General features: G+C 46.3%; 53 protein-coding genes, 6 tRNA genes, 3 rRNA genes and 1 riboswitch (2 of these 63 running past the window's edge). Of the genes, 21 read left to right on the top strand and 41 right to left on the bottom strand.

The features are described from left to right. The 16 genes from OCV52_RS15460 to OCV52_RS15535 form a co-directional block, all read right to left on the bottom strand. Positions 1-114, bottom strand: the beginning of a protein-coding gene (locus OCV52_RS15460) for a thiazole synthase (protein ID WP_061034301.1). 651 nt of this gene lie to the left of the window's left edge; only the first 114 of its 765 coding nucleotides appear in the window; its start codon is at positions 112-114; the stop codon falls past the left edge of the window. A 2-nt stretch (positions 115-116) separates the two neighbouring features. After that, positions 117-326 carry a sulfur carrier protein ThiS gene (gene thiS / locus OCV52_RS15465; protein ID WP_137408773.1) on the bottom strand — a complete coding sequence of 70 codons (210 nt, stop codon included), beginning with the start codon at positions 324-326 and terminating at the stop codon, positions 117-119. After that, entirely contained in the window at positions 323-1105 is a 783-nt protein-coding gene (locus OCV52_RS15470; RefSeq protein WP_137408774.1) for a HesA/MoeB/ThiF family protein, read from the bottom strand. The genes thiS and OCV52_RS15470 overlap by 4 nt, the downstream gene beginning before the upstream one ends. Continuing rightward, positions 1095-2387: a thiamine phosphate synthase gene (locus OCV52_RS15475; RefSeq protein WP_137408775.1), complete on the bottom strand. Its 1293-nt coding sequence runs from the start codon at positions 2385-2387 to the stop codon at positions 1095-1097. The genes OCV52_RS15470 and OCV52_RS15475 overlap by 11 nt, the downstream gene beginning before the upstream one ends. Beyond that, entirely contained in the window at positions 2387-4336 is a 1950-nt protein-coding gene (gene thiC, locus OCV52_RS15480; protein WP_137408776.1) for a phosphomethylpyrimidine synthase ThiC, read from the bottom strand. The genes OCV52_RS15475 and thiC overlap by 1 nt, the downstream gene beginning before the upstream one ends. Positions 4337-4464: 128 nt before the next feature. Further along, a riboswitch (TPP riboswitch) is annotated at positions 4465-4563 on the bottom strand. 62 nt (positions 4564-4625) lie between these two features. Further along, entirely contained in the window at positions 4626-5009 is a 384-nt protein-coding gene (gene crcB / locus OCV52_RS15485; protein ID WP_137408777.1) for a fluoride efflux transporter CrcB, read from the bottom strand. 100 nt (positions 5010-5109) lie between these two features. Then, entirely contained in the window at positions 5110-6492 is a 1383-nt protein-coding gene (locus tag OCV52_RS15490) for a multicopper oxidase family protein (protein WP_137408778.1), read from the bottom strand. A gap of 221 nt (positions 6493-6713) precedes the next feature. Next, positions 6714-6790, bottom strand: a tRNA-Trp gene (locus tag OCV52_RS15495). Positions 6791-6849: 59 nt separating this feature from the next. Next, a tRNA-Asp gene (locus OCV52_RS15500) sits at positions 6850-6926 on the bottom strand. 45 nt (positions 6927-6971) lie between these two features. Beyond that, positions 6972-7087 (bottom strand): 5S ribosomal RNA (rrf, locus tag OCV52_RS15505). Between the two features lie 98 nt (positions 7088-7185). After that, positions 7186-10076 (bottom strand): 23S ribosomal RNA (locus OCV52_RS15510). 307 nt (positions 10077-10383) lie between these two features. Next, positions 10384-10459, bottom strand: a tRNA-Val gene (locus tag OCV52_RS15515). Positions 10460-10488: 29 nt separating this feature from the next. After that, positions 10489-10564 (bottom strand) — tRNA-Ala (locus tag OCV52_RS15520). Between the two features lie 25 nt (positions 10565-10589). Further along, positions 10590-10665 (bottom strand) — tRNA-Lys (locus OCV52_RS15525). Between the two features lie 2 nt (positions 10666-10667). Continuing rightward, positions 10668-10743 (bottom strand) — tRNA-Glu (locus tag OCV52_RS15530). Between the two features lie 89 nt (positions 10744-10832). Further along, a 16S ribosomal RNA gene (locus tag OCV52_RS15535) occupies positions 10833-12387 on the bottom strand. The 16S, 23S and 5S rRNA genes sit together here with 6 tRNA genes alongside, the layout of an rRNA operon. Before the next feature lie 548 nt (positions 12388-12935). Between OCV52_RS15535 and OCV52_RS15540 the strand changes: the two genes are divergently transcribed. Next, positions 12936-13481: a gamma carbonic anhydrase family protein gene (locus OCV52_RS15540; RefSeq protein WP_137407545.1), complete on the top strand. Its 546-nt coding sequence runs from the start codon at positions 12936-12938 to the stop codon at positions 13479-13481. Here the strand turns inward: OCV52_RS15540 and OCV52_RS15545 are convergent. The 4 genes from OCV52_RS15545 to OCV52_RS15560 form a co-directional block, all read right to left on the bottom strand. Then, positions 13478-13747, bottom strand: a complete 270-nt coding sequence (locus OCV52_RS15545; RefSeq protein ID WP_102425854.1) for a DUF1488 family protein — start codon at positions 13745-13747, stop codon at positions 13478-13480. The genes OCV52_RS15540 and OCV52_RS15545 overlap by 4 nt on opposite strands. 17 nt (positions 13748-13764) lie before the next feature. Beyond that, positions 13765-14595, bottom strand: coding sequence for a shikimate dehydrogenase (gene aroE / locus OCV52_RS15550; RefSeq protein ID WP_137407546.1), 831 nt, complete (start codon positions 14593-14595; stop codon positions 13765-13767). A gap of 77 nt (positions 14596-14672) precedes the next feature. Beyond that, positions 14673-15590: an oxygen-dependent coproporphyrinogen oxidase gene (gene hemF / locus OCV52_RS15555; protein WP_137407547.1), complete on the bottom strand. Its 918-nt coding sequence runs from the start codon at positions 15588-15590 to the stop codon at positions 14673-14675. A gap of 20 nt (positions 15591-15610) precedes the next feature. Then, a complete protein-coding gene (locus tag OCV52_RS15560) occupies positions 15611-16168 on the bottom strand; it encodes an L-threonylcarbamoyladenylate synthase (protein ID WP_102425851.1) in 558 nt (185 codons plus the stop codon). Positions 16169-16363: 195 nt separating this feature from the next. On the opposite strand from OCV52_RS15560, the gene purE reads away from it, so the two are divergent. Both purE and OCV52_RS15570 read left to right on the top strand, forming a co-directional pair. Next, positions 16364-16849 carry a 5-(carboxyamino)imidazole ribonucleotide mutase gene (gene purE / locus OCV52_RS15565; protein ID WP_137407548.1) on the top strand — a complete coding sequence of 162 codons (486 nt, stop codon included), beginning with the start codon at positions 16364-16366 and terminating at the stop codon, positions 16847-16849. 5 nt (positions 16850-16854) lie between these two features. Continuing rightward, on the top strand, positions 16855-17985 hold the full coding sequence (locus tag OCV52_RS15570; RefSeq protein ID WP_102425850.1) for a 5-(carboxyamino)imidazole ribonucleotide synthase: 1131 nt from the start codon (positions 16855-16857) through the stop codon (positions 17983-17985). A gap of 76 nt (positions 17986-18061) precedes the next feature. Here the strand turns inward: OCV52_RS15570 and OCV52_RS15575 are convergent, their stop codons facing one another. Genes OCV52_RS15575 through OCV52_RS15590 form a run of 4 tightly spaced genes read right to left on the bottom strand, consistent with a single transcriptional unit; the run spans position 18062 to position 21317 of the window. Further along, positions 18062-18631, bottom strand: a complete 570-nt coding sequence (locus OCV52_RS15575; RefSeq protein WP_137407549.1) for a DNA topoisomerase family protein — start codon at positions 18629-18631, stop codon at positions 18062-18064. Positions 18632-18643: 12 nt separating this feature from the next. Beyond that, a complete protein-coding gene (locus tag OCV52_RS15580) occupies positions 18644-19120 on the bottom strand; it encodes a DUF494 family protein (RefSeq protein ID WP_029235095.1) in 477 nt (158 codons plus the stop codon). Between the two features lie 2 nt (positions 19121-19122). Continuing rightward, positions 19123-20235, bottom strand: a complete 1113-nt coding sequence (dprA, locus tag OCV52_RS15585; RefSeq protein ID WP_137407550.1) for a DNA-processing protein DprA — start codon at positions 20233-20235, stop codon at positions 19123-19125. Further along, complete coding sequence (locus tag OCV52_RS15590; RefSeq protein WP_137407551.1) at positions 20232-21317, bottom strand: LysM peptidoglycan-binding domain-containing protein; 1086 nt, start codon at positions 21315-21317, stop codon at positions 20232-20234. The genes dprA and OCV52_RS15590 overlap by 4 nt, the downstream gene beginning before the upstream one ends. A 129-nt stretch (positions 21318-21446) precedes the next feature. Between OCV52_RS15590 and def the strand changes: the two genes are divergently transcribed. The 6 genes from def to OCV52_RS15620 all read left to right on the top strand — a co-directional run bounded on the left by def (position 21447) and on the right by OCV52_RS15620 (position 27897). After that, complete coding sequence (gene def, locus OCV52_RS15595) at positions 21447-21962, top strand: peptide deformylase (RefSeq protein ID WP_004739338.1); 516 nt, start codon at positions 21447-21449, stop codon at positions 21960-21962. A gap of 35 nt (positions 21963-21997) precedes the next feature. Beyond that, positions 21998-22945, top strand: a complete 948-nt coding sequence (fmt, locus tag OCV52_RS15600) for a methionyl-tRNA formyltransferase (protein WP_137407552.1) — start codon at positions 21998-22000, stop codon at positions 22943-22945. Between the two features lie 89 nt (positions 22946-23034). Further along, complete coding sequence (gene rsmB / locus OCV52_RS15605; protein WP_060983483.1) at positions 23035-24315, top strand: 16S rRNA (cytosine(967)-C(5))-methyltransferase RsmB; 1281 nt, start codon at positions 23035-23037, stop codon at positions 24313-24315. Positions 24316-24425: 110 nt separating this feature from the next. Then, a complete protein-coding gene (gene trkA / locus OCV52_RS15610; RefSeq protein WP_004739332.1) occupies positions 24426-25802 on the top strand; it encodes a Trk system potassium transporter TrkA in 1377 nt (458 codons plus the stop codon). Between the two features lie 47 nt (positions 25803-25849). Beyond that, entirely contained in the window at positions 25850-27295 is a 1446-nt protein-coding gene (locus tag OCV52_RS15615) for a TrkH family potassium uptake protein (RefSeq protein ID WP_137407553.1), read from the top strand. 26 nt (positions 27296-27321) lie between these two features. Continuing rightward, positions 27322-27897 (top strand): DUF3157 family protein, encoded by a 576-nt coding sequence (locus OCV52_RS15620; protein ID WP_137407554.1) that lies wholly within the window; start codon positions 27322-27324, stop codon positions 27895-27897. Here the strand turns inward: OCV52_RS15620 and trhA are convergent. Both trhA and OCV52_RS15630 read right to left on the bottom strand, forming a co-directional pair. Then, positions 27894-28547, bottom strand: coding sequence for a PAQR family membrane homeostasis protein TrhA (trhA, locus tag OCV52_RS15625; protein ID WP_137407555.1), 654 nt, complete (start codon positions 28545-28547; stop codon positions 27894-27896). The two genes, OCV52_RS15620 and trhA, sit on opposite strands and share 4 nt — an antisense overlap. Positions 28548-28688: 141 nt before the next feature. Continuing rightward, positions 28689-29480, bottom strand: a complete 792-nt coding sequence (locus tag OCV52_RS15630) for a sporulation protein (RefSeq protein ID WP_137407556.1) — start codon at positions 29478-29480, stop codon at positions 28689-28691. A 283-nt stretch (positions 29481-29763) separates the two neighbouring features. On the opposite strand from OCV52_RS15630, the gene OCV52_RS15635 reads away from it, so the two are divergent. The 6 genes from OCV52_RS15635 to OCV52_RS15660 all read left to right on the top strand — a co-directional run bounded on the left by OCV52_RS15635 (position 29764) and on the right by OCV52_RS15660 (position 34942). Continuing rightward, on the top strand, positions 29764-29931 hold the full coding sequence (locus OCV52_RS15635; RefSeq protein WP_170222445.1) for a hypothetical protein: 168 nt from the start codon (positions 29764-29766) through the stop codon (positions 29929-29931). 130 nt (positions 29932-30061) lie between these two features. Continuing rightward, positions 30062-30325 carry a YihD family protein gene (locus OCV52_RS15640; RefSeq protein ID WP_137407557.1) on the top strand — a complete coding sequence of 88 codons (264 nt, stop codon included), beginning with the start codon at positions 30062-30064 and terminating at the stop codon, positions 30323-30325. Positions 30326-30646: 321 nt separating this feature from the next. After that, positions 30647-32065, top strand: coding sequence for a cytochrome c oxidase accessory protein CcoG (ccoG, locus tag OCV52_RS15645; RefSeq protein WP_137407558.1), 1419 nt, complete (start codon positions 30647-30649; stop codon positions 32063-32065). Positions 32066-32136: 71 nt separating this feature from the next. Beyond that, entirely contained in the window at positions 32137-33123 is a 987-nt protein-coding gene (locus tag OCV52_RS15650) for a serine/threonine protein kinase (RefSeq protein WP_137407583.1), read from the top strand. A gap of 55 nt (positions 33124-33178) precedes the next feature. Beyond that, the gene (locus OCV52_RS15655; RefSeq protein ID WP_004739316.1) at positions 33179-33778 is read left to right on the top strand and encodes a thiol:disulfide interchange protein DsbA/DsbL; all 600 of its coding nucleotides are present in this window, start codon (positions 33179-33181) and stop codon (positions 33776-33778) included. Between the two features lie 210 nt (positions 33779-33988). Beyond that, positions 33989-34942, top strand: coding sequence for a DUF2860 domain-containing protein (locus tag OCV52_RS15660; protein ID WP_137407559.1), 954 nt, complete (start codon positions 33989-33991; stop codon positions 34940-34942). Between the two features lie 66 nt (positions 34943-35008). Here the strand turns inward: OCV52_RS15660 and OCV52_RS15665 are convergent, their stop codons facing one another. Then, positions 35009-36532 (bottom strand): YifB family Mg chelatase-like AAA ATPase, encoded by a 1524-nt coding sequence (locus OCV52_RS15665; protein WP_137407560.1) that lies wholly within the window; start codon positions 36530-36532, stop codon positions 35009-35011. A 472-nt stretch (positions 36533-37004) separates the two neighbouring features. On the opposite strand from OCV52_RS15665, the gene ilvG reads away from it, so the two are divergent. Genes ilvG through ilvA form a run of 5 tightly spaced genes read left to right on the top strand, consistent with a single transcriptional unit; the run spans position 37005 to position 43326 of the window. Then, on the top strand, positions 37005-38651 hold the full coding sequence (gene ilvG / locus OCV52_RS15670; RefSeq protein WP_137407561.1) for an acetolactate synthase 2 catalytic subunit: 1647 nt from the start codon (positions 37005-37007) through the stop codon (positions 38649-38651). A gap of 1 nt (position 38652) precedes the next feature. Next, positions 38653-38937 (top strand): acetolactate synthase 2 small subunit, encoded by a 285-nt coding sequence (gene ilvM / locus OCV52_RS15675; protein WP_004739310.1) that lies wholly within the window; start codon positions 38653-38655, stop codon positions 38935-38937. Between the two features lie 12 nt (positions 38938-38949). Further along, positions 38950-39903, top strand: a complete 954-nt coding sequence (locus tag OCV52_RS15680) for a branched-chain amino acid transaminase (RefSeq protein ID WP_137407562.1) — start codon at positions 38950-38952, stop codon at positions 39901-39903. A 33-nt stretch (positions 39904-39936) separates the two neighbouring features. Further along, the gene (ilvD, locus tag OCV52_RS15685; RefSeq protein ID WP_137407563.1) at positions 39937-41778 is read left to right on the top strand and encodes a dihydroxy-acid dehydratase; all 1842 of its coding nucleotides are present in this window, start codon (positions 39937-39939) and stop codon (positions 41776-41778) included. Between the two features lie 3 nt (positions 41779-41781). Then, positions 41782-43326, top strand: a complete 1545-nt coding sequence (ilvA, locus tag OCV52_RS15690) for a threonine ammonia-lyase, biosynthetic (protein WP_102426595.1) — start codon at positions 41782-41784, stop codon at positions 43324-43326. A 71-nt stretch (positions 43327-43397) separates the two neighbouring features. On the opposite strand, the gene punR is transcribed toward ilvA, so the two are convergent. Then, entirely contained in the window at positions 43398-44312 is a 915-nt protein-coding gene (gene punR / locus OCV52_RS15695) for a DNA-binding transcriptional activator PunR (protein ID WP_061033956.1), read from the bottom strand. A gap of 163 nt (positions 44313-44475) precedes the next feature. Here punR and punC point away from each other — a divergent pair, with 163 nt between their 5' ends. Further along, positions 44476-45687, top strand: a complete 1212-nt coding sequence (gene punC / locus OCV52_RS15700; RefSeq protein ID WP_137407564.1) for a purine nucleoside transporter PunC — start codon at positions 44476-44478, stop codon at positions 45685-45687. A gap of 74 nt (positions 45688-45761) precedes the next feature. Here punC and OCV52_RS15705 read toward each other — a convergent pair whose 3' ends face one another. The 13 genes from OCV52_RS15705 to OCV52_RS15765 all read right to left on the bottom strand — a co-directional run. Continuing rightward, positions 45762-47381, bottom strand: coding sequence for a sensor domain-containing diguanylate cyclase (locus OCV52_RS15705; protein WP_137407584.1), 1620 nt, complete (start codon positions 47379-47381; stop codon positions 45762-45764). 221 nt (positions 47382-47602) lie between these two features. Beyond that, a complete protein-coding gene (glmU, locus tag OCV52_RS15710; RefSeq protein WP_008221377.1) occupies positions 47603-48961 on the bottom strand; it encodes a bifunctional UDP-N-acetylglucosamine diphosphorylase/glucosamine-1-phosphate N-acetyltransferase GlmU in 1359 nt (452 codons plus the stop codon). 183 nt (positions 48962-49144) lie between these two features. Continuing rightward, positions 49145-49567, bottom strand: coding sequence for a F0F1 ATP synthase subunit epsilon (locus OCV52_RS15715; RefSeq protein WP_004739296.1), 423 nt, complete (start codon positions 49565-49567; stop codon positions 49145-49147). Positions 49568-49585: 18 nt separating this feature from the next. Then, positions 49586-50989, bottom strand: a complete 1404-nt coding sequence (gene atpD / locus OCV52_RS15720; RefSeq protein ID WP_008221380.1) for a F0F1 ATP synthase subunit beta — start codon at positions 50987-50989, stop codon at positions 49586-49588. A gap of 51 nt (positions 50990-51040) precedes the next feature. Further along, positions 51041-51907 carry a F0F1 ATP synthase subunit gamma gene (gene atpG, locus OCV52_RS15725; protein WP_008221382.1) on the bottom strand — a complete coding sequence of 289 codons (867 nt, stop codon included), beginning with the start codon at positions 51905-51907 and terminating at the stop codon, positions 51041-51043. Between the two features lie 48 nt (positions 51908-51955). Next, positions 51956-53497: a F0F1 ATP synthase subunit alpha gene (gene atpA / locus OCV52_RS15730; protein ID WP_008221384.1), complete on the bottom strand. Its 1542-nt coding sequence runs from the start codon at positions 53495-53497 to the stop codon at positions 51956-51958. Positions 53498-53510: 13 nt separating this feature from the next. Continuing rightward, positions 53511-54044, bottom strand: a complete 534-nt coding sequence (atpH, locus tag OCV52_RS15735) for a F0F1 ATP synthase subunit delta (protein ID WP_004739291.1) — start codon at positions 54042-54044, stop codon at positions 53511-53513. A gap of 15 nt (positions 54045-54059) precedes the next feature. Next, positions 54060-54530 carry a F0F1 ATP synthase subunit B gene (gene atpF, locus OCV52_RS15740; protein ID WP_032498590.1) on the bottom strand — a complete coding sequence of 157 codons (471 nt, stop codon included), beginning with the start codon at positions 54528-54530 and terminating at the stop codon, positions 54060-54062. Positions 54531-54589: 59 nt separating this feature from the next. After that, on the bottom strand, positions 54590-54847 hold the full coding sequence (gene atpE / locus OCV52_RS15745) for a F0F1 ATP synthase subunit C (RefSeq protein ID WP_004411110.1): 258 nt from the start codon (positions 54845-54847) through the stop codon (positions 54590-54592). A 52-nt stretch (positions 54848-54899) separates the two neighbouring features. After that, positions 54900-55697 carry a F0F1 ATP synthase subunit A gene (gene atpB / locus OCV52_RS15750; RefSeq protein ID WP_004739289.1) on the bottom strand — a complete coding sequence of 266 codons (798 nt, stop codon included), beginning with the start codon at positions 55695-55697 and terminating at the stop codon, positions 54900-54902. Between the two features lie 8 nt (positions 55698-55705). Next, the gene (locus tag OCV52_RS15755) at positions 55706-56095 is read right to left on the bottom strand and encodes a F0F1 ATP synthase subunit I (protein ID WP_004739288.1); all 390 of its coding nucleotides are present in this window, start codon (positions 56093-56095) and stop codon (positions 55706-55708) included. A 191-nt stretch (positions 56096-56286) separates the two neighbouring features. Next, positions 56287-57168, bottom strand: coding sequence for a ParB/RepB/Spo0J family partition protein (locus tag OCV52_RS15760; protein WP_137407565.1), 882 nt, complete (start codon positions 57166-57168; stop codon positions 56287-56289). 23 nt (positions 57169-57191) lie between these two features. Beyond that, a protein-coding gene (locus OCV52_RS15765; RefSeq protein ID WP_026084427.1) for a ParA family protein crosses the window boundary here: on the bottom strand, positions 57192-57671 show its 3' portion. It continues 294 nt past the right edge of the window; 480 of the gene's 774 nt are visible here — the last part of the coding sequence; the start codon falls outside the window, past its right edge; it ends in the stop codon at positions 57192-57194.

Raw genomic sequence — 57671 nt, forward strand, 5'->3', positions numbered from 1 at the left:
TGCCAGTTGAGAACCTGAAGCTTCGATAGCACTCGCCATCAAATGCTTGTTGGCGAACTTACCTGTGCCAGTGAACAGACGTGATTGGAATGTTTTATCTGCGATGGTTAACATGGTTAGCCCCCTGCAATAGCTTGAAAAAGAGAGATAGAATCGCCTTCATTGACGATGGTTTGTTGCCACTGGCTACGCGGGACAACCGTGTTATTGATAGCGAATACACACCCTAAGTCAGGTAGCGAAAGCGAATGAATAATATCTGCAAGAGAAGATGATTGCGCGACCTGCTCTGGTTGCTCGTTTATTGAAATAGTGATGTTGCTCATAGTGCTTCTTCTTCTAAATTATTGGTCACTGACGAATTGCACACCGGACATTCGATATCTTGCGTGACCATTAGGTTTTGCCAGTTCATAGTCTTACCGTCGAACAGCTTGAGCTGATGTGTCGCCACTTGAAACTCGCCACTGCTAATGTGCTGAATAGCAGCAAGAGCTTGGAGGTTTCCTATAGTCCCGACGACAGGCCCAATGATGCCACTATCACTACAACGCATTGTTTGTGGATGGTGGTCAAACGGGAAAAGACAGTGGTAACAGCCCTGCTGGTTTTGATAATCGAAGACAATAAATTGACCTTTCCAACCAATTGCGGAGCCTGATATCAATGGTGTGTTAGCCTCAAAACACGCTTGGTTAACTTGCTGGCGTGTGGCGAAGTTGTCGGTACAGTCCAACACAACATCAGCTAGCATCACTTCAAGCTTTAACTGGCTTTCGGCCATTCGCTTGTTGATGGTCCTAACTTGGCTTCTACCATTTAACTCACTCAGTTGCAGTTTCAATGCATCGACTTTAGCTGTACCAAGATCGCTTTCTTTGAACGCGACCTGTCGTTGTAGATTGGATGAGCCGACACAATCATCATCAACCAACACGATTTTTCCGATGCCAGACGCTGCTAGATAAAGAGTCGCAGCATTCCCCAAACCACCACAACCAATAACTAACACATGACCGTTTAGTAGATTTCGTTGTCCTTGTTCACCAATTTCAGGCAGTGCGATTTGGCGCTGATAGCGTACAAATTCAAAGTCACTCAGCATGGCTTAACTCCTGACGAACCTCTTCAGTAAAGGTTGAAGAGTTGCCATTCATAAGAGCTTCGAAAAACTCAATAACCGCTTTGGGATCTTCCGCCAACGTAATTGCACGCACTACCGCGAGGCTCGAGACACCACAATCCCATACCTGCTCTGCCGTCGATTGGTCAATCCCACCAATAGCCACGGTCGGATAACCGACAAGCACTTCACTGTATGGAATGGTATCGATAAGCTGCTGGTAAAGAGCTAAACGCACTAGACCTTGCGGCTTTGATGGCATCTGTTTTGTGGTTGTTGGGAAGATATGTCCTAACGCGATGTAACTTGGGTTGATTTGAACGATGCGTAACAACTCATAGTATCCATGTGTCGATAGGCCGATCTTAATACCCGCTTGGCTCAGTTGGGAAAGGTTCGATTCTTCAATATCCTCTTGTCCCAAGTGAACACCAAAAGCGCCATGTTTGAGTGCAAGTTGCCAATAGTCATTGATAAAAACCTGAGCGTTATGTTCTCGACCAAGTTCGATCGATCGTGCGACTTGTTGCTCTAAGTCAGCTTGCTGAGGGTTCTTGATTCGCAGTTGTACCGTATTGATTCCAAGCTTAAGGAGCCTTTCAATCCAATCAACATCATCGACAACTGGGTAAAGCCCGAGGCTTTTCTTAGTCAAATCAGGGAATGAAAGTGACGTTCCTTGATGGGCCCAGCCAACACTAATGCCTAAACTCTTGTCTTCTAAAACCGGAGTTGGAAACCCTTGGTAGTGGCTTGGCCATGTTCCACGTGAAACATTAGACGCAGCGCGTGCGAGAACCAGTGCGTCTTCTAATGGAAAATCTAGAGCCAATAACATTAGTAACCACGCAAAGTGATGGCGGCTATCTATGGCTTGATGATCGGGGTTAATACTTTTAATAGCTCGATTAGCGTTTAAGTGTGACCAAATATCTAACACGGCAGCGTCATTGGTTACACCAACGTATATCGTATTAGGGTATTGCGCTAAAGCATCGCGAACATCTGCCAGCGATAACGGCTCGTCATAAATCACAATATGGTCAAGTGAGCCTAGCTGCTCCGCTTCAACTGATGCGACATCAGAAGCAAAGCCAATAGTAAGTGAGTGTTGAGAATCAACGATAGAGAAGTATTGAGTTGGGCTGACACCCAACTCAACTGCATCAGTTGCTAAGCCTTGTCGCTTAGCAACCAATAGACAGTGTTGAACCTCTCCCGTTAACTCAATATATTGAGATGGGATCAGAATTTTCACTGTCATTATTCCTCTAGTTGAGCTTCTTTCGCACCAACGGCTGGGTGGTAAAGCTCTGAGCCAGTATCACGGAACTCTTGTGATTTTTGACGCATCCCTTCCAGCGGATTGTCTAGCATCTTGATCTCGATAGCCTGATCAGAGGCTACTTGTTCTGTGTCTTTAGCATACTCTCTCACTTCCTGAGAAATCTTCATCGAACAGAATTTAGGTCCACACATAGAACAGAAATGTGCGACCTTACCTGATTCTTGTGGCAAGGTTTCATCATGGAAAGAACGGGCTGTATCAGGGTCTAGTGCTAAGTTAAATTGGTCTTCCCAACGGAATTCAAAGCGCGCTTTTGAAAGCGCATTATCACGGATTTGTGCTCCTGGATGCCCTTTTGCCAAGTCAGCAGCGTGCGCCGCTAGCTTGTAAGTAATCAAGCCAGTCTTAACATCCTCTTTATTTGGCAAGCCTAAGTGCTCTTTTGGGGTCACGTAACAAAGCATCGCACAGCCATACCAACCGATCATCGCGGCACCAATACCAGAGGTGATATGGTCGAAACCAGGGGCAATGTCTGTAGTAAGCGGGCCTAATGTATAGAAAGGCGCTTCATGGCAGTGCTCTAACTGCTCGTCCATGTTCTCTTTAATAAGGTGCATTGGTACATGTCCAGGGCCTTCAATTATCACCTGTACGTCATATTCCCACGCCACTTTCGTCAGTTCACCTAAGGTGCGAAGTTCAGCAAATTGAGCCTCGTCATTGGCATCAGCAATAGAGCCCGGACGCAGGCCATCACCTAATGAAAGTGCTACATCGTACTTCGCACAGATCTCACAAATCTCGCGGAAGTGGGTGTATAGAAAGCTTTCTTGGTGATGAGCAAGACACCATTTAGCAATGATAGAACCGCCACGAGAGACAATTCCGGTAACACGCTTAGCCGTCATAGGGACATAGCGAAGAAGCAAGCCAGCATGAATCGTAAAGTAGTCGACGCCCTGCTCTGCTTGCTCAATTAAGGTGTCACGCATCACTTCCCAGTTAAGGTCTTCAGCAACACCGTTCACTTTCTCAAGTGCTTGGTACATAGGAACAGTACCAATTGGCACTGGGCTATTACGTAGAATCCACTCTCGTGTTTCGTGAATATTTCGACCAGTCGACAAATCCATCACTGTATCGCCGCCCCAGCGGGTTGACCAAACTAACTTCTCAACTTCTTCTTCAATCGAAGAGCTTACAGAAGAGTTACCGATATTGGCGTTCACCTTAACTAAGAAATTTCGGCCAATAATCATAGGTTCTGATTCTGGGTGGTTGATGTTTGAAGGGATAATTGCTCGACCTTCAGCAACCTCTTTACGCACGAACTCAGGGGTAATTTCTTTCGGTAGGTTTGCGCCAAAGTTATGACCAGGGTGTTGGTGGTTCAGTTGCTCATCTGCGAACTTCTGACGCCCCATATTCTCGCGAATCGCAATGTATTCCATCTCAGGGGTAATAATCCCCTTACGAGCATAGTACAACTGAGTCACACATTGATCGCCAGTCGCACGACGAATTCTAGGCAGGTTTCCGTAACGAAGCTCGTCTAAGGTTTCGTCCTCTAGGCGCTCTTTGGTATAAACAGAGCTAACATCATCTAATAGCTCGGTATCACCACGCTCTTCGATCCACTGCTCTCTTAGCTTTGGAAGGCCGTTATAAAGGTCTATCTCGTGCGTTGGGTCGGTATAAACACCAGAGGTGTCATAGATGTGAATAGGTGCATTAGGTTCAAATACAGGCTCTTTTTTGGTACCACCAACAAGGCTATCAGCAAGTGATATCTCTCGAACTGGGACTTGAATGTCCTCTCGAGAACCTTGGATGTAAGCTTTCTTTGAATTTGGATAAGGTTGTACTGATAAAGAATCGATGAAATTCTTCGCTTCCAGTCTTGCTTGTTTACGACTCGACATAGCATTTTTCCTTGGCTTTTAGCCATTATTTATTGGGATAAAAATGCTTGACGGATTGATGCTACAAGAGGGATCACGGTAAGAAATACAGTTGTGATCTGGTGATAGATCTCTAGAGGGATTCTAGTTAGATATCTACTCTTGTTCCCTTCGCAGGTATTAGCCTGATCAGGTTCAACGGATCCCGAGTTAACGGTCTCAGCCATATGGCACTCCGACAAGTACGATCGAGTATATAAAAACGGCTTGGAGAAACCAAGCCGAGTTGTTAACAAATCGTAAGAAAGTTTTAAGACTTTATCAAAAGTTGGAAGCCGATCCATGCGGCTGAAATACTGAGTACTACATTAAGCAGAACATTAAGCCCCATCTTGAAAAATGCGCCTTGCTGCATAAGAAGCACGTTATCCATCGAAAAAGTGGAGAATGTAGTCAAGGCACCAAGGAAGCCCAAGCCAATAATCTGTCTCCAGGGTTCAGTTGCAACCATCTCATTTTCGAACGCGGCGATCAGTAATCCCATAATCAAAGAGCCAATCACGTTAACAGTTAGCGTACCATAAGGAAAACCTCGTCCAAACATCACTACGCATAACTCGGAAATCAGATAACGTGAACAAGCACCAAAAGCGCCACCAATAGCGATAAAACCAAGAATAGATAACTGACCCATGAATCCTCCCTAACAATAATCCCTATATTCTAGCTTTAACGCCGATAAAAGCGAGGGTGGAAACTAAGAATGTATGCGCAAATATTAAACGTTACAGGTGTCACTTAACTTCGATATAACCCATCAGTCCTGTTTTCATATGTTCAATCACATGACAGTGATACATCCAACGTCCGGGGTTATCTGCCACAAATGCTGCTTTAGCTCGACCGTTCTTTCCAAGTAACACAGTATCTGTGTGAAAAGGTTCTTCAATTTTTTTGCCATCTAACTCAAGTACCGTAAACGTATGACCATGAATATGGATTGGATGATGGTATTGAGTAACATTCTTAAGATCGAATATATAGGTTTTGCCTAACTCTAATGTAGCGAGTGGGTCCGGAATATTGTCTTTACTCATTCCTTCCCAGGCTCTTTTATTTGTCAGCCAAAACTTAGGCATGGATTTCCCATCTTTAGAAACCGGCGACACCGCCCCTTCCCACTCAAACACAAAATCGATCTCTTCTGCATTCGCGAGATCTAACTTAGGTACTGGATTCAGAGGCAACAAAGGAAGTGCTTTGCCTTCTATGAGCGTGGAATCTACGACTTCAAATTCACACAAGGAAAAAGGAAAACGTCCCTTCATTTGCAGAACATTCACTCGCTTGCCAGCCTTTGGAGCAATCAGTCCTATGTCAACTCGCATACCTGGACCGATTTTATGTTCAGTCAACCTATAAGGTGTTTTTATCGGGTTACCATCTATGGCAATAACCCATGCTTCTACACCTTCAACAGCGATAGGATAAGTGATTGTGTTATCGACATTAGCTATACGAAGCCTAGTCGTTGCATGTTGCTTTAGTTGATAAGTAGGCTCATGTACTCCATTAACACTGCTCCACTCCCCAGGAGTCCCCATACGAGCGCTAAGACGTGGGATCATTAAGTCCTTCCACTGTCCTTGTTTATCAAGGTGCCAGTGTTTAAGCATCAAAGCATGCTCTTCATCGAACTGAACTGGTGTGCTCTCTTCAACAACAATTAGACCGACTAAGCCCATACCAAGTTGTTTAACACTGTTCATGTGTGGGTGATACCAGAACGTGCCTGCATCTGGTGGCGTAAATTCATAGACGAACGTTTCACCGGGCATAATTGGTGGCTGACTCAAGAAAGGCACTCCGTCCATTTCTATAGGGATTCTTAAACCATGCCAGTGAATTGTGGTTGGTTCTGATAATTTATTAGTGAAATGAATCGTAACTTTGTCGCCCTGTCGACAACGAATTGTTGGCGCAGGGATCTGACCATTGAACCCCAAAACGTTAGTAGTAAATCCAGGTACAATTTCAGCAGTAGAAGGCTCAGCAGTTAAGTCGTAAACATACCCTCCCTTCTCATCAACCGACCTCTTCATAGAACAAGCAGGAAGGACTGTAAGTGCAGATATAGCGAGAGATGATTGAATAAATTTACGACGAGAGATGTCCATATTTGTAGCCTTTTAGTAATAACGACCAAAATGTAACAAAATATTGAGAATAATTCTCATAAAGAAATGAAGTTTGTGGCTTGGATATTAATAAACGAGGCTGAGATAAGTAAGCACTTACACTGTTTCATCAGAACTAGCGAAACGAGGGAATTGTTGACTGGAATTTGGAGCGGTGAAAAGCAAAAAGGCTCTAGCATTTCTGCTAGAGCCTATTAATGTGGCAGGGGTGGAGAGATTCGAACTCCCAACACGCGGATTTGGAATCCGCTGCTCTGCCAATTGGAGCTACACCCCTAAAGCTTTTTGTACTTTAGATTCGAAAAAACCTCGCATTAAGCGAGGTCATCGAATAAGTGGCGGAGTGGACGGGACTCGAACCCGCGACCCCCGGCGTGACAGGCCGGTATTCTAACCAACTGAACTACCACTCCGCAGTGGACTACTTGTCGTCGCTGACAAGTCGTTCATAATTTAAAGCCTGGCGATGTCCTACTCTCACATGGGGAAGCCCCACACTACCATCGGCGCTATTGTGTTTCACTTCTGAGTTCGGCATGGAATCAGGTGGGTCCACAATGCTATGGTCGCCAAGCAAATTTTAAAATTCGGAAAGCTTATTAAAAGTGTTGTCTCATCAAACTCATTCAAGCGTTTGTATCTTTGAGTCCATCAAAACCCCTTGGGTGTTGTATGGTTAAGCCTCACGGGCAATTAGTACAGGTTAGCTCAATGCCTCGCAGCACTTACACACCCTGCCTATCAACGTTCTAGTCTTGAACAACCCTTTAGGACACTTAAAGTGTCAGGGAAAACTCATCTCAGGGCTCGCTTCCCGCTTAGATGCTTTCAGCGGTTATCGATTCCGAACTTAGCTACCGGGCAATGCCATTGGCATGACAACCCGAACACCAGAGGTTCGTCCACTCCGGTCCTCTCGTACTAGGAGCAGCCCCCTTCAATTTTCCAACGCCCACGGCAGATAGGGACCGAACTGTCTCACGACGTTCTAAACCCAGCTCGCGTACCACTTTAAATGGCGAACAGCCATACCCTTGGGACCGACTTCAGCCCCAGGATGTGATGAGCCGACATCGAGGTGCCAAACACCGCCGTCGATATGAACTCTTGGGCGGTATCAGCCTGTTATCCCCGGAGTACCTTTTATCCGTTGAGCGATGGCCCTTCCATTCAGAACCACCGGATCACTATGACCTGCTTTCGCACCTGCTCGAATTGTCATTCTCGCAGTCAAGCGGGCTTATGCCATTGCACTAACCACACGATGTCCAACCGTGTTTAGCCCACCTTCGTGCTCCTCCGTTACTCTTTGGGAGGAGACCGCCCCAGTCAAACTACCCACCAGGCACTGTCCGTAATCCCGATTCAGGGACCAACGTTAGAACATCAAAACTACAAGGGTGGTATTTCAAGGACGACTCCACCACATCTAGCGACGCGGTTTCAAAGTCTCCCACCTATCCTACACATGTAGGTTCAATGTTCAGTGCCAAGCTGTAGTAAAGGTTCACGGGGTCTTTCCGTCTAGCCGCGGGTACACTGCATCTTCACAGCGATTTCAATTTCACTGAGTCTCGGGTGGAGACAGCGTGGCCATCATTACGCCATTCGTGCAGGTCGGAACTTACCCGACAAGGAATTTCGCTACCTTAGGACCGTTATAGTTACGGCCGCCGTTTACCGGGGCTTCGATCAAGAGCTTCGACCGAAGTCTAACCCCATCAATTAACCTTCCGGCACCGGGCAGGCGTCACACCGTATACGTCATCTTACGATTTTGCACAGTGCTGTGTTTTTAATAAACAGTTGCAGCCACCTGGTATCTGCGACTCTCGTCTGCTCCATCCGCAAGGGACTTCACTGATAAGAGCGTACCTTCTCCCGAAGTTACGGTACCATTTTGCCTAGTTCCTTCACCCGAGTTCTCTCAAGCGCCTTGGTATTCTCTACCCGACCACCTGTGTCGGTTTGGGGTACGATTCCTTACAATCTGAAGCTTAGAGGCTTTTCCTGGAAGCATGGCATCAATGACTTCACTACCGTAGTAGCTCGACATCGTATCTCAGCGTTAAGAAGAACCGGATTTACCTAATTCTTCCGCCTACGTACTTGAACCTGGACAACCGTCGCCAGGCCCACCTAGCCTTCTCCGTCCCCCCATCGCAATTGTAAGAAGTACGGGAATATTAACCCGTTTCCCATCGACTACGCCTTTCGGCCTCGCCTTAGGGGTCGACTTACCCTGCCCCGATTAACGTTGGACAGGAACCCTTGGTCTTCCGGCGAGGGAGTTTTTCACTCCCTTTATCGTTACTCATGTCAGCATTCGCACTTCTGATACCTCCAGCAGCCCTTACAGACCACCTTCAACGGCTTACAGAACGCTCCCCTACCCCACGCACATAAGTGCGTAGCCGCAGCTTCGGTGTATAGCTTAGCCCCGTTACATCTTCCGCGCAGGCCGACTCGACCAGTGAGCTATTACGCTTTCTTTAAATGATGGCTGCTTCTAAGCCAACATCCTGGCTGTCTGAGCCTTCCCACATCGTTTCCCACTTAGCTATACTTTGGGACCTTAGCTGGCGGTCTGGGTTGTTTCCCTCTCCACGACGGACGTTAGCACCCGCCGTGTGTCTCCCGGATAGTACTTACTGGTATTCGGAGTTTGCAAAGGGTTGGTAAGTCGGGATGACCCCCTAGCCTTAACAGTGCTCTACCCCCAGTAGTATTCGTCCGAGGCGCTACCTAAATAGCTTTCGGGGAGAACCAGCTATCTCCAGGTTTGATTGGCCTTTCACCCCTAGCCACAAGTCATCCGCTAATTTTTCAACATTAGTCGGTTCGGTCCTCCAGTTGATGTTACTCAACCTTCAACCTGCCCATGGCTAGATCACCTGGTTTCGGGTCTAATCCTAGCAACTGTACGCCCAGTTAAGACTCGGTTTCCCTACGGCTCCCCTAAACGGTTAACCTTGCTACTAAAATTAAGTCGCTGACCCATTATACAAAAGGTACGCAGTCACACCACGAAGGTGCTCCTACTGCTTGTACGTACACGGTTTCAGGTTCTATTTCACTCCCCTCACAGGGGTTCTTTTCGCCTTTCCCTCACGGTACTGGTTCACTATCGGTCAGTCAGTAGTATTTAGCCTTGGAGGATGGTCCCCCCATATTCAGACAGGATATCACGTGTCCCGCCCTACTCGTTTTCACTGATGATGAGATGTCGACTACGGGGCTATCACCCTTTATTGCGGCACTTTCCAGAGCCTTCGTCTGTCTCATTAAAAGCTTAAGGGCTAATCCAATTTCGCTCGCCGCTACTTTCGGAATCTCGGTTGATTTCTCTTCCTCGGGGTACTTAGATGTTTCAGTTCCCCCGGTTTGCCTCTTGCTGCTATGTATTCACAACAAGATACTTACTTATGTAAGTGGGTTTCCCCATTCGGAAATCCCAGACTCAAATGACTTTTACTGTCTAATCTGGGCTTATCGCAAGTTAATACGTCCTTCATCGCCTCTGACTGCCAAGGCATCCACCGTGTACGCTTAGTCACTTAACCATACAACCCGAAAGGGTCTTTATGTATGGTAAACAACCAAGGTTTTTGGTTGTAATAAGAAGGGTTAGTTCTTATTACGTGTTTGCCGGACTCAATTGTGATTCAAACAAGTTTGAATCGAATACAAGACACTTGAATGTGTTTGTGTTGTGTTTATCCAAAAGATAAACATTGAGAACTTTTAATTTGATTTAAATAACTACGTTATTTAAATCAGTCAGCTTTCCAAATTGTTAAAGAGCAAGAGTTTCAAAGTGTTAAACTTTTAACCCATTTTTAAATACTCTCTTTCGAGAATGCTTAAAGATGGTGGGCGATACCGGGCTCGAACCAGTGACCCCCTGCTTGTAAGGCAGGTGCTCTCCCAACTGAGCTAATCGCCCATAAAAGTTTTAATTCCTCATGGAAGGAATGGTGGAGCTATGCGGGATCGAACCGCAGACCTCCTGCGTGCAAGGCAGGCGCTCTCCCAGCTGAGCTATAGCCCCATATTTTTATTTCCTTGGGAGGAAATGGTGGGTCGTGCAGGATTCGAACCTGCGACCAATTGATTAAAAGTCAACTGCTCTACCAACTGAGCTAACGACCCAATGGTATCCCGTAGGGGAGTCGAACCCCTGTTACCGCCGTGAAAGGGCGGTGTCCTAGGCCTCTAGACGAACGGGACACTGGATTGAAGAACTTGGGAGTTCTTCGTCTCTTTTACTTTCTAAACCTAATCAATCTGTGTGGACACTTATCGTGAATATCTTCGTATAAGGAGGTGATCCAGCCCCAGGTTCCCCTAGGGCTACCTTGTTACGACTTCACCCCAGTCATGAACCACAAAGTGGTGAGCGTCCTCCCCGAAAGGTTAAACTACCCACTTCTTTTGCAGCCCACTCCCATGGTGTGACGGGCGGTGTGTACAAGGCCCGGGAACGTATTCACCGTAGCATTCTGATCTACGATTACTAGCGATTCCGACTTCATGGAGTCGAGTTGCAGACTCCAATCCGGACTACGACGCACTTTTTGGGATTCGCTCACTCTCGCAAGTTCGCTGCCCTCTGTATGCGCCATTGTAGCACGTGTGTAGCCCTACTCGTAAGGGCCATGATGACTTGACGTCGTCCCCACCTTCCTCCGGTTTATCACCGGCAGTCTCCCTGGAGTTCCCGACATTACTCGCTGGCAAACAAGGATAAGGGTTGCGCTCGTTGCGGGACTTAACCCAACATTTCACAACACGAGCTGACGACAGCCATGCAGCACCTGTCTCAGAGCTCCCGAAGGCACACCTGCGTCTCCGCTGGCTTCTCTGGATGTCAAGAGTAGGTAAGGTTCTTCGCGTTGCATCGAATTAAACCACATGCTCCACCGCTTGTGCGGGCCCCCGTCAATTCATTTGAGTTTTAATCTTGCGACCGTACTCCCCAGGCGGTCTACTTAACGCGTTAGCTCCGAAAGCCACGGCTCAAGGCCACAACCTCCAAGTAGACATCGTTTACGGCGTGGACTACCAGGGTATCTAATCCTGTTTGCTCCCCACGCTTTCGCATCTGAGTGTCAGTATCTGTCCAGGGGGCCGCCTTCGCCACTGGTATTCCTTCAGATCTCTACGCATTTCACCGCTACACCTGAAATTCTACCCCCCTCTACAGTACTCTAGTTCACCAGTTTCAAATGCAGTTCCGAGGTTGAGCCCCGGGCTTTCACATCTGACTTAATGAACCACCTGCATGCGCTTTACGCCCAGTAATTCCGATTAACGCTCGCACCCTCCGTATTACCGCGGCTGCTGGCACGGAGTTAGCCGGTGCTTCTTCTGTTGCTAACGTCAAGAAATGCCGCTATTAACGACACCCCCTTCCTCACAACTGAAAGTACTTTACAACCCGAAGGCCTTCTTCATACACGCGGCATGGCTGCATCAGGCTTTCGCCCATTGTGCAATATTCCCCACTGCTGCCTCCCGTAGGAGTCTGGACCGTGTCTCAGTTCCAGTGTGGCTGATCATCCTCTCAGACCAGCTAGGGATCGTCGCCTTGGTGAGCCATTACCTCACCAACTAGCTAATCCCACCTAGGCATATCTTGACGCGAGAGGCCCGAAGGTCCCCCTCTTTGGCCCGTAGGCATTATGCGGTATTAGCCATCGTTTCCAATGGTTATCCCCCACATCAAGGCAATTTCCTAGGCATTACTCACCCGTCCGCCGCTCGACGCCGTTATCGTTCCCCGAAGGTTCAGATAACTCGTTTCCGCTCGACTTGCATGTGTTAGGCCTGCCGCCAGCGTTCAATCTGAGCCATGATCAAACTCTTCAATTTAAAGTTTTGATTACCTAAATTAATAGGTGTGACTCAACGAATACTGACTTCAAAACTACAAAAAGTAATTCTAAAGCTATTACCATTCCAACAGAATGATAATGAATTGACTGTGCCGATAATAAATTATCGATTGGTCACTCAGTTCATTGAAATCAAGTTGAAACCGAAGTTTCATTTTTTGATATTCATCAACGAGTGCCCACACAGATTGATAGGTTTAAATTGTTAAAGAGCTTTTCCTTTTTGAGCTTCGCTCAAATCGGACGGCCATTTTAGCGATTTAAGTTTTAGTGTCAACCACTATTTTCAAAACTTTTTTCAAGCGCTTAGCTTGGCTAATTTGGCTTACTGATTCGTTTTGGTTTCCTAAGAAGCCATCCCGTGTCAGCGAGGTGGCATTATAGAGATTTCGATCACACTGGCAAGCCCTTTTTTAAGTTTTTCTTACTTTTTTGATTGTTCGAGTATTTTTTGTTCAAAACACGCCATTTTCACTAGTATTCTCCATAATTAAAGGCTTATGGTGCCTATATAAAGGAGGATTTATGAGTTCAATACGTAGTTACAAAGGTATATCACCTCAGATCGGACAAGGTGTCTATATAGATACAAGCTCAGTACTTGTTGGTGATATCAAAATTGGTGATGACTCTAGTGTATGGCCTTTAGTCGCCGCTCGAGGAGATGTGAATCATATCCATATTGGCGATAGAACTAATATCCAGGACGGTAGTGTTCTCCATGTTACCCATAAGAATGCTGAGAACCCTGAAGGTTATCCTCTATTAATCGGCAATGATGTCACTATCGGCCATAAAGTGATGCTACATGGTTGCACGATTAAAGATCGTGTGCTCGTGGGTATGGGCGCTATCGTATTAGATGGTGTGGTCGTCGAACAAGACGTGATGATTGGTGCAGGAAGTTTGGTTCCACCTAACAAGGTGCTTGAAAGTGGCTATCTATATGTAGGAAGCCCAGTTAAACAAGCACGCCCACTGCATGATAAGGAACGTGCTTTCTTACAAAAGTCGGCTGACAACTATGTTCAGAATAAAAACGACTATCTAGACTCTGTGCTTCCCGTTTAAAGCGCTTTAATCTGAATTCGATTAGAGGAGTCATACTCCTCTTCTTCTATTAACTCTTCCGCTAACTCTTCAATATCAAAACGAAGCTCTGCAAAGATAGCCAAAGCTTGTTCGCCGCCTTCGATTTCTTTGTCTGATAATCGTGACAACTCTTCAATCGACACTTCACACTCAATCAGTGCGCCTGACTGCTGAGCTGGGAAGATAATAGATTGACACTCTTCATCCCAATCTTGGATATCTGGGAATAGGATTGATTGATTCATTTTTTCTGAATACCTTGTTATATCTCTAGGTTCTTACGTAATTCTCTTAAAATCTGTTTTGTGCCCGGGCGAAGACCACGCCACAACATGAAACTCTCAGCCGCTTGCCCTACTAACATCCCCAAGCCGTCATAAGCAGCATGAACACCATTATCTAATGCCCATTGGTTGAATACCGTATTGCCCGAACCATAAACCATATCGTAGACGACACTATTATCGTTGAAGATAGCTGGAGAAACTTCTGGTAGTTGACCACTTAGACCTGATGACGTGGAGTTAATAATGACATCAAAGCCTTCGTTCACATCACTTAGCCCCGTCCCTTTTATGTTTCCATGCGAAGCAAACATTTCAGCTAACAATTCAGCCTTTGAACTGGTGCGGTTAGCCACCACTAATTGCTGTGGCTTTTGATCAAGCAAAGGTTGAATCACTCCTCTTGCTGCGCCACCAGCACCCAGTAAGAGAACTCGAGCTCCCTCTAATACTACTTGGTGTTGAAGTAAATCTTGAACAAGCCCCTCACCATCAGTGTTATCACCAATGATTTCTCCGTCATCTAGCTTCTTCAATGTATTAACGGCACCAGCTAGTTGAGCTCTTTCAGTCAATCGATTAGCAAACTGATAAGCATCTTCTTTAAATGGTGCTGTGACGTTACACCCTCTTCCACCTTCACTAAAAAAGGCTTTAGCTGAGGTAATGAACTGGCCATGTTCTGGCTGCAGTGCTGTATAGGTAAGCTGCTGGTTAGTTTGGCGAGCAAATAACGTGTGGATGAATGGCGATTTGCTTTGCCCAATAGGGTTACCGAAAACGGCATAACGATCTACTTGCTGTGTCATATCCTTACCTAACAGAAATAATAAAAAGGGTCATCTATATAGATGACCCTATCACTATCCCTATAAGGAAGGAAGAACTACCAAGATCGAGGTTTTAGGTAGTCACTATAAAGCAACGCTTCTGGTGACCCTGCTTGAGGTTCGTAACGGTATTCCCAGCGAGCCAATGGCGGCATAGACATCAATATAGACTCTGTTCGCCCGCCACTTTGTAGGCCAAACAAGGTACCACGGTCATAGACTAGGTTGAATTCAACGTAGCGACCACGGCGGTAAAGTTGGAAGTCACGCTCACGTTCACCATAAGGTGTCTCTTTGCGACGCTCAACAATCGGTAGGTATGCCGCAGCATAGCCTTCACCAACAGCTCGCATGTAAGCAAAGCTCTTTTCAAAGCCCCACTCATTTAAGTCATCAAAGAACAGACCACCAACACCACGCGTTTCATCACGGTGAGGTAGATAGAAGTACTTATCGCACCACTCTTTGTGTTCTTGATACACGTTATCGCCAAATGGCGCACACAGATCTTTAGCTGTTTGATGCCAAGACTGGCAATCTTCATCGAAAGGATAGAATGGCGTTAGATCGAACCCACCACCGAACCACCAGATAGGGTCTTCGCCTTCTTTTTCGGCAATAAAGAATCGAACGTTAGCATGAGAGGTTGGGATATAAGGGTTTTTAGGGTGGATAACTAACGATACGCCCATTGCCTCAAACTTACGCCCGGCTAATTCAGGGCGATGAGCCGTTGCTGAAGCGGGCATTGCCTTACCTGCAACGTGAGAAAAGTTTACACCACCTTGTTCAAAGACCACACCGTCAGTCATAACACGAGTACGACCACCGCCACCAAGGCGATCGCCAGGTTCGCGTTCCCATGCGTCTTCTTTAAATAGTGCACTACCATCAGCCTGTTCAAGCTGTTGGCAAATCGAATCTTGTAGGCTCAGTAAAAACTGCTTTACTGCTTCTTTATCAATTGCTGACATTTTACTTTCCTTTGCAGAGTTTAACCCTGTCTTAATATTTTCGACGTTTTTGCATCTCTGATTTCGCTTGGCTTGTCACGACCACCCGTTTTCCCTTCAAGAATCGCAACCAAGTGTTGGCCAAGTTGCTGATGTACTTCTTCAGTCGTCATACAAGGTGGTTCGCCCGTCAGGTTAGCACTGGTAGAGGTTAACGGCTTACCGAATTCATTACACATTCTTTGAACCAAAGGGTGATCCGTCACTCGCACAGCGATTGAATCAAACTGACCACTCACCCAATCAGTCACTTTAGCACTGGTTGGCATGATCCAAGTGACCGGCCCCGGCCATGTTGCTTTAACCGTCGCTAGTTGCTCATCGGTCAGTTGGCTTTCATCAATATAAGGCAGCAGCTGCTCGTAACTTGCCGCAATCAAGATCAAGCCCTTTTCAACTGGACGCTGTTTTAACTCGAGTAATTTCTTGATGGCATGTGGATTATCAGGATCACAACCAACCCCAAAAACGCCTTCGGTCGGGTAAGCAATGACTTCGCCCTGTTGTAATGCCTGCAATGTATGTTGAAAGTTATCCACGGGTTGCCTCATTAAGTCAGTTATCGAACTCGCTAAGTGTACAAATTATCACTCACTGTTACTAAAGCTATTTGTTTATAAAATGTATCAATTGGCAATTTAGACTGACGCAAACGTTTTCCTAAAGCAATTTTACCCGTATAATGCGCGCAAAATATCTAATCACTAATTAAATCGTACCTGAAGGAGTTTGAGATGACTGTCGGTATTATCATGGGTTCTAAATCTGATTGGCCAACAATAAAGCTAGCTGCGGACATGTTGGATCAGTTTGGCGTAGCGTACGAAACAAAAGTGGTTTCAGCTCACCGCACACCTCAGTTGCTTGCAGACTACGCAACCAGTGCAAAAGAGCGCGGTATTAAAGTCATTATTGCTGGTGCTGGCGGTGCTGCACACCTACCAGGCATGGCGGCTGCTTTCACAAGCGTACCTGTACTTGGTGTTCCGGTTCAGTCTAAAGCCCTGAAAGGTATGGACTCTCTGCTTTCTATCGTGCAAATGCCAAAAGGCATCGCAGTGGGTACTCTAGCTATCGGTGAAGCGGGAGCAGCGAACGCTGGCATCCTAGCTGCTCAAATCATTGGTACACACAATGAAGAAGTAATGGCGAAAGTAGAAGCGTTCCGCTCTGAGCAAACAGAAACGGTGCTTGCTAATCCAAACCCTGCAGAGGACTAATTCCCATGCATGTTCTTGTGTTAGGCGCGGGCCAACTTGCTCGCATGATGTCCCTAGCTGGGGCACCGCTGAATATTGAAATTTCTGCTTTTGATGTTGGCAGCAAAAGTATTGTTCATCCATTAACGCAAGCGATTCTAGGCAACGGCTTAGAAAATGCGATTGAGTGCGCGGACGTCATTACTGCTGAATTCGAACACATCCCTCATGATGTGCTTGAAATATGTGAGCGCAGCGGTAAGTTCTTACCGACCACACAAGCAATCAAAGCTGGCGGTGACCGTCGCCTTGAAAAAGCGCTGTTAGACGAAGCGAACGTAAAAAACGCCAAGTACTATGTGATTAATGCTCGTGAAGACTTTGACGCAGCAATTGCTCATGTTGGCCTACCTATGGTGTTGAAGAGCACACTTGGTGGCTACGATGGCAAAGGCCAATGGCGTTTAAAGACCTTAGACAACGTTGAAGCAACTTGGACAGAAATGGCCGAGTGCATTGCTGCAACCGACAATCAAGCAATTGTGGCAGAAGAGTTTGTTCCGTTCGACCGTGAAGTATCACTGGTTGGCGCTCGTGGAACCAATGGAGAGGTTCAAGTTTACCCATTGGCAGAAAACGTTCACACCGATGGCGTATTAAGCCTATCGACCGCAATTGATGATATTGAGCTGCAAGAACAAGCGAAAGCCATGTTTACCGCGGTTGCTGAGCGCTTAGATTATGTTGGCGTGCTAGCACTTGAGTTCTTTGACGTTCAAGGTTCACTGTTGGTTAACGAGATTGCACCACGAGTTCATAACTCTGGCCACTGGACACAACAAGGTGCTGAGACTTGTCAGTTTGAGAATCACCTTCGTGCGGTCTGTGGAATGCCACTAGGTAGCACCAAGCTGATTCGTCCAACCGCAATGATCAACATCCTTGGTGAAGATACTCTACCTGACGCTATTTTGGCTCAAGGCGGTTGTCATGTTCATTGGTATGGTAAAGAGAAACGAGCAGGCCGTAAGATGGGTCACATTAACGTGAGCGCAGACTACAACGCCGAACTGCAAAGAACATTATGTTCTCTGGCAGATATCCTCGACAAAAAAGCTTATCCAGCTATTCATGAATTTGCTGAGCAAATGAAATAAGCCAACATGGCTTTGGTTGGTTTAGATACAAAAAACGGCGCTCAGTGAGCGCCGTTTTTATTTCTATAACTTAAAGCTATTCAGATTGAATGTGATGACACTTGCGGTCCGCACATTGCTTTTTCATCCCTTGAGCTGTTTTCTTCTCAAGTAACAGCGGGAACTGACACGCTTCACAACGACCGATAATAGGCGGCTGGTTTACTGCAAACTTACACTTAGGGTAGTTATCACACGCGTAGAAAGTTTTGCCGTAGCGAGATTTACGCTCGACCAAATGGCCTTTGCCACATTCAGGACAGCCGACCAACGGCTGCTCTTCAGGTTGTTCTTTGGGCTGGTCTAAAGATTCGATGTGATTACACGCAGGGTAACTGCTACAACCAATAAACATGCCATAGCGACCTTGCCTCAACACCAGCTCGTTTTGGCATTTAGGGCACGGTACACCCAGCTCTTTCACTACATGACCATCGTTTTGGTGCAAAGGCTTGATGTAGTCGCAACTTGGATATTGCTTACAGCCTAAAAACGGGCCGTGCTTACCATGGCGAAGCTGAAGCTCTCCGCCACACTGTGGACACGGTTCATGCTCTAGTGCATGTTCATGTGCTGAAAAAAGCTGATTATCAATCTTACTACTCATGATAAGCCTGTATTAATGCAAGATACCTTGCTCTTTGGTGTACAACAGCTCTTCCATTTGCGTGTAAGCACTTTCATTACCCGGTACATTGAACAGTACCATTAAGATAATCCACTTCAGATCATCCAACTCAAATTCATTGGTCTCTAACCCCATCACACGATCAATCACCATTTCACGAATCTCTGTCGTGAGAACGTTGATCTGCTCAAGGAACAACAAGAAACCACGACACTCCATATTAATACGTGATATCTCTTTACTTGTGTAAACACGCATCGAGGTATTAGAGCACATAGTAATCGCCGCTTGGTTATCGGTATCTTGCAGTGCAGCAAGGTCTTCTAACCAATGGAGAGCCTTATAAATATCATCTTGGTGAAACCCCGCTCGAAGAAGTTCATCTTCAAGTTCGTCTTGATCCACCTGCAATTCAGAATCGCTATGGATGTAGGTTTCAAACAAGTACATCAGTATGTCCATCATCATAGCTAGCCTCTCCCCTTTCGAATATAGCCACCGGAAACTGCAACAACATGCCCTGAGAGCTCAAGCTCTAAAAGCTGCATCATGACTTCATGCACAGGTATATGGGTTCTCTGTGCCAAAATATCAACGGGTGTCGCCTCTAATCCTACGTTAGCTAACAGATGTGGAAATGGCAATTGTTCATTTTCCTCCAAGCTTGGCGCAGGTTCGAATAAATTAGGCTGTTGGTCTATAGACCAGTCTAACAGACTCTTTATTTCAACCAAGACATCTTGAGCACTCTGTACCAAGCAAGCACCAGCTTTGATTAAGCTATTGCCTCCACGACTCGTTGGGCTATGGATAGAGCCTGGAAGCGCGAATACTTCACGCCCTTGCTCCAAAGCGTAGCGAGCGGTAATTAGTGAACCACTCTTCTCTGCAGCCTCGATCACCAAGGTTCCTAACGATAAGCCACTAATAATACGATTGCGACGCGGGAAATGTTCAGGTCGCGGTTTGGCACTTGGACGAAACTCTGAGATTAGCGCCCCACTTTCACATATCCTAGCCGCGAGGTTTCTGTGTCTCGCAGGATAAATAGAATCCAAGCCAGACCCTAGCACAGCAAAGGTTTCGCCTCCTTTTTCTAACGCACCATCATGAGCATAGCCATCGATACCTAAGGCTAAACCGCTGGTGACAATCAAGCCATTTTGTACAAACTCTTTGGCAAATGATTTCGTAGTCTGTAAGCCTTCGATGCTGGCATTACGGCTGCCGACCATAGCAATTTGAGGCTCTATCAGCTTTTCAACATTACCTTTGACGAAAAGCACTGTGGGTGCTGAAGCTATCTCACTCAACAATTTAGGATAGTGTAGGCAACTCGGAGTAAGGATGTGATGGTTGGATTGTTTAGCCTGCCAAGCGAGACAAGCCTCTACCTCTCTTGGGGCTTGATCTCGTAGATAAGCGATTTGTTTAGTTGATAAGCCCAATGCCTGCAGCTGTTGCCCTGAGTAACCAACAATGTTTAAAGGAGAATCAACACTCAGTAGGCGAGCAAGACGCTTTCCACCCAGTTGCGGAATAAAGCTTAACGTTAACCAAGCGATCAATTGCTGTTCATTCACTCGCTTCCCTCTTCCGTCACAGCTAGATCCAAAGGAGATATCGCTAGAATGTCATTGCTTACTGGCTTTGAACTTTGAGTGATCAGGGCGAGGCTAAAATACTCATAAGGTCGAATGACCATAAGGCTGCCCAGTGAGGTACTTGGTAGCTGCACTTTATTACTCGCTGAAGACTCTTTGTAGCTGTATTCACCTTGTTTGCCGAACACAACCGCACCACTTTCACTGAGGGTAAACATGGAGCCTTGGCGAAGATTGTCATGCGAGCCCTTGTTGATCACAACTACCTGATTTTTCGCACTGTATTGATTACCCTCGAGAGAACCTAAAATATTGGCAAACTGCCCCGCAGCACTGGGAGTTGGATAGAAGGTGGTAGAAAGATTCACTTGGTCGACGTCCAGATCTGGCAATACTAGATCGTTAAGCAGAACTTCTTGCAGCTGAGTCTCTATCTGTAATCTACTGAACTCAGCATCCACTTCTTTTAAGCGTGCAGTGGCAACTAAGCGCAAAGAAGTGATACTCGCTTGAGGATGCTGCCTTTGATAAGTTTCAACGGCGCGGTAAATACCCCACTTAGGGTGCTGCTGGTTTCCAGATATGAATAATCGGTCTTCCCCAGACAAGAAGCGTTTTCCATCGCTTGTTCCCAACACTCGTTGCGCCGATTCAATATCTTGTTGCTCAACCAAGCGATCAGACTGCAAATAAGGCAAAACCAACCCCTCATTGACAGTAGGCACTGCTTTCTTCTCAGAGACACGAATCTTAGGGCTGAGTTTGATAACCGGCTTGAGGCTCAACACAGGTTCGCCATTAATCCAAACCAAAGACAGTTTGTCTCCGGGATAAATAAGGTGAGGATTTTCTATCTCTGGGTTCACCTGCCATAACCTTGGCCACAACCAAGGGCTATCGAGATACATTGCTGAGATATCCCACAAGGTGTCGCCCTTAACCACCACATAGGCTTCAGGCGCACCTCGCTTAATGGTTAAAGGTTGCTCACTATTTTCTGCCACCACGACAAAAGAAATTGAGGAAAAAACAAGCGATAAAGTGGAGTAAACATGACGCATGACCTAGCTTCCTTGGTCTGTATATTTGGAGAATTACCATCAGGATGCTGTCATTTGACCTCTAAAATGTCTAGAATTGAGCCAACAAGGTTAAAGCTGTTTCGGCACAGTTCAATATTTCGAGTGTATATGTCTGTATTACAAGTATTAACATTACCAGATGATCGTCTACGTACCGTGGCGAAACCGGTAAAAGAAGTTACCCCAGAGATTCAAAAGTTCGTTGATGACATGATTGAAACCATGTACGACGAAGAAGGTATCGGCCTTGCGGCAACGCAGGTAGATTTCCACCAGCGTATCGTAGTCATTGATATTTCAGAAACGCGTGATGAACCAATGGTTCTTATCAACCCTGAAATTATCGAGAAGCGCGGCGAAGATGGTATCGAAGAAGGTTGTCTATCTGTACCTGGCGCTCGAGCTCTAGTACCTCGCGCAGCAGAAGTAACGGTTAAAGCACTAGACCGTGACGGCAACGAATTCACCTTCGACGCTGATGACCTTCTGGCTATCTGTGTTCAACACGAGCTTGACCACCTAGAAGGCAAGTTGTTTGTTGATTACCTATCGCCACTTAAGCGTAAACGTATTCAAGATAAGCTAGCGAAAATCAAACGCTTCAATGAGAAGCAAGGCAAATAATCGCAGCTACTACTAAATTAAGAAGGAAGCCTACCTTGAGTCAGTCTTTAAGAATTGTCTTCGCAGGTACTCCGGATTTCGCCGCCCGTCACTTGGCGGCGTTGTTGTCTTCGGAGCATGAAGTTATTGCTGTTTACACACAGCCAGATCGTCCAGCAGGCCGCGGTAAGAAACTGACTGCGAGCCCAGTAAAAAACATCGCACTTGAAAATAACATTCCGGTTTACCAACCAGAAAACTTCAAGTCAGATGAAGCTAAGCAAGAATTAGCAGATTTGAATGCTGACATCATGGTAGTTGTTGCTTACGGCTTATTGCTTCCACAAGTGGTTCTAGATATACCTCGCTTAGGTTGTATCAATGTACACGGCTCTATCCTACCGCGCTGGCGTGGTGCTGCTCCAATTCAACGCTCTATCTGGGCGGGTGATAAAGAGACTGGCGTTACGATCATGCAGATGGATATCGGCCTAGACACAGGTGACATGCTAAGTATCGCTACGTTACCAATCGAAGCAACAGATACCAGTGCTTCCATGTACGAAAAGTTAGCGGGCCTTGGCCCTGACGCGCTTGTTGAGTGTTTAGCTGACATCGCTTCAGGCAAAGCAGTCGCTGAAAAACAAGACGACGAACTTGCTAACTACGCGAAGAAGCTAAGCAAAGAAGAAGCGCGTATCAACTGGAGTGATGACGCGGCTCATATTGAGCGCTGCGTTCGTGCTTTCAACCCATGGCCAATGAGCCACTTTGAAGCTGAGGAAAACAGCATCAAGGTATGGCAAAGCCGTGTGGCAGAGCAAACTTCTGATAAGCCTGCAGGTACTATTCTGCAAGCGGATAAAACGGGTATCTATGTGGCAACAGGGCAAGGCGTACTTGTTCTTGAACAGCTGCAAGTACCAGGTAAAAAAGCCATGTCAGTTCAGGATATCTTGAACTCTCGTGCAAGCTGGTTTGAAGTTGGAACTCAACTTTCTTAACCGCTTTAAAGCTGCCATAACGCAGTTTAGAAAACCTTTACGAGGGCAGAGATGCCCTCATGTATTCAAATAAATATTCGGTACCCCTCATGAATGTTCGCGCTGCTGCTGCAAATGTCCTATTTCAAGTTGTCGATAAAGGCCACTCTCTTTCACACGCTCTCCCTGCGGCTCAAAAAACGATCCGCCCGCGAGACCATGCTCTACTGCAAGAGATTTGCTACGGCGCACTTCGTTACCTGCCTCGTCTAGAGTCAATCGCTAACGAACTGATGGAAAACCCGCTTAAAGGTAAAAAGCGCGTATTCCACCACCTAATTTTGGTGGGCATTTACCAACTGAGCTTCATGCGCATCCCTTCGCATGCAGCTGTTGCGGAAACGGTTGAGGGTACCAAAACACTGCGCGGTCCAAGCCTAAGTGGTTTGATCAATGCAGTATTACGTAGCTACCTACGTGACCAAGAAGAGCTGGATGAAAAAGCGGTTAGCCACAACGCGGGCAAATACGGCCACCCAAGCTGGATTCTAAAAATGCTTCAAGAAAGCTACCCAGAACAATGGGAACAACTGATTGAAGCCAACAACAGCAAGGCACCAATGTGGCTGCGCGTAAACCGCCAACACCACACTCGTGACGAGTATGTTGAACTGCTTAAAAACGAAAACATTGAATACACCCTGCACTCAGAAGCAGCGGATGCAATAAAATTGGCTTCACCTTGTGATGTGACTTTATTGCCAGGCTTCGATAAAGGCTGGGTTTCAGTACAAGACGCAGCGGCTCAGCTTTCTGTAGATTACCTAACACCAAAAGATGGTGAGCTAATCCTAGACTGTTGTGCAGCCCCAGGCGGTAAAACCGCACACATTCTTGAACACACCAACGACACTGAAGTGGTTGCGATTGACTGTGATATTAAACGCCTAGACCGTGTTTACGATAACCTTGAACGTCTACAATTGCGTGCCGACGTCATTTGTGGCGATGCTCGCTACCCTGAAGAATGGTGGATGGGCGACAAATTTGACCGCATCCTGCTTGATGCTCCTTGTTCTGCGACTGGCGTAATCCGTCGTCACCCAGACATCAAGTGGCTACGTCGTGCATCAGATATTGAAGCACTAGCGGAGCTACAAAGTGAGATTATGGATGCAATGTGGCGCCAGCTGAAAGAAGGCGGCACTATGGTTTACGCAACATGTTCTATCACACCACAAGAGAACGTTCTGCAGGTGAAAGCATTCCTAGAACGTACTGAGAACGCGACGCTAGTTGGGTCTGATATCGAAAATCCGGGTCGTCAAATACTGCCTGGTGAAGAAGATATGGATGGCTTCTACTACGCAGTTCTAGTAAAACAGGCATAACAATTAACAGCGGCTAAGAATTTTATTTCTTAGCCGCTGTTTCTTTCTAGTGCATTATCAAAGCAAAATGAGAACACTAGAATTACAACGGCAAAAATAAGAGAAAGGCTATGAAGATCATTATCCTAGGTGCTGGACAAGTAGGCGGTACCCTTGCTGAAAACCTAGTGGGTGAAAACAATGACATCACGATCGTCGACCGTAATGCCGACCGACTACGTGAACTTCAAGATAAATATGACCTTAGGGTTGTAAACGGCTATGCCAGCCACCCAAACACATTACGTGAAGCGGGTGCGCAAGATGCCGACATGTTGGTTGCAGTAACCAACATGGATGAAACCAACATGGCCGCGTGTCAGGTTGCCTTCTCTCTTTTTAATACGCCAAACCGAATTGCACGTATTCGTTCTCCAGAATATCTGGAAGAGAAAGAAGCGCTGTTCAAATCAGGCGCAATCCCTGTCGATCACCTGATCGCACCAGAAGAACTGGTGACCAGCTACATTGAGCGTTTGATTCAATACCCAGGCGCACTACAAGTGGTGAGCTTCGCAGAACAGAAAGTCAGCCTAGTGGCGGTAAAAGCCTACTACGGTGGTCCACTGGTTGGTAATGCCCTGTCTGCTTTACGTGAGCACATGCCGCACATCGATACACGTGTGGCGGCTATCTTCCGTCAAGGTCGCCCTATTCGCCCACAAGGCACCACCATCATTGAAGCCGATGATGAAGTGTTCTTTGTAGCGGCAAGTAACCATATCCGTTCAGTAATGAGTGAACTACAGCGCCTAGAGAAACCGTACCGCCGCATTATGATCGTTGGTGGTGGTAACATCGGTGCAAGCCTAGCGAAACGCCTTGAGCAGAGCTACAGCATCAAGCTTATCGAGCGCAGCTATACACGTGCAGAGAAGCTATCTGAAGAATTAGAAAACACCATCGTATTCTGTGGTGATGCAGCAGACCAAGAGCTGCTGACCGAAGAGAACATTGATCAGGTTGATGTATTCATTGCCCTAACCAATGAAGATGAAACCAACATCATGTCGGCAATGCTGGCTAAGCGCATGGGTGCTAAGAAAGTAATGGTACTGATTCAGCGCGGTGCCTATGTAGACCTTGTGCAAGGCGGTGTGATTGACATTGCAATCTCCCCACAACAAGCGACCATTTCTGCGCTACTTACTCACGTTCGTCGTGCTGATATTGTTAACGTATCCTCTCTACGTCGCGGTGCTGCTGAAGCTATCGAAGCGATTGCCCACGGTGACGAAACCACATCGAAAGTGGTTGGCCGAGCGATTGGCGATATCAAACTACCACCAGGTACCACTATTGGTGCGATTGTTCGCGGAGAAGAGGTGCTTATTGCGCACGATAGAACCGTGATCGAGCAAGATGACCACGTAGTAATGTTCCTAGTAGACAAGAAGTACGTGCCTGATGTTGAGTCTCTTTTCCAACCGAGTCCGTTCTTCTTGTAGCCTTTTTTTCATAAGTCTTCACGTAGAACGCGCTCAGGCATTAAGCTATGGTCAATTTTCGTCCTATATTATTAGTGATAGGGTTAGTGTTATCAAAACTGGCCCTTTTCATGTACATCCCAACACTAGTAGCCTTCTTTACCGGTACCGGTGGTTTTCTCGAATTCGGTCAATCAGTGGTGATCACGCACATCGTAGCGTTCATCTGCTTGAGCTTGGGCCGCTCTGCTAAGTTCCGACTCGGGGTGCGGGATATGTTCCTGATCACCTCTCTGGTATGGACAATAGCCAGTGCCTTCGCCGCACTGCCGTTTGTGTTCATCAATCACATCAGCTTTACCGATGCCTACTTTGAAACTATGTCCGGTATTACCACAACAGGTTCAACGGTATTAAGTGGCTTAGACGGCATGGCACCAAGCATCCTACTGTGGCGCTCGATATTGCAATGGCTTGGTGGCATTGGTTTCATCGTAATGGCGGTGGCAGTACTGCCGATGCTTAACGTCGGTGGTATGCGCCTATTCCAAACGGAATCTTCCGATTGGTCCGATAAAAGCAGCCCACGAGCAAAAACCGTCGCCAAGAACATCGTAGCGGTTTATCTGGTATTAACGGGCTTATGCCTAGTGAGCTACCTGTTTGCAGGCATGAGCGTGTTTGATGCCATCAACCACTCGTTTACCACACTATCGACTGGCGGTTACTCGACTTCAGATGGCTCGATGAACCACTTCTCAAATAGCGCTCACTGGGTGGGCACAGTATTCATGTTCCTTGGTGGCTTACCATTCCTGCTATTCGTTAGCGCATTACGCGGTAGAAAACTGTCTATCCTCTACAAAGATGCTCAGGTGAAAGGCTTCACTTACCTGTTCTTATTCACCAGTGCGGTCATTTCAACATGGCTTGTGGTGCGAGATGGTTACACCGTTTTGGATGCACTGCGTGTCTCTATGTTCAACATCGTATCCGTGGTCACCACTACCGGCTTTGGTTTAGAAGACTTCACAGCATGGGGCGCATTACCAACCACCTTGTTTGCCTTCTTGATGATGGCGGGGGCATGTTCAGGTTCAACCTCGGGTGGTATCAAGATCTTCCGCTTCCAAATAGCAATGACGATGCTTCACAAACAGATGATGAAACTGATTCACCCGTCAGGTGTGTTTGTTCAACGCTACAACCAGCGTCCTGTGAGCGACGATATCGTGCGCTCATTGGTAGCATTTGGTTTGATGTTCTTTATTACGATTATCTTGATCGCTGGCGGTTTGAGTGCGATGGGATTGGACCCAATCACCAGTATCTCTGGTGCCGTGACTGCAGTTGCTAACGTGGGTCCGGGAATGGGTAGTGTTATTGGTCCAACAGGTAACTTTGCTCCACTGCCAGACGGTGCTAAATGGTTACTAAGCTTCGGCATGTTGATGGGAAGACTCGAGATCCTGACACTTATCGTTCTATTCTTCCCTGCCTTCTGGCGACGCTAGTTACACAAATATTTAAGGATACAGAGATGAGATCATACCTACTTATCGCAAGCGCACTGCTGAGCAGTTCAGCATTAGCCGATCAGATGGTGACTCTGCAAGATGGCAAACAGATATTGCTGAAAGATGATTTTACGTGGCAATACGTAACACCACAGCAGAAAACCAAAGAAGCAGTAACATCAAAGAGCACGGTGCCTGTTGCTGCCGCACCTGTTGTCGCCGTTCCGATTGCAACGAATGTGCAAGGTACGACGATTGTTGTAGATAGCAAGAAGCCAAGCCTACAGCTGTCACAATCAGGGGTTGATGTGGTACTCGGTGCTAGCCACTATGAAGATGGTGAGCTTATTATCCCAACGGCGATTACCAATCAAAGCACACAAGCTGTGATCTTGGTGTCGGTAAAGCTCGACCTGTATTCTGCCAGCGGTGAGCTTTTAGAAGAGAAGACGGTCGCCGTTTGGAAATCAATCAAGCGTATGGCAAATACCTACCTTCGACCAAAAACGGATTCTGAAGGCACCTCGATCAAGCTAGAGGTTGAGCAACATCCTGAGTACCAAATTAAAGCAGAAATCGTTGAAGTACTGACTCGCTAAACCGGAGTCACATACAGATAGATCGCGAAGAAGTGGCAAGCGCAGCCCGCCAATACAAACAAGTGCCAGATGGCATGATTGTAAGGGATGCGTTTTGCTACGTAGAAAATCACACCTAACGAGTAAATCACGCCACCGAGTGCTAGTAGCACCAAGCCGCCCATCTCAATATTCATCGCCAGTTGATACACCACGATCAATGACAACCAGCCCATAGCTAGGTAAGTCACCAATGACAAGCGCTTAAATCGGTAGACGAAGGCTATCTTCATAATGATGCCGGCCAGCGCAATTCCCCAAATCACCGCCATCAATCCCATGGCTAATGGCGTTCTTAAGCTAACCAGTAAGAATGGTGTGTAGCTGCCCGCGATCAGTAAGTAAATCGCGCAGTGATCGAGAGTTTTCAGCAGACGTTTGGTTTTCTCGGTGGTGATAGAGTGGTAAAGCGTAGAAGCAAGAAACAGCAGAATAATACTGCTGCCATACACCGCCATACTGGCAATCGTCAGTGTGTCGGCTTGATGGTCAAACGCACGGATCAGTAGCAGGATTAGACCAACCACGCCAAGTACAACGCCTAAGCCATGGGTTATCGCATTGGCGCGTTCTTCGATGTCACTGTATTCGCTCGCCGATGATGTAGACATGATTATCCTACTAGAGTAAATGTTCGATAACGCTAGTATTACACATTAAGCGTACACGTGTAAGCTTAAATTTTTATGACATGTAAAGCTCTGAGAGATCGAAGACAGTGATCCCTTAGACATCATTTATTCAGAAGAATATTAAGACGCGTTTTCTAGATACTCAATGACTATCTTACCCGCCTCTTCTGGGGAGGTATCAAGTGGCACGCTCAGCTGTCGATGTAATTGACCAATACCCAACAAGCTTGCCAACATACCTTTTGCGCCGTCACGATTACGGTCTATTTCAAACCATAGCTTAAGTTCTTTCTCATCACGATGAGCAACCACCTCCAGCTCGCGCCAGCGACCATGATATGGCCCAGTAGTTGGAACAAACTCAAACTCTTGAACAAACGGCAGTTCAAAGCCATCAACCGCTTCACACTCAACCTGACGAATACGTAGCCCTTGAGCCTCCAGTTCATTGAAAATGCCATCAAGGAGTGCATCTGGGCGAACCGTTAAGATATCTTTATCCGACGGATCGATCGCCATCGCAATGTCTAATCCAGTTTCCAGCCATACCTTAGAATCGCCAATCGTCACCGGTGTGTTCAACGGAACATCAAACTCACACTCAAAGTCGCGAGTTTCACCCGGCTGAATCACAAACGCGTATGGCAGGCTCCATTTCGCTAGTGAGTATGTCTGATGCATGCGGCGTGTTTGGCCGCCCTCTTGCCTTTGCGAGTTCATGGTGACTTCTTTGACGTAACGACAGCACAGATTAAGATCGATATTGTCGATCTCCTGCGGCTGAGCGCCACCATACACATGCACAATAATGCTCGCCTTTTGCCCTGGATACAGCACTTCCTGTTGCAATACAGAATCGACCTTAGCCGACCCAATACCAAAACTTGCTAACGTTTTCTTTAAGAACGACATATGCACCTCCTTTAAAGCATCATCTTAAGCCTGAAAGAGGTTCAAACTCAAATATACTGCTCACACAATTTTAACTCTAATATCGTCTATTTATCACTCAAGCGTCGATCGATAACTGAGATAGTGATAATCTAATACCCGATATGCATGCATATCATTATCCTGATTTATTATTCGGATTGGCGGAAGCCAGACGAGTGACTCTTCAAGCAATTGAGGCGGATCTCATAGTGAATCAGGCCATTAGATTGGCAATGGATATGCCTGACCGTTAGGTAAATTAATGCGCCCAACAGCTGTCAGGTTCTCGCACACCAACCGTAGTGCGATGCGTCGTCGTAGTGGCTTTGTTGCTGCTCCAATGGCAAAGAAATTGGCTCCTACAATGACTTTAGTTGAGAAGACTGCTTTATTAGCACCGACTACAACAAAAGTAATTAAAGCCGCTTAACAAAAAGCGCAGTTTTTACTGCGCTTTTTTCTTGCCCGACATACTCTGGAAATGCGTTTACACATTGGTATTCCTTAACCGATTTGATACCTTAACCACAAATCATTATAAAATTTGTGGAGAATAATGTATGAAGTGTCACCGCATAGAAGAACTGCTTGAACTGATGGAGCCAGAGTGGCAGAAAGATCAAGAGCTTAACTTATTAGAGTTCATCATTAAGCTGTCAAAAGAAGCAGGCTACGATGGCAAGCTTGCAGACCTGACTGATGATGTACTTATCTACCATCTGAAAATGCGCAACAGCGAAAAAGATGAAATGATTCCTGGCCTTAAAAAAGACCAAGAAGACGATTTCAAAACCGCAATCCTAAAAGCGCGTGGCCTACTTTAATCACCTCTGTGTGTTAAAACGCCATTGCGTTATAGATAAATAGCTCAATTTAAAAAAGCGACCACTCGGTCGCTTTTTTGTTTCTGTTCGCTATTTTTTCGTCACAACTGTTATGACTTTTGTTGTTAAAGGTTGATTGCGTTAAAGAAATGAGAACAAGATTGTCGCTATAATCGCCACCCATAAGGATCTTCTAAAATATAAGAGTGAGTGCTCTTTCAGCCTTGCACCAAACTTAAGCTTAGATCCTCTAACATCATATTTTTAAAGCAATGTCGTCAATACTCTCGAAGAAGGGTATAGCCACCAAAAGGATAGTCCATGAGTCAGGATAAAATCGATATCAAAGATGTGACTCCTAAAACCTTTAATCCTAAGACACATAAAGGTAATGGAGATCGATTTAACCCAAGTAACCGAATCTATGTTCGAGAAAGCAAAGGTAAATTCCAACAATTACGCCGCTACGGTGGTTGGTTCTTACTTTTACTTTTTGCGCTGATCCCATGGATTCCATTTGGTGAGCGACAAGCAATCTTGCTCGATATTGGTAGCCAACAGTTCAACTTCTTTGGCACCACTCTATACCCGCAAGATCTGACCCTACTCGCAATCTTATTCATGATTGCCGCATTTGGCCTGTTCTTTATCACCACCTTTTTGGGCCGCGTATGGTGTGGCTACCTGTGCCCACAAACCGTGTGGACCTTCATGTACATCTGGTTCGAAGAGAAACTGGAAGGTGCTGCCAATAAGCGAAGAAAACAAGATTCCGGCAAACTGACCACCAATCTAATGGTCAGAAAAACCCTCAAACACATTGCGTGGTGGGCGATTGCGATTGCGACCGGTTTAACCTTTGTCGGTTACTTCATTCCAATCAAAGAGCTGGTGGTTGGCTTCTTTACCTTTAATTCATCGTTCTGGCCTGTGTTCTGGGTGCTGTTCTTTGCAGGCTGTACTTATGCCAACGCTGGTTGGATGCGTTCGATTGTGTGTCTGCACATGTGTCCTTATGCTCGCTTCCAATCTGCGATGTTTGATAAAGACACCTTTATCGTAGGCTACGATAACAAGCGTGGTGAGAACCGTGGACCTCGTTCTCGCAAGGCGGATCCAAAAGCGCTTGGTCTTGGCGACTGTATTGACTGTAACTTGTGTGTGCAAGTGTGTCCGACGGGCATTGATATCCGTGACGGCCTGCAATACGAATGTATTAACTGTGGTGCGTGTATTGATGCTTGTGACAAGACCATGGAGCGTATGGGCTATGACAAAGGACTGATTAACTACACTACGGAGCATAGGCTTGAAGGACGATCGACTAAAGTAATGCGTCCTAAGTTATTGGGCTATGGTGCAATACTTGTTCTTATGCTTGGCTTGTTCTTTGTACAAATCGCTAGCGTCGACCCAGCAGGATTAAGCGTTCTGCGTGATAGAAACCAACTGTTCAGAGTCAACACTCAAGGGCTAGTTGAAAACACCTATACCCTCAAAGTGATCAATAAGACTCAACAAGAACAAGAGTACAAGCTCGAAGTCAACGGATTACCAGGTGCAATTTGGTACGGCAAGCAGACTGTGACGGTTGCTCCGGGCGAGGTTTTGAACCTACCTATCAGTCTAGGTGCCGATCCTGAGAAACTGAGCTCACCTGTTTCGACAATTCAGTTTATACTCTCGGATAATGAAGAGTTTACGATGGAAGTAGAAAGCCGCTTTATCAAGAAGCTCTGATACTAATCACACACGATTGGTATAACACCTAATAAATGGAAAAAGGCTCAGTAATGAGCCTTTTTTATTATATGACGATGCAAGCCTTTAACTTTGATAACCTGACCCCCGACTTCATGTGGTACGCACTGGAGAGCATTGGGGTACGAGCTGAGTCCGGGCTCCTTGCTCTGAACAGCTACGAAAACCGGGTCTATCAATTCACCGATGAAGACCGTAAACGCTACGTCGTTAAGTTTTATCGCCCTCAGCGCTGGAACAAAGCACAGATCCAAGAAGAACATGACTTCGCACTGGAGCTCATCGACCAAGAAATTCCCATCGCGCCTCCAATGCGTATCAATGGTGCTACCTTGCATGAGTATCAAGGCTACCTGTTCGCGCTATTTGAGAGCGTCGGTGGCAGACAGTATGAAGTGGATAATCTGGAGCAATTAGAAGGCGTTGGCCGTTTCCTTGGCAGAATTCATAAGGCGAGTGCAGCGAAAACCTTTCAGCATCGTCCGACGATCAGCCTAAATGAATATCTGCATCAACCACGTAAGATATTAGAAAACTCTCAGTTTATCCCGATGCATCTAGAGAGCGCCTTCTTTAACGACATCGACTTGCTGATCAAAGAGTTAGAGAGTCAATGGCCGAACAACGTTGAGAACATCCGCCTGCATGGTGATTGCCACCCAGGTAATATCTTATGGCGCGATGGACCAATGTTCGTCGATCTCGATGATGCACGTAACGGCCCAGCCGTCCAAGACCTATGGATGCTGCTCAATGGTGAACGCCAAGATAAGCTGATGCAACTGGATATTCTGCTAGAGAATTACCAAGAGTTTTGCGATTTTAATAGCTCACAACTGAAACTAATTGAGCCCCTGCGCGGTCTACGTATGGTGCATTACATGGCATGGTTAGCTAAGCGATGGGACGACCCAGCGTTTCCGTTGGCCTTCCCATGGTTCAATGACCCTAAATATTGGGAGCAACAAGTACTTGCTTGTAAAGAACAAATTGCTACCCTGCAAGAGCCACCACTTTCGTTAATGCCTCAGTGGTAACCGCAATCGCAACATATAACTAGATAAAAATTCAAACATAATGGAGATTGAATAAATGAAAAAGCTATTCGCATTTTTCTCATTGATCATGTTGAGCCTGTCAGCTCACGCTGCGAAATTTAACGAAGGTGAGCACTATAAAGTTCTTGATCTAAAAGCATCAAAGAAACCTATGGTAACTGAATTCTTCTCGTTCTACTGCCCACACTGTAATAGCTTTGAACCTATCATCCAGCAGCTAAAACAGCAGTTACCGAAAGACGCTACGCTGCAGAAAAACCATGTTTCATTCATGGGTGGCAAGATGGGCCTGCCAATGAGCAAAGCTTACGCGACTATGATTGCACTAAAAGTCGAAGACAAAATGGTACCAGTGATGTTTAACCGCATTCACAATATGCGCAAGCCACCACGCGATGAAGCAGAACTGCGTCAAATCTTTATAGATGAAGGGATTGATGCGAAGAAGTTTGATGCGGCTTACAACGGCTTTGCAGTAGATTCCATGGTTCGTCGCTTTGATAAAGCATTCAAAGATAGCGGCCTTTCTGGTGTTCCTGCCGTTATAGTAAATAATCGTTACCTAGTAGAAGCACAAGGCATCAACGGCCTAGATGAATACTTCGAATTGGTTAACTTCTTACTGAAAAAGTAAAAAATCAAAATCCAAATTAAGGAAGCTTTGGCTTCCTTTTTTGCACCAGGCACTTTTTAGTTATCTCTCACAAAAATATTGTTTGGGGACACGGTTCAGTCAAAACTTATAAGACACACGATAAAGTGAACTTTTAAGCGTTATTGTTTTCTACAGCTTTTTATCAATATCGATTTATTGCTACCAATCACTGGGGCAAGGAGCCTCTGAATGAAAATCAAATATACATTATTAGCGCTTAGTGTTGCCGCTGCGCCCGCATTTGCCAAGCTTGCTGATGAGCAAGGCTTCAGTGGTGAAATCTCTATCAACACAGGTGTCACATCTTCGACCTCAAACTTTAATACCGACGCTGACAGTAAGATCTCCTCAACCAATCAAAAAGCTTCGTCTGATAGCTCATTTTTAGTTTCACCTCTCGGCCACATTGCTTATACCTTTGGTGAAACGCTAAACCATCAGGTTTATACTGGTACTGCACGTGATGACGTGGCAACGGGTACTGTAGTGCTTGAGTTAGGTTATAAATACCAGCTTAATTCTGGCATGGTGATTGACGCATCCATTCTGCCGACGATAATGTCTGGTGAAACTTGGGCTGATCCATACAACACGAGCTCATCTCGCAGTAAAACCGATGAAACCGGAAATGCGTTCCGCCTAAAACTAGAGAGTATTGCTGGCTCTGCGTTCTCACTGGATATGGCTTATGCGACCAAAGATGTGAAAAGCGATTTAGTTGAAGACGCGCTAAAACGCGATGCCGATACCTTCTACATAAAAGGTCAGTATCGCCAACCTATCAGCAGCACCATGATGTTAGTGCCGTCTTTAATTTATCAATCCAGTGACGCAGAAGGCGATGCGGCATCGTTCGAACAGTTCGGTGGTGAGGTTAGCTTGTTTGGTGGTATGGGTCGTCACCAATACGCACTAACAGCGGGTTACAATCAGCGCTCTTACGATGCAAGCAGCATGACTTTCCAAAAGAAGCGCAGTGATGACAACATCAACCTATTCGCCGCATATGAATATGATCAATTCATGGATTGGGAAAACTGGTCGTTCGTCTCCCTTGCAGGTTACGGCACAAGCGACTCGAACATTACCTTCTATGATGAGTCTCAATACATCGTTTCAGTTGGCTTGAACTACAAGTTCTAATCCAACCAACACAGATAAACTATCAAACCAAAGCCTGCATCTATGCAGGCTTTTTTCTGCTTTTCACTACACAGCTTGTGCCGTAAGTTGCTTCAACAACCTATCCATCGCGCGGTAACCAAGTGCTTCCGATAAGTGTTTCTTTTCTATCTGTTCATGACCGTCCAAATCAGCGATGGTGCGTGCGACCTTGATGATTCGGTGATAGGCACGAATCGACAACCCTAAACGATGCAGCGCTGTCTCGAGAAACTCCGCATCTTCGCGTCGCAGTGGACAGTACTTTTCAATTTCTCGACTACCGAGCAGTGCATTCGATTTATGGTTCCTAGACAACATGGTTTGACGAGCCTGTTTAACCCTTTGCTTCACGACTTGGGTGGTTTCGCCGCGATCACCACCTTCAGCGAGCGTTCCTTTAGGCAGAAGTGGGATCTCTAGAGACATATCAAACCGATCAAGCAACGGACCTGATAGCCGATTGAGGTAGCGCAATATAATCTGCGGGTTAGCGCGTGCTTGATTACCCTCATAGTAACCAGTCGGGCTAGGGTTCAATGCTCCGATTAATTGGAAGCGCGCAGGAAAGCGAGTTTTGCCTGCCACCCGCGAGATTATGATTTCACCCGACTCCAGTGGTTCTCGCAATGAATCGAGCACCTTGCGCTCAAACTCGGGCATCTCATCAAGAAACAGTAGGCCATTATGCGCCAAAGAGATCTCGCCGGGCCGAGGTACAGAGCCACCACCTACCAGTGCCGCCATTGAACTCGAATGATGTGGAGCACGAAAAGGACGTTGCTTCCAGTTGTACTGATTAATCTCTTGTTGAGTCAAAGAGGCGACCGATGCCGTTTCCATCGCTTCGTCATCACTCATGTCAGGTAACAAATCACGCAGACGAGACGCCAACATGGTCTTGCCCGTTCCGGGAGGCCCGAGAAAAAGTAAGTTATGGTTACCCGCCGCTGCTATCTCCAACGCTCGCTTACCTTGTTGTTGACCAATGATGTCTTGCAAGTCGCGAAGCTCAGATACATCGACTTGATGTTGCTCAGTGCGATACAACCCCAATTGAGCCTGTCCACAAATATCCGCACAAACTTCTAACAGGGTTTGAGCCGACTTATGGGCCCCCTTACCCACTAGGGCCGCCTGATCGCCATTGTGATGCGGTACAACCAAACAGCGCTCGACACTGTCCGCAGCCAATGTCGCTGGTAGTACTCCTTTCACTGAACGCAGCTCTCCAGACAGTGCCAACTCACCAATAAATTCATGCTGCGCTATTTTTGATGTGGGTAACTGATCAGAGGCGACCAAAATCCCAAGCGCGATTGGCAAATCAAAACGACCTCCCTCTTTGGGCAAATCCGCAGGAGCAAGGTTGACCGTGATTCTTTTCGATGGAAACTCAAAGCGAGAATTAATGATGGCACTTCTGACTCTATCCTTGGACTCTTTAACCGTTGTCTCAGGTAAGCCCACCAGCGTGAAACCGGGCATTCCGTTACTAATATGCACCTCAACCGTCACTTCTGGCGCCTCAACCCCCACACTAGCCCGACTATGAATTATCGCGAGTCCCATAAGTTTCCTTTCTCTTTGATTTAAAAGTATTCGCTCTGGATATTCGTTGCGCACCAAAGCAATAAGATTGTTATATAGCTTGGTGGAATGGTGTTTTAATGTGAAAAAAGAATGACATTTTCCTTGTCATGCGACAGATTTGTGTGATAACACTAGAGATGTAGACATTTACTGAACAGAATAAACAAGAAAACTCGAATTATATGAACTTTAACGCTCGCATTTACGCACTGATTAACCTGATTATCGTAGTCATTATTGAGACTGCGCGGGGGCGAGTGGGAAAAAAGTAACCACGAATTAGAAAAAACCCCCGCACTGACAAGTCCGGGGGTTTTTTCTAATTTATAGGTTCGAATTTTATATTTTTGAACATTTTCGGCTTTGCCGATTTACAGGAAGAATGGGAGCACAAGATGTGCAGAGACAAAGGAAAAAGTTACCAAAATAAAGGTAATACGGGAGAATTCCGATGAAAGGCGCAGAACTAGTTGTATCCGCACTAAAGCAGCAAGGAATTGAGACCGTATTTGGCTACCCAGGCGGTGCCATCATGCCAATCTACGATGCACTTTATGACGGCGGAGTTGAGCACATCTTATGTCGCCATGAGCAAGGCGCGGCCATGGCTGCGATCGGTATGGCTCGTGCAACACAAGATGTGGCAGTATGTATGGCAACCTCAGGTCCAGGTGCTACTAACTTAGTAACAGGCCTAGCCGATGCCTTTATGGACTCTATTCCACTGGTCGCTATCACAGGTCAGGTAGCAAGTTCCCACATCGGTACCGATGCATTCCAAGAGATGGATGTGATTGGTATGTCTCTATCATGTACTAAACACAGCTACCTAGTTACCGACATTGAAGAGCTAGCTCCAACACTAGCCGAAGCGTTTGTGGTCGCGAAATCGGGCCGACCTGGCCCAGTTATCGTTGATATCGCCAAAGATGTTCAACTGGCTGAAGCTCCGGTAACCACTCTTCCTGAATTTACTCCCCCTGCAATTCCGGTAGCAACGACTGATGCTATTGAGCAGGCGCAGCACTTCTTATCTCAAGCTACCCGCCCTGTTTTATACGTAGGTGGTGGCGTTCAATTAGCAAAAGCGACCGATGCCGTTCGCGAGTTTTTGCGCCTTAACCCAATGCCAGCAGTTAGCACATTGAAAGGCTTAGGTACTATTGAGCGTGACGACCCGCACTACCTTGGTATGCTTGGTATGCACGGCACCAAAGCCGCTAACCTAGTGGTTCAAGAGAGTGACTTACTGATCGTTGTTGGTGCTCGTTTTGATGACCGAGTAACTGGCAAGCTTGATACCTTTGCACCACACGCGAAAGTTATCCATATCGACATCGATGCGGCTGAGTTCAGTAAACTGCGTCTTGCCGATGCGCCAATTCGTGGCGACATCAACAAGATCATGCCTCAACTTGAATTGAGCCAAGACATCTCCTCTTGGGTTCATCACTCAGAAGGCCTACGCAGCTCATTCAAGTGGCGCTATGACCACCCAGGCGATCTGATCTTTGCTCCACTGCTGTTAAAGCAACTGTCAGACATGATGCCTGCAAGCTCTATCGTTTCAACCGATGTGGGCCAACACCAGATGTGGGCTGCACAGCATATTCAACCTCGCGATCCACAAAACTTCATCACCTCTGCTGGTCTAGGCACTATGGGCTTTGGTTTACCAGCCGCGATGGGTGCTTCGGTTGGCCGTCCTGATGACCAATCTATTCTTATCTCTGGTGATGGCTCGTTCATGATGAACGTGCAAGAGCTGGGTACGCTAAAACGCCGCCAAATCCCAGTGAAGATGGTACTGCTAAACAACTCTCGCTTGGGCATGGTTCGCCAATGGCAATCGCTGTTCTTTGATGGTCGCCACAGTGAAACCATCTTAGATGACAACCCTGACTTCGTGATGTTAGCGAAAGCCTTCGATATCCCGGGCAAAACCATCACTCGTAAAGAAGAAGTAGAGCCCGCTCTAAAAGAGATGTTAGAGAGCAAGACGGCTTACCTACTTCATGTTCTTATCGATGAAGAAGAGAACGTATGGCCACTAGTACCGCCAGGTGCTTCAAACAGTGATATGTTGGAGAACACATAACATGAAAAGATACCTATTAGACATCAAAGCCGATGATAAGCCAGTACTACTAGAGCGTGTTCTTCGTGTTATTCGTCACCGTGGCTTTATCGTTAAACAAGTAGCCGGCACTCAGAACCATGAAAGCAAGATCGCTAGCGTTGAAATCATTGTCGACAGTGAACGTCCGATTTCCTTCTTGGTCAATCAAATCGAAAAACTGTGGGATGTACGTACCGTTGACGTTATCTCTATCAGTCGTAATGAATTGCCAAACAACAACTTACAACAAAAGATAAGTGCATAAGGAACCGCACACATGACAGCAAAAACGGCAGACTATATTTGGTTTAACGGTGAAATGGTTCCTTGGGCAGAGGCGAACGTTCACGTCTTAACCCACGCTATGCACTACGGTACTTCAGTGTTTGAAGGTGTACGTTGCTACGACACGCCAAAAGGTCCGGTCATCTTCCGTCACCCAGAGCACGCAAAGCGCCTAAAAGACTCAGCAAAAATCTACCGCTTCCCGATTCCTTACACTGAGGAAGAAATTATGGAAGCAACTCGCGAAACACTACGTCAAAACAAACTAGAGTCAGCGTATATCCGCCCTCTAGGCTTTGTTGGTAACGTGGGTTTGGGTGTATGTCCTCCAGAAAATACTGAGATGGACCTTATCATCGCCGCTTTCCCTTGGGGCTCTTACCTAGGTGAAGAAGCGCTAGAAAATGGCGTAGATGCGATGATCTCAAGCTGGAACCGTGCAGCTCCAAACACCATCCCAACGGCTGCGAAAGCGGGGGGTAACTACCTATCTTCACTACTGGTTGGTGGTGAAGCACGTCGTCATGGTTACGATGAAGGTATCGCTCTCAGTGTCGATGGTTATCTGTCTGAAGGTGCGGGTGAGAACATCTTTGTAGTGCGCAATGGCGTGCTATCCACACCACCAGCGACCAGTGCAATTCTGCCGGGCATCACGCGTGATTCAATCATGACGCTAGCAAAAGACATGGGTTATGAGATCCGTGAAGAGAACATTGCTCGTGAAGCGCTATACCTTGCCGACGAAGTCTTCATGACAGGTACCGCAGCGGAAATTGTTCCGGTTCGCAGCGTAGACAAAATTACAGTAGGTGAAGGCAAACGCGGTCCTATCACTGAAAAAGTTCAAGCGGCTTACTTTGGTCTCTTCAATGGTACCACTGAAGATAAGTGGGGCTGGCTAGACTATGTTTACCCAGAAAACCAAACTTCAGACAATCAGTAAGCAACAGCCAAATATTTTATAAGGATTTAAGCAATGCCAATCTATCGTTCAGCAACGACTACCCACGGACGCAACATGGCTGGTGCGCGCGCTTTATGGCGTGCAACTGGCGTTAAAGATGATGATTTCGGTAAGCCAATCATCGCAGTTGTAAACTCTTTCACTCAATTCGTACCAGGCCACGTTCACCTTAAAGATATGGGGCAATTGGTTGCGGGTGAAATCGAGAAAGCGGGCGGTATCGCTAAAGAATTCAACACTATCGCGGTTGATGATGGTATCGCAATGGGTCACGGCGGCATGCTGTACTCACTGCCATCACGTGAGCTTATCGCAGACTCAGTAGAGTACATGGTTAATGCTCACTGTGCGGACGCGATGGTATGTATCTCTAACTGTGACAAAATCACTCCGGGAATGATGATGGCAGCTATGCGCCTAAACATCCCAGTGATCTTTGTATCAGGCGGCCCAATGGAAGCAGGTAAAACCAAGCTTTCCGATCAAATCATCAAGCTAGACCTTGTTGATGCGATGATCCAAGGTGCCGATCCAACAATTTCAGATGAACAAAGTGAGCAAGTAGAGCGCTCTGCATGTCCAACATGTGGTTCATGTTCAGGCATGTTCACAGCTAACTCAATGAACTGTCTAACTGAAGCACTTGGTCTATCTCAGCCAGGTAACGGTTCTATGCTAGCAACCCACGCTGACCGTGAAGAGCTGTTCATCAATGCAGGTAAGCGTATCGTTGACCTGACTAAGCGTTACTACGAGCAAGACGACGAATCAGCACTGCCTCGCAATATCGCGAACCGCGCAGCCTTTGAAAATGCGATGGCTCTAGATATCGCAATGGGTGGTTCAAGTAATACCGTTCTTCACCTATTGGCAGCGGCTCAAGAGGGTGAAGTCGACTTTGATATGGGTGATATCGACGAGATGTCTCGCCGTGTTCCACACCTATGTAAAGTGGCTCCTTCAACACCGAAATATCACATGGAAGACGTTCACCGCGCAGGTGGTGTAATGGCGATCCTAGGTGAACTAGACCGCGCTGGCCTACTGAACAACCAAACTCGCACTGTGCTTGGCCTAAGCATGCAAGAGCAGCTAGCTCAATACGACATCATGCAGACAGAAGACGAAGCGGTACTTAAGTTCTTCCGCGCTGGCCCAGCAGGTATTCGTACTACCAAAGCCTTCTCACAAGATTGCCGTTGGGATCGCCTTGATGACGACCGTAAAGAAGGTTGTATCCGCACTAAAGAGAATGCATTCAGCCAAGAAGGTGGCCTAGCGGTACTTTCAGGCAACATTGCCGTTGACGGTTGTATCGTTAAGACAGCCGGTGTTGATGAAGAGAACCTGAAATTCCAAGGTCCTGCTATCGTATTTGAAAGCCAAGACACAGCCGTAGAAGGCATCTTAGGCGGTAAAGTAAAAGCGGGTGAAGTGGTTGTTATCCGTTACGAAGGCCCTAAAGGTGGTCCGGGCATGCAAGAGATGCTTTACCCAACGACTTACCTAAAATCGATGGGCTTAGGTAAGTCTTGTGCACTACTAACGGATGGTCGTTTCTCTGGTGGTACATCGGGTCTATCTATCGGTCACGCTTCTCCAGAAGCAGCAAGTGGCGGTACTATCGGCCTAGTTCAAGATGGCGACATCATCACTATCGATATCCCTAGCCGTTCGATCACACTTGATGTGCCTGAAGCTGAGCTAGAAGCACGTCGTGTTAAGCAAGATGCACTAGGCTGGAAACCAGCAAACCGTCAACGTGAAGTATCATTCGCACTAAAAGCTTACGCAAGCATGGCAACCAGTGCTGATAAAGGCGCGGTGCGTGATAAGTCGAAGCTTGAGGGCTAATCTATGAGTGATGACACGGTCAGTCCCCAAAAACAAACTGGCGCAGATTATCTGCGTCAGATCCTGAGAGCGCCAGTTTACGAAGCAGCAATCGTGACACCTCTACAAGAGATGCCCCGCTTAAGCGCTCGTATTGGTAATCAGGTTCAGCTGAAGCGCGAAGACCGTCAGCCGGTCCACTCGTTCAAGCTACGTGGTGCCTACAACATGGTATCAAGCCTTTCAGAGCAACAGAAAGCCGCAGGTGTGATTGCCGCATCGGCAGGTAACCATGCTCAAGGTATGGCGCTGTCCGGTTCTAAGCTTGGTATTCAAACCACGATTGTGATGCCAAAAACCACACCAGACATCAAGGTTGATGCGGTACGTGGCTTTGGTGGTAACGTGGTTCTGCACGGCAGCAACTTTGATGAAGCGAAGGCTGAAGCAGAACGCCTTTCTGCTGAACATGGCTACACCTTTGTGCCTCCTTTCGATCACCCATTGGTGATAGCAGGACAAGGCACCATGGGTATGGAGATGCTTCAGCAAAATGGTCATATGGACTACATCTTTGTGCCTGTCGGTGGTGGTGGTTTGGCTGCTGGTGTTGCAGTGCTGGTTAAGCAGCTGATGCCTGAGATTAAAGTCATCGCGGTTGAACCCGAAGATTCATCTTGCTTGAAAGCAGCGTTAGATGCTGGTGAGCCAGTAGTACTGGATCAAGTCAGCATGTTTGCCGATGGCGTTGCGGTTAAGCGTATTGGTGAAGAGACATTCCGTCTGTGTCAGCAGTACATCGATGGTCACATTGCCGTGTCTAGCGATGAGATCTGCTCTGCAGTGAAAGACATCTTCGAAGATACTCGTGCGATTGCCGAGCCTTCTGGTGCGCTTGCTCTGGCAGGATTGAAGAAGTTTGCCGAGCAAAACCAACTGCAAGGTAAGCAACTGGCAACGGTACTGTCTGGTGCCAACACCAACTTCCATGGTCTGCGCTATGTGTCTGAACGTTGTGAGCTGGGTGAGAAGCGCGAAGGTCTGCTTGCGGTTACTATTCCTGAGCGACAAGGTGCCTTCCTAGAGTTCTGTAATATCATTGGCGGCCGTGCTGTGACTGAGTTTAACTACCGTCATAACGACGACAGCCTAGCGAACATCTTCGTCGGTGTACGTCTCAATGGTGGACAAGAAGAACTCGATCACATCATCAACGACCTGCGTGAAGGTGGCTATCCAGTCGTCGATCTGTCTGATGATGAGATGGCAAAACTGCACATTCGTTACATGATTGGTGGCAAACCATCAAAACCATTGAAAGAGCGCTTGTACAGCTTTGAGTTTCCAGAATATCCAGGTGCATTGATTAAGTTCCTTGATACCTTAGGTACCCATTGGAATATCAGCCTGTTCAACTACCGTAACCACGGCGCTGATTACGGCCGTGTATTGTGTGGATTCGAACTGGATGATGATGATTTGGCTCAGTTCTCTACTCACCTCAGAGAGCTTGGTTACCAGTGTAAAGATGAAACTGATAACCCTTCTTACAAGTTTTTCTTGTCATAAGAGAGATCTACCGAAACAAAAGAGCGAGTTTTCACTCGCTCTTTTTGATCTTACCAACAAAGATCTTTCAACTAGATCGCTTTGCGATGATCCAACCAATCACGGTGAAGTTGTTCACTGGATCCTAAATAATTGACCATCCACTCGATCAACTTATGGTTATCGTCTTTTCGCCACACCAAACAGCACTGGCTCAACGGGCTAGGCTCTGGCAAGATTTTCTCCACCAGCAAACCTTGTTCGATAATCGGCGCGGCAATATGCCTCGGCATGTACCCCACGCCAACACCGTTCTTCAGGCATTCAATAGCGCTATACCAGTTAGGTAACAGCAAACGCCTTTGATTGGCGTAGTGTCCAGTATGACGCTTAGGCAGCACGCTTGAGGTATCATCCAAGCAGATAGCTGGATATTGGCTCACGAACTCTTCATTAAGGTTCTGTTCGCGCACACACGGGTGGCTTGGCGACATCACAAACGCCCAATCTAATTGCCCCATGTCTTTGACTTCAAAATCGCCACCCACTGGCACCGCAGAGGTCGCGCCAATCACGATATCCGCTCTACCTTGTGCTATTGCCTCCCAAGAGCCGTTAAACACTTCCATGTTGATCTGTAGCTCAGCAAACTCAAAAGTTTGATAAAACTCTTCAATCATCGGCTTCATCTTGTCGAGCTTCACCACATTGTCGAGCGTGAGGCGCAAAGTTTTCTTCCAGCCACGAGCTGCTCGACGAGTCTGAGCACTGACCTCTTCCATCTGCCTCAGCAGTGCACGCGCCTCTTCAATGAACAGTTCACCTGCCGGAGTGAGCTCGACCTTTCTCGGTAAGCGCCTGAAAAGTAGCACATCCAGTTCTTGCTCGACCTGCCTAACACCATAACTGATCGCCGAGGGTACTTTGTGCAACTGCTCAGCCGCCGCGGTAAAACTGCCTAAGCGCGCCACAGTATCGAGCATTTCTAAAGAGGATTTAGAGAACATAAGCCTTCAAATTTTTTGATTGATAACCACATATTTTAGCGTTTTATTTTATCAGATCCGAAAAATAGAATGTCAGCATAAATAAACAGGGACTTTTACCTCTGTATATCAAACAATTTTTTTGATGATAAAAACATCACTACTTTTAGCGTAACGGCATCTTATGAATATTTCTAAATTTCAATTGGTTTACCTTGCAGTACTTTCAATGCTAGGTTTTATCGCGACCGATATGTACCTTCCTGCATTTAAGGCGATGGAGATCGATTTCGCAACCGGTCCTGAACAGATAGCACTATCTCTTACTGTGTTCCTTGGCGGTATGGCTATGGGTCAACTTCTATGGGGATTAGCGAGTGATAAATACGGTCACCGCAATACGCTAGCGGTTGGTCTTTTTATTTTCACTGCCGCTTCGTTCGGTTTGGCATTCAGTACTGAGGTATGGCACCTACTGACGCTGCGCTTCATTCAAGCGATTGGCGTATGTGCACCAGCGGTAATCTGGCAAGCGATGGTTATTAAGCGTTACTCAGAGAGCAGCAGCCAACAAATTTTTGCAACCATCATGCCTTTGGTGGCACTGTCTCCAGCTCTGGCACCTCAACTTGGTGTACTACTGGCAGATAACTTTGGCTGGCACAGCATCTTCGTGACGTTAACACTGATGGGTGCGCTGCTAGTGGCAACCACTATGGCTCAACCAAAAGAAGCGCCAGAAGTAAAACAAACATCAGTTAAGACTGATATCAAGATGCTGCTGAAATCGAAGCCTTACGTGGGCAACGTATTGATGTTTGCATCGGCTTCTGCAGCGTTCTTCGCTTACCTAACGGGTATGCCTGAGATCATGGCTCAATTAGGCTACGAAGCAAAAGACATCGGTCTGAGTTTCATCCCACAGACGATCGCATTCATGGCGGGTGGTTACTTCGGTAAGCAAGCCGTGAAGAAGTATGGTGATGGTGTGGTACTAAGAAATCTGATTGGTTTGTTCAGCGTTGCTGCAATGCTTATCTTTATCGCATCGCAGTGGGAACTGACATCAATCTGGCCTCTACTTGCACCCTTCTGTCTGATTGCAATCGCGAATGGCGCGCTTTACCCAATCGTAGTAAACCGTGCTCTATCAAGTGCGAAACAAAGCCCAGCAACAGCGGCTGGTCTACAGAATAGCTTGCAAATCAGCATCAGCGGCCTATCAAGCGCATTGGTAGCAGCAATGGCAAGCCAAGCACTAAGTGCAACAGGCATCGCAGTTGTGATTTGTTTGGGCGCCCTATGGGTTGGCTACATTGTGTCGAACAAAGAGCTTTCTGAACACTTTGCAGCACCAGATAACTCTCGTGTTGTTGCAGAAGAGAAGCAAGACTAGTTTCTAACTTCGTAAAAACAAAAAAGAGCGAGGTTACTCGCTCTTTTTATATCTGAATGTTGTACTCACTAGAGTTACTGCGAAACCGCTTCTCCATCAACCACTTCTAACGCAGGTGCCTTTTGGCGGCTGTATTCCTCATAGTTAACCACTCGACTGCGTCCCATGTCTTTTGCCATGTACAACGCGTTGTCCGCCATCTTCACTAGAGATTCGGTATCTGAGGCTGGCTTAGGACACGTAGCAACACCGATCGATACACCTAACTGACCTAAAGAAAGCCCTTTGTGTTCTAAGTGCATAGAACGAACTGCATCACACAAGGTTTGTCCGAACTCGGTCGCTTGCTGCATGGTGTAATGTGGAAGCAGCACCGCCAACTCTTCACCACCTAAGCGACAAGCGATCTCATCTTCACTGACACTCTGTTTGAGTAGCGCACTGATCTCTTTTAGTACGAAGTCTCCTGCATCATAGCCAAAGTTGTCATTGAAGCGTTTAAAGTGATCCAAATCGAGCATTAACAAAGACAGTGGCTGTTCGCTGGTGGCCGAATTCATCGAGTGCTCTTCTAGCTTCTGCTCGAAGAAGCGGCGGTTGAATAGCCCTGTCAGTGGATCGCTCAAGGCTTGTGAGCGAAGCTTCTCTTGCAGGCTCAAGTTAGCCAGCGCCAAACCTAGATGTTCTGACACACTGAAAGCCAATTGCTCGGTGATTGAGTCAATCTCGATATGACCTTGACCGAAATAAAGGTGCATGATGCCAATGGTGTTGCCATGCGCAGTCAATGGGATACAAAGAGTCTGATTGTTTTCCATCTCATGCATGTGACCACAAGTTAACGAGTGGAAGTCATCATTTGATTGATGCGCTCGCCCCTTGCGCAGTGACCAACACTCTTCCGGTGCAAAGCTTGCACTTCCTGGCCAAGCATCCCCCCAATCTAGCTGAGTGATGAGCTGGTTACGCGAAGCACGCATCAATGAAACACTGCCGTTCATCTTACCAAGAACTCGCGGCAAGATATCTGAGACGATCTGCTGAGCTTCCACCATGTTGTTACATGCCGCAAGCATATTGGCCAGACGGTGCATCAGCTCAATCTCATGGGTTCTTTGGCGAATGCGCTCATCTTGCTTCTTCTGCTCTTCTTCGACCTTGTGCACTATCTGACGGTTACTCACATACGAAGTGCCAATCAAAAAGCTCAAGCTCAATACGACCATCCCGATCAGAATACCCATTAGCTGGAAATTCATCTGCTTAAGTTGATGCATTGGTGAAGAAATCACGATAACGAAACTGCTGCCATTCATCGACTCTTTGTGCGAGTAATAGATACGATCGACAGAGGTGACGGTACTAAAGCGCACATCGCTGCCAAGGCCGGTTTTCAAAGCTTGCTGAAACTCGGGACGATTGCTGTGGTTCTCAACGCTAGCAAGTGCATGATCGGAAAGGTCTGTATCACCAATCACCACTCCGTCAGTGTTAATGACCTGAATCCTCAACCGAGTACTGGCTTGCGTAAGGTTGCCAATGTAGTCGTCCACATCCACTCCGGGAGTAAACAAACTGCTATCTTCACGGATTGCGTAGACAACATCAGACATCAATGAGACGAGATGGTTACGTTCGTTCTCTACCACTAACTTTTCCAAGGTGATGTAAAAGCCGTATAAGCCCACCAGCATTGAAAAAGATAAAATAACGATCGGCAAGGTTTGCCACTTTTTATCAACAAGTCTCATTTTGCACACACTTTAAATTTACAGAATGATAGCCTGAATATTAGCAATCTGCCTACAAAATACAATTAGGAAATAGATTATTTTTTTATCAGTAAATGATGACAAAAAAGCCAGCAACGTTAGTTGCTGGCTTTCACAAGAATCAAACTTTAAGTGTTAGAAGATTACTTTTTCTTTGGGCGCTGCCAATCCGCAATCTTGCGCTCTTTAGCACGGCTGATAACCAGTTCATTTTCAGAAACATCACGCGTTACCGTTGAACCCGCGCCTACTGTCGCGCCATTGCCGATAGTAACAGGGGCGATTAATTGGCTATCAGAACCAACGAATACGTCATCGCCGATGATGGTCTTAAACTTGTTCGCACCATCGTAGTTACAAGTAATAGCACCAGCACCAACGTTAACACGCTGGCCAATCTCAGCATCACCTAAGTAAGTAAGGTGGTTCGCTTTAGAGCCTTCACCAAGACGAGTGTTCTTCACTTCCACAAAGTTACCAACGTGCGAATCATTACGCATGTCAGCACCTGGACGTAGGCGAGTAAATGGACCAACGGTACAGTCTTCACCAACAGTTGCACCTTCAATTACGCTGTATGGGCGAATAACCGTGTTGTCATCAATTTCACAGTCTTTTAAAACACATCCAGTGCCGATAACCACGTTATCACCAATACTTACGCTGCCTTCAATAATAACGTTGGTATCGATCTCAACGTCCATACCACACTGCAGTTCGCCACGTAGATCAAAACGGCTAGGGTCGCGTAACATAACGCCCTGTTTCAATAGTTTGTCAGCTTGCTCTGCTTGGTAAGCACGTTCTAGACGAGCCAGTTGAGAGCGATCGTTCACGCCTTCAACTTCAATTGGGCTAACTGGATGTACCGCTTCTACCGCACGACCTTCATCGTGAGCCGCAGCAATAACGTCAGTCAGGTAGTATTCACCTTGCGCGTTGTCATTGCTTAAACCAGACAACCAGCGCTTGAGATCACCACCCGTCGCAACCATAACGCCAGTGTTGATCTCTTTGATAAGCTTCTGCTCATCCGTTGCATCTTTTTGTTCAACGATAGCCACTACTGGACCATTGCGACGAATGATACGGCCGTAACCCATTGGGTTATCCAGCACAACCGTAAGTAGTGCAATACCACCGTTTGGCTGAGCATCTAATAGGTTTTCAATAGTTTCAGGCGAGATAAGAGGAACATCACCGTAAAGCACCAGTACTTTCTCATCATCAGCAAAGTGCGCTGATGCCTGATCAACCGCGTGACCTGTACCTAACTGCTCTGCTTGCAGTGCCCAATTTACCGATTCCTCAGCCAAAGTAGCCTTCATCTGATCACCACCATGGCCGTAAACCAAGTGGATATTTTGAGCGCCTAGACCATTACAGGTATCGATCACATGCTTCACCATTGGTTTGCCTGCAAGAGTATGCAGAACCTTTGGTGTGTTTGAGTACATGCGAGTACCTTTGCCCGCTGCAAGAATTACCGCGCTAAACTTCATTGTAAACCTATCCGACGTAATTTTTATTAAGCTGATATTGTAACCGTTTTGAGGCAAAAACTTAAATCGTAATAACCATTTAATCGGTAGCGATACGTAAAGTGAGCACTCATGAGAATGCAAAAAAACAAAAAGGCGACCCTTAGGTCGCCTTTAGCTCAGAACCAATAATCTTATAAAAGATTAGCGGCGCTGTTTTGTCAGTTCGATAACTCGTAACTGAGCAATGGCTTTAGCCAGTTCACCGGCCGCTTGTGCGAAGTCTATGTCGCCATGCTGATTTTGGATATTCTCCACAGCCTTGCGCTTAGCTTCTTCCGCCTTTGCTGCGTCTAGTTCTTCACCACGGATAGCTGTATCAGCCAGTACAGTCGCTGTACCAGGCTGAACTTCTACCATACCACCAGAAACATAAATGATTTCTTCGTGGCCGTGCTGCTTAACAATACGCACCATACCAGGCTTGATAGCGGTCAGCAGTGGAGTATGACCATGGAAAATACCAAGCTCACCCTCACTACCGGTCACCTGAAACGTCTCAACAAGACCAGAGAAAAGCTTTTTCTCTGCACTTACTACGTCTAGGTGAAAGGTTATTGCTGCCATATCGCCTCCTAGTTAGCCTTATAGCTTCTTAGCATTCTCAATAGCTTCGTCGATAGTACCGCAGTACATGAACGCTTGCTCTGGAATGTCATCGTATTCACCAGATAGTAGACCTTGGAAGCCACGTAGAGTCTCTTTTAGAGGTACGTAAACACCTGGGTCACCAGTAAATACTTCCGCTACGTGGTAAGGCTGAGTAAGGAACTTCTCAATCTTACGAGCACGAGATACTACTTGCTTATCTTCTTCAGATAGCTCGTCCATACCTAGGATAGCAATGATATCTTTCAGCTCTTTATAGCGCTGAAGTGTAGACTGAACGCCACGAGCGATGTCGTAGTGCTCTTGTCCAACTACCAATGGATCCAGTTGGCGAGATGTAGAATCTAGCGGGTCGATCGCTGGGTATAGACCCATAGCTGCGATGTTACGGTTAAGTACAACCGTTGCATCCAAGTGCGCGAACGTTGTTGCTGGAGACGGGTCAGTCAAGTCATCCGCAGGTACGTATACCGCCTGTACAGACGTGATAGAACCTTGCTTAGTTGACGTGATACGCTCTTGTAGAACACCCATTTCTTCTGCAAGAGTAGGTTGGTAACCTACCGCAGAAGGCATACGGCCTAGAAGTGCTGATACCTCAGTACCTGCAAGCGTGTAACGGTAGATGTTATCTACGAATAGTAGAACGTCACGACCTTCGTCACGGAAACGCTCAGCCATTGTTAGACCAGTCAGTGCAACACGTAGACGGTTACCTGGTGGCTCGTTCATCTGACCGTAAACCATCGCTACTTTAGATTCTTCAGGGTTTTCAACGTTTACAACGCCTGCTTCCTGCATTTCAAAGTAGAAATCGTTACCTTCACGAGTACGCTCACCTACACCTGCAAATACAGATAGGCCAGAGTGTTGAAGTGCGATGTTGTTGATAAGTTCCATCATGTTAACGGTCTTACCTACACCTGCACCACCGAATAGACCGATTTTACCACCCTTAGCGAATGGACAAACCAAGTCGATTACCTTAACACCCGTCTCTAGAAGAGCTGTCTCGTTAGACTGTTCTTCGTAGCTTGGAGCTTCACGGTGAATTGCGTAGTGCTCTTCTGCACCGATTTCACCACACTCATCAATCGCGTCACCTAGAACGTTCATGATACGACCTAAGGTCTTAGTACCTACTGGTACTGAGATTGGAGCGCCAGTATTTTCAACTGTCAAACCACGACGTAAACCATCAGAGCTACCCATTACGATTGCGCGAACTACGCCACCGCCAAGTTGTTGCTGAACTTCAAGAACTAGACGCTCTTTCACTTCATTAACATTCAGAGCATCGTATACACGAGGTACTTCGCCCTGTGGGAACTCTACGTCGACTACCGCACCGATGATCTGTACGATCTTACCTGTAGCCATCGTTAATCCTCTAACTATTTAGTTTTACCTAAGCTTAAAACGAATAAGCGATTAAACCGCTGCTGCGCCTGAAACGATTTCAGAAAGTTCTTGTGTAATAGCCGCTTGACGCGCCTTGTTGTACACAAGCTCTAAATCATCGATTAGGTCGCTAGCGTTGTCGGTTGCAGCTTTCATTGCAATCATTCGAGCCGCTTGCTCACAAGCAAGGTTCTCTACCACACCTTGGTACACTTGAGATTCGACGTAACGAACCAATAGTGCATCTAGTAGTGGTTTTGGCTCAGGCTCATAAATGTAGTCCCAAGCATGATCGCGCTGCATATCTTCGCTATCTGATTTAGGCAAAGGAAGTAATTGATCGATCGTTGGTTCTTGTACCATAGTGTTTTCAAACTTGTTGAACACTACGAACAGGCGATCCAATTCACCTTCATCATATTTCTTTAGCATTACGCTTACAGAGCCGATTAAGTCTTCAAGGCTAGGACTATCGCCTAGGCCAGAAACTTGAGCTGCTACTTTCGCGCCGCTGTTGTTGAAAAATGCTGTTGCTTTTGAACCGATAATTGCCAGTTCAACGTCAGCACCTTTCTCAGACCAATCTTTCATGTCGTTCATGGCTTTCTTGAACAAGTTAATGTTCAAACCACCACAAAGACCACGGTCTGTAGAAACGATGATGTAACCAACACGTTTGGCTTCACGTTCCTCAAGATAAGGATGCTTATACTCAAGGCTACCGTTAGCCAAATGACCGATCACTTTACGCATTGTTTCTGCATATGGACGAGTAGCTTCCATTGCGTCTTGAGAACGACGCATTTTTGAAGCTGCTACCATTTCCATTGCTTTCGTAATCTTCTGTGTGCTTTTAACACTACCGATTTTATTACGTATCTCTTTTGCGCCGGCCATCGTTACTCTCCGTTAATGGTATGAGGTGACCCGAAGGCCACCCACCAATTACCAGGTCTGGGTTGCTTTGAAATCGTCGACAAGCTTCTTCAGCTCAGCTTCGATATCATTGTTGTAAGCACCCGTTGTGTCGATCTGTGTAGCTAGATCGCCATATTGACCGCGAGCAAACGATAGTAAAGCAGCTTCAAAGTCTAGAAGCTTAGCAAGCTCTACGTCTTGAAGGTAACCACGCTCTGCAGCGAAGATTACAAGTGCTTGGTCAAATACAGACATAGGAGCGTATTGCTTCTGCTTCATTAGCTCTGTAACTTTTTGACCATGGTCTAGCTGCTTCTTAGTCGCTTCATCAAGGTCAGACGAGAACTGTGCGAATGCCGCAAGTTCACGGTACTGTGCTAGAGCTGTACGGATACCGCCAGATAGCTTCTTGATGATTTTAGTCTGCGCTGAACCACCTACACGAGATACTGAGATACCTGGGTCAACAGCTGGACGTACGCCCGCGTTGAATAGCTCAGTTTGTAGGAAGATCTGACCATCGGTAATCGAGATTACGTTCGTCGGTACGAATGCAGATACGTCACCAGCTTGCGTTTCGATGATAGGAAGAGCAGTTAAAGAACCAGTCTTGCCTTTCACTTCACCGTTAGTGAATGTTTCTACGTAGTGTTCGCTTACACGAGCAGCACGCTCTAGTAGACGAGAGTGAAGGTAGAAAACATCACCTGGGAACGCTTCACGACCTGGTGGACGCTTAAGTAGTAGCGAGATCTGACGGTAAGCTACAGCTTGCTTAGATAGATCATCATAAACAATCAATGCATCTTCACCGCGATCACGGAAGTATTCACCCATCGCACAACCTGCGTATGGCGCTAGGTATTGTAGCGCTGCAGATTCAGAAGCTGATGCAACAACAACGATAGTGTTAGCTAGCGCGCCGTGCTCTTCTAGTTTGCGAACTACGTTAGCGATAGTCGATGCTTTCTGACCGATTGCTACGTAGATAGAGAAAATACCTGAATCTTTTTGGTTAATAATCGCATCGATCGCCATCGCTGTTTTACCAGTTTGACGGTCACCGATTACTAGCTCACGTTGACCACGACCGATTGGGATCATTGAATCAACAGACTTGTAACCAGTTTGTACAGGTTGATCTACCGATTTACGGTCGATTACACCTGGTGCAATTACTTCTACAGGCGAAGTCAGTTTCGCTTCGATAGGACCTTTGCCATCAATTGGCTCACCTAGTGTGTTTACAACACGACCAAGTAGTTCTGGACCTACTGGCACTTCAAGAATGCGGCCAGTACCTGTAACTTTCATGCCTTCCTGTAGGTCAGCATATGGGCCCATTACAACAGCACCAACCGAATCACGGTTCAAGTTAAGTGCTAGCGCGTAACGGCCACCCGGTAGTTCAATCATTTCACCTTGCATCACGTCCGCTAGGCCGTGAATGCTAAGGATGCCATCGCTTACCGAAACGATAGTACCTTCATTGCGAGCTTCACTAACAACGTCGAAAGATTCAATACGTTGTTTAATTAGATCGCTAATTTCAGTGGAATTAAGTTGCATGCTCCAATCCCCATTAAGACTGCAATGCATCGCTCAGGCGGTCTAGTCGACCACGCGCTGAGTTATCGATGACTAGGTCTCCGGCTCGAATAATAACTCCGCTAAGCAGAGTCTCATCTATACTGCAATTCAGCTGTACTTTGCGCGCTAGGCGCTGTTCCAATTTGCTGCTGATATCTGCGCGTTGTTCTTCTGAAAGTTCAACTGCTGAAGTTACTTCAACGTCGATCTCTTTCTCGTGCTCTTGTTTGAGCAATAAGAACTCTTTGCAAACATCAGGAAAAGCCATTAAGCGGCCATTCTCTGCCATCACTTTAATCAAGTTCTGGCCGAATTCATCAAATTGTTCGCCACAAACTGCAATGAATACTTCCGCTAATTTTTCAGCAGTTAGAGAACTGCTTAGTAGATTGTGGATATCATTGTTTTGTGCCACTTCGGCAGCAAAAGAGAGCATTTGACTCCATTGGTCAAGCTCACCTTTCTCTACCGCAAAGTCAAAAGCTGCTTTAGCATAGGGGCGTGCGATTGTTGTCAAATCAGACATATACAGCCCCTTGCTTTAAAGTTTTGCAGTAATGTTGTCAAGAAGGTCTTTGTGTACGTCTTTATCGATCGTACGCTCAAGGATCTTCTCAGCACCAGCTATAGCCAGAGTTGCGACTTGTTTGCGCAGGTCATCACGGGCACGTGTGCGCTCAGCTTCAAGTTCTGCTTCCGCTTGCGCTAAGATTTTCTGGCGTTCTGCCTGAGCTTCTTCGCGAGCTTCATCAATAATTTGAGCTTTACGTTTGTTTGCCTGTTCAATAACCTCAGTTGCAGTGCGCTTTGCTTCTTTCATTTGCTCAGAAGCGTTGGCTTGTGCCAGGTTCAAGTCTTTAGCAGCGCGCTCAGCGGCTACTAGACCGTCAGCAATTTTCTTCTGACGCTCTTCAATTGCTTGCATGATTGGTGGCCATACATATTTCATGCAGAACCAAACAAACAGTGAAAAAGCAATTGCTTGACCTAGCAGAGTTGCGTTCATATTCACAACAGCTACCCCTCGTTAAGAATCAACTACAAAAATTTAATTAACTATTGAAGAGTTAATTAGCCTGCTAGTTGACCAACAAATGGGTTAGCAAACGTGAATAGTAGTGCGATTACGATACCGATCATTGGAACAGCATCCAGTAGACCAGCGATGATGAACATCTTAACTTGTAGCATAGGAGCCATTTCAGGTTGACGCGCAGCGCCTTCTAGGAATTTACCACCAAGAATAGCAAAACCAATTGCAGTACCTACGGCACAAAGACCAACAATAATAGCAACAGCGATTGCTGAAAAACTTAGTACAGTTTCCATTTACGTTCTCCGATTAACATTAATAGTTAGAATAAAGCTTAAAAATTTTTTTTTAGTGATCACTATCTTCATGAGCCATTGATAAGTAAACAATTGTCAACATCATGAAAACAAATGCTTGAATCAAAATAACCAAGATATGGAAGATAGCCCAAGGTAGTGCACCTACCCATTGTAAGTACCACGGTAGCATTGCCGCGATAAGAATAAACACCACCTCACCCGCAAACATATTACCAAATAAACGCATACCTAGAGATAGTGGCTTCGCCAGAAGCGAAATTACCTCAAGTACCAAGTTAAATGGAATCATGATTGGATGATTAAATGGATGCAGTGCCAATTCTTTAGCAAATCCGCCCAAGCCTTTTACTTTGATGCTGTAGTAGATCATCAGAGCAAAAACACCTAGAGCCATTGCCATGGTTATATTTACATCAGCTGTAGGAACCACTTTCAAGTAAGGGATGCCTAACCAATGCTCTGCAGGATATGGTAAGAAATCGATTGGCACTAAGTCCATCAAGTTCATTAAAATAATCCAGCAGAATATAGTCAGTGCTAATGGGGCAATCAGCGGGTTGCGGCCATGGAAAGTTTCTTTAACGTTGTCGCCAACGAATTCCACTACCATTTCTACAAAACACTGAAGCTTACCAGGTACACCTACTGTTGCTTTCTTAGCGACTGAGCGAAAAACCCAAAGGAATAACATCCCTGTCAACACCGAAAAAAACAGACTGTCTATATGTACGTTCCAGAAACTTGTCTCCTCTACAAAACCTAACTTAGCTAAAGATAGATTCTGTAGGTGGTGTTCAATGTATCCGGATGCTGTTGCCGCAGCCATAACTCGTCCTATTTCTTATTGTTAATGAAAAGCACTGGCGCAAAGATATTAATACCAAGAACCAGTAAATAGGTCAGTTTGAGGGGAATTAACTCCACCTGCATATACATGTAGACAATAGAGAATAGTAGAACTGTGATTAGGATTTTTAGCGCTTCGCCAGCATAGAACGACGCCGCAACTAACTTAGTCGCGCGAGCTCCACAAAAAAGGAAAGCACACACACAAAAAACCACATTCGCGATGACAAAAATGCCGCCACCGATAAATGCAGCAAAACCCCAGTCAGGATTAACAGCTAAACCTAACCCTATCGCCACTAATATAACCGCGCTAAGCTCGATCAATAACATTTGCTTTGCAAGCACTCGTCCTGGTCTTGCTAACGCCGCTACCATGTATTCGTTCCTCTTTAAGCCCACTTTACCACTCGCTAAAAAGCGTGCTGAGAAATTGGCGAAAATTATACGTTCAGCCAAATCGATTGCAATAAGAACGCTGCAATCATTTACATTTTTGCATACAAACCGACAACTTTTGTACGAAATTACTTGTTTATTACATAATTGACCTAAATCAATTATCTCATTTAGTACTCTAATTTAGCAATAAGTTGCTCTAATTTGTGAGGCTCATCAAGAGTAATTGTCACTTTTGACTTACCGCTAACAGAACGAGTAACTGAAACGTTTGCTTGCAATTTTTCAGTGAGTCTTCGTGAAAGTTCGATAGCTTCTGTGTCTTCTGGCTTCGATTCTGGCTCAACGTCTGGTTTTAAACACTTTTTGACAAGTTGTTCAGTTTGACGCACGGTCATGTTTTTGGTCGCCGCAGTGTTCGCTGCCTCAACCTGGGTATCACCTTCGAGCGCAAGCAGTGCTCGAGCATGCCCCATTTCCAGTTGTTTATTGGAAACTAAACCTTTTACTTCATTTTCGAGCTGATTTAGACGTAATAAGTTACTAACCGTTGCTCTCGATTTACCAATCACATCAGCGACTTGCTGGTGCGTCAGTTCAAATTCATTCTGTAAGCGCTCTAGCGCTTGTGCTTCTTCAATAACATTCAGGTCTTCACGCTGAATATTCTCGATTAACGCCATCGCAATCGCGGCCTTGTCTTCCACTCGCTTGACCAGACACGGCACTTGCTTAAGGCCTGCTTGACGAGCCGCTCTCCAACGACGCTCACCCGCAATAATCTCATACTGATCTTGCGCTAATGGACGTACAACGATTGGCTGAATGATGCCTTGAGATTGAATTGAAGCCGCCAGCTCTTCTAGCGCTTCAGACGCGATATCTTTACGCGGTTGATAAACACCTGGCCTCAAGCTACCAACAGCCAATTCTGTAAGCTCTCCATCAGCCGATAACGCCTGACTATGAGAAGCGACTTGCTGTTTTTCACGAGCCATTGAACTAGTTGCAAGCAATGCATCTAGCCCTTTTCCTAAACCACGCTTAGACATTGAGCGAATTCCTTTGGTTAGACCTATACTGGGACTTCTTCACGACGCAACATTTCGCCAGCAAGTGCAAGGTATGCCTTAGCACCAGCGGAATATTTGTCGTAGTACATTGCAGGTTTGCCGTGACTCGGCGCTTCAGCAAGACGTACATTTCTAGGGATCACAGTTCGGTAGACCTTGCTACCGAAGTGTTTTTTGAGTTGATCTGATACTTCGTTTGATAAGCGGTTGCGAGGATCATACATAGTACGCAGAAGACCTTCGATCTTCAGGTTCTCGTTCACCACCGCCGCAAGCTTGCTTATGGTATCCATCAACGCAGTCAAACCTTCAAGAGCAAAGTATTCACATTGCATTGGAACTAATACGGAATCGGCAGCTGCCATGGCATTAATTGTAAGAAGGTTTAATGAGGGTGGGCAATCAATAAAGATGAAATCATAATTATCGCGAATGGATGCGAGTGCGTTTTTAAGGCGAACTTCGCGCGCAAACACTTCCAT

This window comes from Vibrio chagasii (assembly GCF_024347355.1).
Classification (GTDB): Bacteria; Pseudomonadota; Gammaproteobacteria; order Enterobacterales; family Vibrionaceae; genus Vibrio; species Vibrio chagasii.

Bases quoted from the DNA above. Each gene is read 5' to 3' on its own strand.
- OCV52_RS15620 (WP_137407554.1), top strand. From the start codon at position 27,322: ATGAGATCATACCTACTTATCGCAAGCGCACTGCTGAGCAGTTCAGCA.
- glmU (WP_008221377.1), bottom strand. From the start codon at position 48,961: ATGAAGTTTAGCGCGGTAATTCTTGCAGCGGGCAAAGGTACTCGCATG.
- crcB (WP_137408777.1), bottom strand. From the start codon at position 5,009: ATGGGTCAGTTATCTATTCTTGGTTTTATCGCTATTGGTGGCGCTTTT.
- thiC (WP_137408776.1), bottom strand. From the start codon at position 4,336: ATGTCGAGTCGTAAACAAGCAAGACTGGAAGCGAAGAATTTCATCGAT.
- OCV52_RS15580 (WP_029235095.1), bottom strand. From the start codon at position 19,120: ATGATGATGGACATACTGATGTACTTGTTTGAAACCTACATCCATAGC.
- thiS (WP_137408773.1), bottom strand. From the start codon at position 326: ATGAGCAACATCACTATTTCAATAAACGAGCAACCAGAGCAGGTCGCG.
- OCV52_RS15475 (WP_137408775.1), bottom strand. From the start codon at position 2,387: ATGACAGTGAAAATTCTGATCCCATCTCAATATATTGAGTTAACGGGA.
- OCV52_RS15760 (WP_137407565.1), bottom strand. From the start codon at position 57,168: ATGTCTAAGCGTGGTTTAGGAAAAGGGCTAGATGCATTGCTTGCAACT.
- atpD (WP_008221380.1), bottom strand. From the start codon at position 50,989: ATGGCTACAGGTAAGATCGTACAGATCATCGGTGCGGTAGTCGACGTA.
- trkA (WP_004739332.1), top strand. From the start codon at position 24,426: ATGAAGATCATTATCCTAGGTGCTGGACAAGTAGGCGGTACCCTTGCT.
- OCV52_RS15680 (WP_137407562.1), top strand. From the start codon at position 38,950: ATGACAGCAAAAACGGCAGACTATATTTGGTTTAACGGTGAAATGGTT.
- OCV52_RS15540 (WP_137407545.1), top strand. From the start codon at position 12,936: ATGAGTTCAATACGTAGTTACAAAGGTATATCACCTCAGATCGGACAA.
- def (WP_004739338.1), top strand. From the start codon at position 21,447: ATGTCTGTATTACAAGTATTAACATTACCAGATGATCGTCTACGTACC.
- hemF (WP_137407547.1), bottom strand. From the start codon at position 15,590: ATGTCAGCAATTGATAAAGAAGCAGTAAAGCAGTTTTTACTGAGCCTA.
- OCV52_RS15715 (WP_004739296.1), bottom strand. From the start codon at position 49,567: ATGGCAGCAATAACCTTTCACCTAGACGTAGTAAGTGCAGAGAAAAAG.
- OCV52_RS15570 (WP_102425850.1), top strand. From the start codon at position 16,855: ATGCATGTTCTTGTGTTAGGCGCGGGCCAACTTGCTCGCATGATGTCC.
- rsmB (WP_060983483.1), top strand. From the start codon at position 23,035: ATGAATGTTCGCGCTGCTGCTGCAAATGTCCTATTTCAAGTTGTCGAT.
- OCV52_RS15575 (WP_137407549.1), bottom strand. From the start codon at position 18,631: ATGAGTAGTAAGATTGATAATCAGCTTTTTTCAGCACATGAACATGCA.
- ilvG (WP_137407561.1), top strand. From the start codon at position 37,005: ATGAAAGGCGCAGAACTAGTTGTATCCGCACTAAAGCAGCAAGGAATT.
- atpE (WP_004411110.1), bottom strand. From the start codon at position 54,847: ATGGAAACTGTACTAAGTTTTTCAGCAATCGCTGTTGCTATTATTGTT.
- punC (WP_137407564.1), top strand. From the start codon at position 44,476: ATGAATATTTCTAAATTTCAATTGGTTTACCTTGCAGTACTTTCAATG.
- OCV52_RS15655 (WP_004739316.1), top strand. From the start codon at position 33,179: ATGAAAAAGCTATTCGCATTTTTCTCATTGATCATGTTGAGCCTGTCA.
- atpB (WP_004739289.1), bottom strand. From the start codon at position 55,697: ATGGCTGCGGCAACAGCATCCGGATACATTGAACACCACCTACAGAAT.
- ccoG (WP_137407558.1), top strand. From the start codon at position 30,647: ATGAGTCAGGATAAAATCGATATCAAAGATGTGACTCCTAAAACCTTT.
- OCV52_RS15660 (WP_137407559.1), top strand. From the start codon at position 33,989: ATGAAAATCAAATATACATTATTAGCGCTTAGTGTTGCCGCTGCGCCC.
- OCV52_RS15590 (WP_137407551.1), bottom strand. From the start codon at position 21,317: ATGCGTCATGTTTACTCCACTTTATCGCTTGTTTTTTCCTCAATTTCT.
- aroE (WP_137407546.1), bottom strand. From the start codon at position 14,595: ATGACACAGCAAGTAGATCGTTATGCCGTTTTCGGTAACCCTATTGGG.
- OCV52_RS15755 (WP_004739288.1), bottom strand. From the start codon at position 56,095: ATGGTAGCGGCGTTAGCAAGACCAGGACGAGTGCTTGCAAAGCAAATG.
- OCV52_RS15615 (WP_137407553.1), top strand. From the start codon at position 25,850: ATGGTCAATTTTCGTCCTATATTATTAGTGATAGGGTTAGTGTTATCA.
- OCV52_RS15490 (WP_137408778.1), bottom strand. From the start codon at position 6,492: ATGGACATCTCTCGTCGTAAATTTATTCAATCATCTCTCGCTATATCT.
- ilvD (WP_137407563.1), top strand. From the start codon at position 39,937: ATGCCAATCTATCGTTCAGCAACGACTACCCACGGACGCAACATGGCT.
- OCV52_RS15470 (WP_137408774.1), bottom strand. From the start codon at position 1,105: ATGCTGAGTGACTTTGAATTTGTACGCTATCAGCGCCAAATCGCACTG.
- OCV52_RS15650 (WP_137407583.1), top strand. From the start codon at position 32,137: ATGACGATGCAAGCCTTTAACTTTGATAACCTGACCCCCGACTTCATG.
- atpG (WP_008221382.1), bottom strand. From the start codon at position 51,907: ATGGCCGGCGCAAAAGAGATACGTAATAAAATCGGTAGTGTTAAAAGC.
- OCV52_RS15635 (WP_170222445.1), top strand. From the start codon at position 29,764: ATGCGCCCAACAGCTGTCAGGTTCTCGCACACCAACCGTAGTGCGATG.
- trhA (WP_137407555.1), bottom strand. From the start codon at position 28,547: ATGTCTACATCATCGGCGAGCGAATACAGTGACATCGAAGAACGCGCC.
- OCV52_RS15665 (WP_137407560.1), bottom strand. From the start codon at position 36,532: ATGGGACTCGCGATAATTCATAGTCGGGCTAGTGTGGGGGTTGAGGCG.
- atpH (WP_004739291.1), bottom strand. From the start codon at position 54,044: ATGTCTGATTTGACAACAATCGCACGCCCCTATGCTAAAGCAGCTTTT.
- ilvM (WP_004739310.1), top strand. From the start codon at position 38,653: ATGAAAAGATACCTATTAGACATCAAAGCCGATGATAAGCCAGTACTA.
- OCV52_RS15705 (WP_137407584.1), bottom strand. From the start codon at position 47,381: ATGCTGGTGGGCTTATACGGCTTTTACATCACCTTGGAAAAGTTAGTG.
- OCV52_RS15545 (WP_102425854.1), bottom strand. From the start codon at position 13,747: ATGAATCAATCAATCCTATTCCCAGATATCCAAGATTGGGATGAAGAG.
- punR (WP_061033956.1), bottom strand. From the start codon at position 44,312: ATGTTCTCTAAATCCTCTTTAGAAATGCTCGATACTGTGGCGCGCTTA.
- ilvA (WP_102426595.1), top strand. From the start codon at position 41,782: ATGAGTGATGACACGGTCAGTCCCCAAAAACAAACTGGCGCAGATTAT.
- atpA (WP_008221384.1), bottom strand. From the start codon at position 53,497: ATGCAACTTAATTCCACTGAAATTAGCGATCTAATTAAACAACGTATT.
- OCV52_RS15630 (WP_137407556.1), bottom strand. From the start codon at position 29,480: ATGTCGTTCTTAAAGAAAACGTTAGCAAGTTTTGGTATTGGGTCGGCT.
- OCV52_RS15640 (WP_137407557.1), top strand. From the start codon at position 30,062: ATGAAGTGTCACCGCATAGAAGAACTGCTTGAACTGATGGAGCCAGAG.
- purE (WP_137407548.1), top strand. From the start codon at position 16,364: ATGACTGTCGGTATTATCATGGGTTCTAAATCTGATTGGCCAACAATA.